The 56,176-nt window shown below is 63.8% G+C and carries 51 protein-coding genes (1 of these 51 cut by a window edge); 19 read left to right on the top strand and 32 right to left on the bottom strand.

Annotated features, from left to right (window positions below):
• The 6 genes in view from ACSH0F_RS00255 to ACSH0F_RS00230 are tightly spaced (at most 56 nt apart) and all read right to left on the bottom strand, a layout consistent with a single transcriptional unit that may run on beyond the window.
• Window positions 1-640, bottom strand: partial view of a CheR family methyltransferase gene (locus ACSH0F_RS00255; RefSeq protein WP_278327585.1) — the 5' portion only. It extends 224 nt beyond the left edge of the window; the window shows 640 of its 864 coding nt (coding positions 1-640); its start codon is at window positions 638-640; its stop codon lies beyond the left edge, outside the window.
• Window positions 631-1,716 carry a chemotaxis-specific protein-glutamate methyltransferase CheB gene (cheB, locus tag ACSH0F_RS00250; protein WP_435198797.1) on the bottom strand — a complete coding sequence of 362 codons (1,086 nt, stop codon included), beginning with the start codon at window positions 1,714-1,716 and terminating at the stop codon, window positions 631-633. The genes ACSH0F_RS00255 and cheB overlap by 10 nt, the downstream gene beginning before the upstream one ends.
• Before the next feature lie 11 nt (window positions 1,717-1,727).
• Window positions 1,728-2,093: a response regulator gene (locus ACSH0F_RS00245; RefSeq protein WP_278327583.1), complete on the bottom strand. Its 366-nt coding sequence runs from the start codon at window positions 2,091-2,093 to the stop codon at window positions 1,728-1,730.
• A gap of 56 nt (window positions 2,094-2,149) precedes the next feature.
• The gene (locus ACSH0F_RS00240; RefSeq protein ID WP_435198795.1) at window positions 2,150-2,584 is read right to left on the bottom strand and encodes a chemotaxis protein CheW; all 435 of its coding nucleotides are present in this window, start codon (window positions 2,582-2,584) and stop codon (window positions 2,150-2,152) included.
• A complete protein-coding gene (locus ACSH0F_RS00235) occupies window positions 2,581-4,998 on the bottom strand; it encodes a chemotaxis protein CheA (protein WP_435198793.1) in 2,418 nt (805 codons plus the stop codon). The genes ACSH0F_RS00240 and ACSH0F_RS00235 overlap by 4 nt, the downstream gene beginning before the upstream one ends.
• A 46-nt stretch (window positions 4,999-5,044) precedes the next feature.
• Window positions 5,045-6,412 carry an MATE family efflux transporter gene (locus ACSH0F_RS00230; RefSeq protein ID WP_435198791.1) on the bottom strand — a complete coding sequence of 456 codons (1,368 nt, stop codon included), beginning with the start codon at window positions 6,410-6,412 and terminating at the stop codon, window positions 5,045-5,047.
• Window positions 6,413-6,540: 128 nt separating this feature from the next.
• Here ACSH0F_RS00230 and ACSH0F_RS00225 point away from each other — a divergent pair, with 128 nt between their 5' ends.
• On the top strand, window positions 6,541-7,083 hold the full coding sequence (locus ACSH0F_RS00225) for a (2Fe-2S)-binding protein (RefSeq protein WP_435198789.1): 543 nt from the start codon (window positions 6,541-6,543) through the stop codon (window positions 7,081-7,083).
• 238 nt (window positions 7,084-7,321) lie between these two features.
• On the opposite strand, the gene ACSH0F_RS00220 is transcribed toward ACSH0F_RS00225, so the two are convergent.
• Window positions 7,322-9,418 (bottom strand): TonB-dependent receptor, encoded by a 2,097-nt coding sequence (locus tag ACSH0F_RS00220; RefSeq protein ID WP_435198787.1) that lies wholly within the window; start codon window positions 9,416-9,418, stop codon window positions 7,322-7,324.
• 181 nt (window positions 9,419-9,599) lie between these two features.
• Here ACSH0F_RS00220 and arsC point away from each other — a divergent pair, with 181 nt between their 5' ends.
• Entirely contained in the window at window positions 9,600-9,944 is a 345-nt protein-coding gene (gene arsC, locus ACSH0F_RS00215; RefSeq protein ID WP_435198785.1) for an arsenate reductase (glutaredoxin), read from the top strand.
• 196 nt (window positions 9,945-10,140) lie between these two features.
• On the opposite strand, the gene ACSH0F_RS00210 is transcribed toward arsC, so the two are convergent.
• On the bottom strand, window positions 10,141-11,499 hold the full coding sequence (locus ACSH0F_RS00210) for an MFS transporter (protein WP_435198783.1): 1,359 nt from the start codon (window positions 11,497-11,499) through the stop codon (window positions 10,141-10,143).
• Between the two features lie 114 nt (window positions 11,500-11,613).
• Between ACSH0F_RS00210 and ACSH0F_RS00205 the strand changes: the two genes are divergently transcribed.
• Window positions 11,614-12,249, top strand: a complete 636-nt coding sequence (locus ACSH0F_RS00205) for a class I SAM-dependent methyltransferase (protein WP_435198781.1) — start codon at window positions 11,614-11,616, stop codon at window positions 12,247-12,249.
• A 7-nt stretch (window positions 12,250-12,256) separates the two neighbouring features.
• On the opposite strand, the gene ACSH0F_RS00200 is transcribed toward ACSH0F_RS00205, so the two are convergent.
• Entirely contained in the window at window positions 12,257-13,099 is an 843-nt protein-coding gene (locus tag ACSH0F_RS00200) for a hypothetical protein (protein WP_435198779.1), read from the bottom strand.
• Between the two features lie 42 nt (window positions 13,100-13,141).
• Between ACSH0F_RS00200 and lipB the strand changes: the two genes are divergently transcribed.
• Both lipB and ACSH0F_RS00190 read left to right on the top strand, forming a co-directional pair.
• Window positions 13,142-13,813: a lipoyl(octanoyl) transferase LipB gene (gene lipB / locus ACSH0F_RS00195; RefSeq protein WP_435198777.1), complete on the top strand. Its 672-nt coding sequence runs from the start codon at window positions 13,142-13,144 to the stop codon at window positions 13,811-13,813.
• Window positions 13,810-14,130 (top strand): hypothetical protein, encoded by a 321-nt coding sequence (locus tag ACSH0F_RS00190; RefSeq protein ID WP_435198775.1) that lies wholly within the window; start codon window positions 13,810-13,812, stop codon window positions 14,128-14,130. Before lipB ends, ACSH0F_RS00190 begins: the two co-directional genes overlap by 4 nt.
• A 3-nt stretch (window positions 14,131-14,133) precedes the next feature.
• Here ACSH0F_RS00190 and ACSH0F_RS00185 read toward each other — a convergent pair whose 3' ends face one another.
• Complete coding sequence (locus ACSH0F_RS00185) at window positions 14,134-15,240, bottom strand: alkene reductase (RefSeq protein WP_435198773.1); 1,107 nt, start codon at window positions 15,238-15,240, stop codon at window positions 14,134-14,136.
• Window positions 15,241-15,294: 54 nt separating this feature from the next.
• Here ACSH0F_RS00185 and ACSH0F_RS00180 point away from each other — a divergent pair, with 54 nt between their 5' ends.
• A complete protein-coding gene (locus tag ACSH0F_RS00180; protein ID WP_435198771.1) occupies window positions 15,295-16,203 on the top strand; it encodes a DMT family transporter in 909 nt (302 codons plus the stop codon).
• 4 nt (window positions 16,204-16,207) lie between these two features.
• Here the strand turns inward: ACSH0F_RS00180 and ACSH0F_RS00175 are convergent, their stop codons facing one another.
• Window positions 16,208-17,524, bottom strand: a complete 1,317-nt coding sequence (locus ACSH0F_RS00175; RefSeq protein ID WP_435198769.1) for a DUF2254 domain-containing protein — start codon at window positions 17,522-17,524, stop codon at window positions 16,208-16,210.
• Complete coding sequence (locus ACSH0F_RS00170) at window positions 17,521-18,807, bottom strand: DUF2254 family protein (protein ID WP_435198767.1); 1,287 nt, start codon at window positions 18,805-18,807, stop codon at window positions 17,521-17,523. The genes ACSH0F_RS00175 and ACSH0F_RS00170 overlap by 4 nt, the downstream gene beginning before the upstream one ends.
• 180 nt (window positions 18,808-18,987) lie before the next feature.
• On the opposite strand from ACSH0F_RS00170, the gene ACSH0F_RS00165 reads away from it, so the two are divergent.
• Entirely contained in the window at window positions 18,988-19,854 is an 867-nt protein-coding gene (locus ACSH0F_RS00165; RefSeq protein ID WP_435198765.1) for a bacteriorhodopsin, read from the top strand.
• Window positions 19,854-20,678, top strand: coding sequence for a Brp/Blh family beta-carotene 15,15'-dioxygenase (locus tag ACSH0F_RS00160; protein WP_435198763.1), 825 nt, complete (start codon window positions 19,854-19,856; stop codon window positions 20,676-20,678). The genes ACSH0F_RS00165 and ACSH0F_RS00160 overlap by 1 nt, the downstream gene beginning before the upstream one ends.
• A gap of 1 nt (window position 20,679) precedes the next feature.
• Here the strand turns inward: ACSH0F_RS00160 and ACSH0F_RS00155 are convergent, their stop codons facing one another.
• From ACSH0F_RS00155 to ACSH0F_RS00135, 5 genes are all read right to left on the bottom strand, one after another.
• A complete protein-coding gene (locus ACSH0F_RS00155) occupies window positions 20,680-22,797 on the bottom strand; it encodes a prolyl oligopeptidase family serine peptidase (protein ID WP_435198761.1) in 2,118 nt (705 codons plus the stop codon).
• Window positions 22,798-22,817: 20 nt separating this feature from the next.
• Window positions 22,818-23,804, bottom strand: coding sequence for a quinolinate synthase NadA (nadA, locus tag ACSH0F_RS00150; RefSeq protein WP_435198759.1), 987 nt, complete (start codon window positions 23,802-23,804; stop codon window positions 22,818-22,820).
• Window positions 23,805-23,870: 66 nt separating this feature from the next.
• Complete coding sequence (locus ACSH0F_RS00145; protein ID WP_435198757.1) at window positions 23,871-24,647, bottom strand: hypothetical protein; 777 nt, start codon at window positions 24,645-24,647, stop codon at window positions 23,871-23,873.
• An 82-nt stretch (window positions 24,648-24,729) separates the two neighbouring features.
• On the bottom strand, window positions 24,730-25,428 hold the full coding sequence (locus ACSH0F_RS00140) for a DUF4230 domain-containing protein (protein ID WP_435198755.1): 699 nt from the start codon (window positions 25,426-25,428) through the stop codon (window positions 24,730-24,732).
• Window positions 25,413-26,285, bottom strand: a complete 873-nt coding sequence (locus tag ACSH0F_RS00135) for an MBL fold metallo-hydrolase (protein ID WP_435198753.1) — start codon at window positions 26,283-26,285, stop codon at window positions 25,413-25,415. Before ACSH0F_RS00135 ends, ACSH0F_RS00140 begins: the two co-directional genes overlap by 16 nt.
• Before the next feature lie 62 nt (window positions 26,286-26,347).
• On the opposite strand from ACSH0F_RS00135, the gene ACSH0F_RS00130 reads away from it, so the two are divergent.
• Window positions 26,348-27,811: a glycerol kinase gene (locus ACSH0F_RS00130; protein WP_435198751.1), complete on the top strand. Its 1,464-nt coding sequence runs from the start codon at window positions 26,348-26,350 to the stop codon at window positions 27,809-27,811.
• Here the strand turns inward: ACSH0F_RS00130 and ACSH0F_RS00125 are convergent, their stop codons facing one another.
• The gene (locus ACSH0F_RS00125) at window positions 27,812-28,273 is read right to left on the bottom strand and encodes a DUF1465 family protein (protein ID WP_435198749.1); all 462 of its coding nucleotides are present in this window, start codon (window positions 28,271-28,273) and stop codon (window positions 27,812-27,814) included.
• Window positions 28,274-28,363: 90 nt separating this feature from the next.
• Window positions 28,364-28,573, bottom strand: a complete 210-nt coding sequence (locus ACSH0F_RS00120) for a YdcH family protein (RefSeq protein WP_435198747.1) — start codon at window positions 28,571-28,573, stop codon at window positions 28,364-28,366.
• A 152-nt stretch (window positions 28,574-28,725) separates the two neighbouring features.
• On the opposite strand from ACSH0F_RS00120, the gene ACSH0F_RS00115 reads away from it, so the two are divergent.
• The 5 genes from ACSH0F_RS00115 (at window position 28,726) to tilS (ending at window position 34,253) form a co-directional block, all read left to right on the top strand.
• Window positions 28,726-28,881: a DUF465 domain-containing protein gene (locus tag ACSH0F_RS00115; protein WP_278327557.1), complete on the top strand. Its 156-nt coding sequence runs from the start codon at window positions 28,726-28,728 to the stop codon at window positions 28,879-28,881.
• Between the two features lie 70 nt (window positions 28,882-28,951).
• Entirely contained in the window at window positions 28,952-31,222 is a 2,271-nt protein-coding gene (gene ptsP, locus ACSH0F_RS00110) for a phosphoenolpyruvate--protein phosphotransferase (protein WP_435198745.1), read from the top strand.
• A 159-nt stretch (window positions 31,223-31,381) separates the two neighbouring features.
• On the top strand, window positions 31,382-32,218 hold the full coding sequence (locus ACSH0F_RS00105; protein ID WP_435198743.1) for a helix-turn-helix domain-containing protein: 837 nt from the start codon (window positions 31,382-31,384) through the stop codon (window positions 32,216-32,218).
• A gap of 72 nt (window positions 32,219-32,290) precedes the next feature.
• On the top strand, window positions 32,291-33,283 hold the full coding sequence (locus ACSH0F_RS00100) for a tetratricopeptide repeat protein (RefSeq protein WP_435198741.1): 993 nt from the start codon (window positions 32,291-32,293) through the stop codon (window positions 33,281-33,283).
• Window positions 33,279-34,253, top strand: coding sequence for a tRNA lysidine(34) synthetase TilS (tilS, locus tag ACSH0F_RS00095; protein WP_435200487.1), 975 nt, complete (start codon window positions 33,279-33,281; stop codon window positions 34,251-34,253). Before ACSH0F_RS00100 ends, tilS begins: the two co-directional genes overlap by 5 nt.
• Before the next feature lie 19 nt (window positions 34,254-34,272).
• Here the strand turns inward: tilS and ACSH0F_RS00090 are convergent, their stop codons facing one another.
• From ACSH0F_RS00090 to rimO, 8 genes are all read right to left on the bottom strand, one after another.
• Window positions 34,273-34,926: a L,D-transpeptidase family protein gene (locus ACSH0F_RS00090; protein ID WP_435198739.1), complete on the bottom strand. Its 654-nt coding sequence runs from the start codon at window positions 34,924-34,926 to the stop codon at window positions 34,273-34,275.
• 75 nt (window positions 34,927-35,001) lie between these two features.
• On the bottom strand, window positions 35,002-35,616 hold the full coding sequence (gene eda / locus ACSH0F_RS00085; RefSeq protein ID WP_435198737.1) for a bifunctional 4-hydroxy-2-oxoglutarate aldolase/2-dehydro-3-deoxy-phosphogluconate aldolase: 615 nt from the start codon (window positions 35,614-35,616) through the stop codon (window positions 35,002-35,004).
• Window positions 35,613-36,584: a glucokinase gene (glk, locus tag ACSH0F_RS00080; RefSeq protein WP_435198735.1), complete on the bottom strand. Its 972-nt coding sequence runs from the start codon at window positions 36,582-36,584 to the stop codon at window positions 35,613-35,615. The genes eda and glk overlap by 4 nt, the downstream gene beginning before the upstream one ends.
• Window position 36,585: 1 nt before the next feature.
• Window positions 36,586-38,397 (bottom strand): phosphogluconate dehydratase, encoded by a 1,812-nt coding sequence (gene edd, locus ACSH0F_RS00075; RefSeq protein WP_435198733.1) that lies wholly within the window; start codon window positions 38,395-38,397, stop codon window positions 36,586-36,588.
• Entirely contained in the window at window positions 38,390-39,829 is a 1,440-nt protein-coding gene (gene zwf, locus ACSH0F_RS00070; protein WP_435198731.1) for a glucose-6-phosphate dehydrogenase, read from the bottom strand. Before zwf ends, edd begins: the two co-directional genes overlap by 8 nt.
• Window positions 39,830-39,913: 84 nt before the next feature.
• Complete coding sequence (locus tag ACSH0F_RS00065; RefSeq protein WP_435198729.1) at window positions 39,914-40,711, bottom strand: transglutaminase-like domain-containing protein; 798 nt, start codon at window positions 40,709-40,711, stop codon at window positions 39,914-39,916.
• A 219-nt stretch (window positions 40,712-40,930) separates the two neighbouring features.
• The gene (locus ACSH0F_RS00060; RefSeq protein ID WP_435198727.1) at window positions 40,931-43,294 is read right to left on the bottom strand and encodes an EAL domain-containing protein; all 2,364 of its coding nucleotides are present in this window, start codon (window positions 43,292-43,294) and stop codon (window positions 40,931-40,933) included.
• Window positions 43,295-43,544: 250 nt separating this feature from the next.
• Entirely contained in the window at window positions 43,545-44,918 is a 1,374-nt protein-coding gene (gene rimO / locus ACSH0F_RS00055) for a 30S ribosomal protein S12 methylthiotransferase RimO (protein ID WP_435198725.1), read from the bottom strand.
• Between the two features lie 65 nt (window positions 44,919-44,983).
• Here rimO and ACSH0F_RS00050 point away from each other — a divergent pair, with 65 nt between their 5' ends.
• The gene (locus tag ACSH0F_RS00050; protein WP_435198723.1) at window positions 44,984-45,349 is read left to right on the top strand and encodes a DUF1761 domain-containing protein; all 366 of its coding nucleotides are present in this window, start codon (window positions 44,984-44,986) and stop codon (window positions 45,347-45,349) included.
• Here ACSH0F_RS00050 and ACSH0F_RS00045 read toward each other — a convergent pair.
• The 4 genes from ACSH0F_RS00045 to serS all read right to left on the bottom strand — a co-directional run bounded on the left by ACSH0F_RS00045 (window position 45,341) and on the right by serS (window position 49,405).
• Window positions 45,341-46,480, bottom strand: a complete 1,140-nt coding sequence (locus ACSH0F_RS00045; protein WP_435198721.1) for a potassium channel family protein — start codon at window positions 46,478-46,480, stop codon at window positions 45,341-45,343. The genes ACSH0F_RS00050 and ACSH0F_RS00045 overlap by 9 nt on opposite strands.
• Complete coding sequence (locus ACSH0F_RS00040) at window positions 46,477-47,256, bottom strand: peptidoglycan DD-metalloendopeptidase family protein (protein WP_435198719.1); 780 nt, start codon at window positions 47,254-47,256, stop codon at window positions 46,477-46,479. The genes ACSH0F_RS00045 and ACSH0F_RS00040 overlap by 4 nt, the downstream gene beginning before the upstream one ends.
• A complete protein-coding gene (gene surE / locus ACSH0F_RS00035) occupies window positions 47,253-48,017 on the bottom strand; it encodes a 5'/3'-nucleotidase SurE (protein WP_435198717.1) in 765 nt (254 codons plus the stop codon). Before surE ends, ACSH0F_RS00040 begins: the two co-directional genes overlap by 4 nt.
• A gap of 110 nt (window positions 48,018-48,127) precedes the next feature.
• Entirely contained in the window at window positions 48,128-49,405 is a 1,278-nt protein-coding gene (gene serS / locus ACSH0F_RS00030) for a serine--tRNA ligase (RefSeq protein WP_435198715.1), read from the bottom strand.
• Window positions 49,406-49,541: 136 nt separating this feature from the next.
• Here serS and ACSH0F_RS00025 point away from each other — a divergent pair, with 136 nt between their 5' ends.
• Complete coding sequence (locus tag ACSH0F_RS00025) at window positions 49,542-50,843, top strand: sulfotransferase family protein (protein ID WP_435198713.1); 1,302 nt, start codon at window positions 49,542-49,544, stop codon at window positions 50,841-50,843.
• Between the two features lie 48 nt (window positions 50,844-50,891).
• Here the strand turns inward: ACSH0F_RS00025 and ACSH0F_RS00020 are convergent, their stop codons facing one another.
• Window positions 50,892-53,213: a TonB-dependent receptor gene (locus ACSH0F_RS00020; RefSeq protein WP_435198711.1), complete on the bottom strand. Its 2,322-nt coding sequence runs from the start codon at window positions 53,211-53,213 to the stop codon at window positions 50,892-50,894.
• 123 nt (window positions 53,214-53,336) lie between these two features.
• On the opposite strand from ACSH0F_RS00020, the gene ACSH0F_RS00015 reads away from it, so the two are divergent.
• The 3 genes from ACSH0F_RS00015 to ACSH0F_RS00005 all read left to right on the top strand — a co-directional run bounded on the left by ACSH0F_RS00015 (window position 53,337) and on the right by ACSH0F_RS00005 (window position 55,693).
• Window positions 53,337-53,960, top strand: a complete 624-nt coding sequence (locus ACSH0F_RS00015) for a TetR/AcrR family transcriptional regulator (protein WP_435198709.1) — start codon at window positions 53,337-53,339, stop codon at window positions 53,958-53,960.
• A gap of 52 nt (window positions 53,961-54,012) precedes the next feature.
• Complete coding sequence (locus ACSH0F_RS00010) at window positions 54,013-54,273, top strand: hypothetical protein (RefSeq protein ID WP_435198707.1); 261 nt, start codon at window positions 54,013-54,015, stop codon at window positions 54,271-54,273.
• A gap of 250 nt (window positions 54,274-54,523) precedes the next feature.
• Window positions 54,524-55,693, top strand: coding sequence for a tyrosine-type recombinase/integrase (locus ACSH0F_RS00005; protein WP_435198705.1), 1,170 nt, complete (start codon window positions 54,524-54,526; stop codon window positions 55,691-55,693).
• Window positions 55,694-56,176 lie beyond the last annotated feature (483 nt).

Raw genomic sequence — 56,176 nt, 5'->3', positions numbered from 1 at the left:
ATAGCACGAGATCGAATTGGCCCGGATGGGGCGGGTGGTCGAGAATGCTGTGCTGCTGGAAGCGGACCATCGAACTGATCTTGTCGTTGGCCTGCCAGCCGCGCGGGGTTTCGGTAAAGAAGTTGAGCATTTGCGCGACGCTGATGCCACGCTGGATCTCGAACTGGGTGTAGCACCCGGTCTTCGCCGACGCGATCGCCTTGCCGGAGATATCGGTTCCAAGTATCTCGATATCCCAATCCTGCCAGCGGCCGGGCTGTTCGCAGAACAGCATCGCGAGGCTGAGCGGTTCCTGTCCCGTCGAACATCCGGCGGACCAGATACGCAAACGCTTCGATCCGGCGCGCCTGCTTGCGAGATCGCCCAGAACCTGATTTGCCAGCATCGCGAAATAGACGTGATCGCGGAAAAAATAGGTCTCGTTGTTGAGCAGAGCTTCGACGACCTTGGTCGCCAGATGGTGCTCGCCGGGACGTTCCAGCATGCAGGCCAGCTGATCGACATTGTCGAGGCCGAGTTCGCGGAACAGGCCGGCAAGCGCCGTGGAGACGCGCCAGCGCCGGTTTTCTGTCAATTGCTGTCCGGTGCGCTGTTCGAGGAGATCGGCGATTATCTTGTGGGACGCGTCGTCTACGCCCATGCCTCGGCCCCCACGCTGGCGAGCACTTTTTCCGCGAGTTCCTCTGGCGGGCTGGCCGCGGCGACAAGGCCCATCTCGGTCACTGCGCGCGGCATGCCCCACACCGCGCAAGTCTCGGCATTCTGGGCGTAGAGCGTGCCGCCTGCCTTCGCGATCGACTGCGCGCCTTCGGTGCCGTCGCGGCCCATGCCGGACAGCAGGACTGCGGCGACTCGCCCGTCGAACGCTTCGGCGAGGGATTCGAACATCGGGTCGACGGAAGGCATGCAACCGCTCTTCACCGGATGATAGGCAAGCCCGGTGACGTAGCGCCCGCCCGACTTGCGCACGACCATGTGGCCGTGGCCCGGTGCGATGACGATTTGGCCGCGCTTCAGCTCGACGCCTTCGTCGGCGAGGACAGCAGGACGACCGGCGGCCAGTTCCATCTGCTTGGCGAAAACAGGGATGAAGCTGTCCGGAAGGTGCTGCGTGATCAGGATCGGCAGGTCGAAGTTCTTCGGGATCTTGCGCAGGAACAGGTTCAGCGCATGGATGCCGCCGGTCGATGCGCCGATCGCGACCACTTCGGGGCGCTTGCCCGATCTGACGGGCGCCGGGGCGGGGCGCGCTGGCTTGGGCGCTTCCGCATCGACGCCGGCGAGTGCGCGGATCTTGCCAAGCAGAGCTTCACGGTAGCTGTCGTTGAAGCCGCCGGGCCGCGGCTTGAGCATGGTGTCGGCTGCACCGAGCGACAGGGCCTGAACGGTGTGCTCGGCGCCGTCTGCGGTCAGCGAGGAGATGACAAGGACCTCGGCCCCGGGCGCGGCTTGCTGGATTTTCGGCAGCGCTTCGATCCCGCCCATCCCGGGCATTTCGAGATCGAGCATGATCACATCGGTTTCATGCGTGCGCAGTTCGTCGAGCCCGCGTTCGGCCGTATTGGCCGTGGCGACGATGCAGATGTCCTTTTCCTTCTGGAGCATGCGCGTGAAGACGGTTCGCACGGTCAGCGAATCGTCCACGATCATCACCCGGACCTTGCGGCCCCCCGATGCGGCGGGATCGGCCCTCTCGCTGCGAAGCACTGCGCTCATTGACGGCCTCCTCAGGCCATGCCGACAAGCTGGAGCTTGATCTGCAGGGTCTCGTGGTCAAACGGCTTCATCACATATTCGTCGGCGCCTGCGCTGATCGCTTCGCGGATATGCGCCACGTCGTTTTCGGTGGTGCAAAAGACGACCTTCGGCTTGTCGCCGCCGTCGCGCTGGCGCAGCTGGGTGATGAATTCGATGCCGGTCATTACCGGCATGTTCCAGTCGAGCAGGACCACGTCCGGCATCGATTCCATGCAGCGATCGAGACCTTCCTTGCCGTTCTCGGCTTCCTCGACCTCGAAATCGAGGGTTTCGAGAATATGGCGCGATACCTTGCGGATGACGCGCGAATCATCGACGATCAGGCAGGTTTTCATGTCATTGGACCTCGTGTGTTTCGGGCCCTTGTACCGCCCGAGGGGTAACTATTCGCTTAAGCGGCCTCTTCCATCGGGCCTGCTATGAGCGAAGACGTGTCGATCAGTAGGGTGGGGCCGCTCTCGGTCTCGACCATGCCGCGGGCGGCGCGTTGCCATCCGGCGCCGAAACCGCCGGGCACGGCCACCGGCTGGCTGAGCGCTTCGCCGACATCGTAGGCGGCATCGACGAGCAGTGCGTAGAGATGGCCTTCGACCTCGACCACCGCCGCGCGCTGGTCGTCTTCTGCAACCGTCTTGTCGAGGCCAAGGGCGAGCGAACAGTCGATCACCGTCAACGCCTGGCTGCGCAGGGCCGTGAGGCCGAGAATGAAGTCCGGCGTTCCCGGGATCGGCGTAATCTCCTCGATCTCGATCACGGACTGGACATCGCTCGCCGGGATGGCCGCGTGGCGGCCTGCGACGAGGCATTGGAGCAGCAAATCGGTCATGCGGTCCTCCCGAGGCGGGCCTGTTTGAGCGCGGCCAGCAGGCCGTCGCGGTCGTAGCGGTAAATGGTACCGCCATCGGCTCCGGCATTGTCCGGATCCTGGGTCAGGCGGATGACGCTGCGGGCGCCGGCGGATTGTTCGGGCTGTGCGATTTCGGCCAGCTGGATCTCGACATCGGCATCTTCGCCGTCATCGGCAGCGATGCGGTATCCAGCTGCCTCGACCAGCGGTTCGAGAATCGTACGCGCCCAGTCGCTATCGCCCGGAATGCGGCACGACAGCACATCATCGGTCCGCCGCTGGACGCGCTGGCGGGCGAATAGAGCATGCCCGTCGAGTACCGGCACCAGCGAGTCGCCGACGAGGGTCACGCCCTCTATCAGGGGATCGTCCTGCGAAGGAATGACCTCGCCATCCATATCGGCGGCGTCGAGCACTTCGTTGACCGCATAGACGACTTCGCTCTCGCCATCGGTCAGGCGCAGCAGGCGGCACCGGTCTTTCGGCAGCTCGCCGAATTCGAGACCGAGCAGCGTGAATACCGACCCGTCGATGACGGCCTGCGCTCGATTGCCTTCGATGTCGATCGCCTCGCGCGACACGGTATCGATCCGGCGAACCATGTCGAGCCGTACGGCGCGTTTGCGATCGTCGAGCCCGGCAAAGAGCATGATCGGCACGGCCTTGCGGCCCTTTTCGACGACCTCTTCTTCGACAACCTCGGTCGTGCGGCCCTCGCCCATGTGCAGGCGATTGGTCGCGATGCTCGGCAAATCAAGCAGCATCATCGGGCGGCCGTCGTCGAGCAGGGTGGTCCCCGCATAGAGCCGGGTTTCCATGACCGCCGGGGCGATTGGTTTGACGACCACGTCCTCGTGGTCGAACACGCGGTCGACGGCGAGGGCGAAAACGTCGTCGCTGGCGAGACGGATGAGGACCAGCGTCTTGCTGTCCCATTCCGCATCGTCGATCTCGTCGATGCCGAGAATGTCGCCCAGCGCGAGGCAGGGGACGCGCTTGTCGCGGAAAGTGACGAGGCGGCGGTCGCCGGCGGTGGCGAATTCGACATTGCTGCTGCTGCCGAAGACGATCTCTTCGACATAGCTGCGCGGGATCGCATATCGCTGGCCGCCGGCGCCGACGGTAAGGGCTGCGATGATGCTGAGAGTGAGCGGCAGCTTGAGATGGAAGCTGGCGCCTTCGCCCGGCTTGCTGACGACATCTATGGAGCCACCAACGCGTTCGATATTGGCGCGCACCACATCCATGCCCACGCCGCGCCCGGAGACCGAGCTGACTTCATTGGCAGTCGACAGGCCAGGCTCGAAGATGAGCATGTGCTTGCGCCGATCGGACATGCGGTCGATTTCACTTCGGGAATAGAGTCCGGCGGCGACGGCCTTGTCTGCGAGACGGTCGGTGTCGATGCCCCGGCCATCGTCGGAGACCACGAGGCTGATCTGGTTGCCGGCCTGACGCGCTGCGAAGCGGAGCAGACCGATCTCGCGCTTGCCGTTTTTCAGTCGCTCGCCGGGGCCTTCGATGCCGTGATCGATGGCGTTGCGAATGATGTGGGTCAGCGGATCGCGGACCATTTCGATCATCTCGCGATCGAGTTCGACCTCCCCGCCCTCGAAATCGACCATGACCTGCTTGCCGAGTTCGTTCGACAGGTCGCGGACAAGGCGGGGGAGCGAACTGAATAGATGCTCCAGCCGCTGCATCCGCATACGGGTGATCGCCGCGCGGACGTCGGCGAGGATGGTCGAGAGGCGATCGAAGGGTCCGTCGATCGTCGGCTGTTCCCCGGCCTCGCGCAGGCGGCGCGACAGGTCGTTGCGCGCCAGCACCATGTCGGACACGCCCTTCATTACCTCGTCGAGCAGGTCGACCGGCAAGCGAATGGAGCGCTGTACGGCCTGAGCGCGGGCGGGTTTGGGTGCGGAGCTCTCGATGTCGGAGCCTTCGTCATTGTCGGCTTCGCCCGCATGCTGGTCGTTCGCCGGTTCGGCTTCCGGCATCACGGCGCTGGCGACGACGATGTCGTCGCTGCCCTGGAGTGCGGCAATCAATTTGTCGTCGCCGCCTTCGGGGAATTCCTCGCCGGCTTCGATGGCGTCGGTCATCTCGCTGATGCGGTCGATGATGGCGAGTACGGCGGAGACGAGCGCGTTGTCGGCTTCGCGGCGTCCGGCGCGGCATTCCGACAGCGCGTCTTCGGCAGCGTGGCTCAGTTTCTCGAGTCGCGGGAAATCGAAGAAACCGCAATTGCCCTTCACGGTATGGACGAAGCGGAAAATCGTATCGAGCCGCGCGCGGTCGGACGGGTCCGCTTCCCAGGCGACGATCTCCCCGCCGCTGGCTTCCAGCATTTCCCGTGTTTCGGCGACGAAGTCCGCCAGAAGATCATCCATTAAACTGCCCCTGATCCGATCGGAGGCCAGCTATGCAGCAAGATGGTTAACGATTGGTTTGGGGAACTGCGCTCGATTCCGACCGGTCGCGCAGCACCTGCCAGACGAGGAAAGTCGCCAGTGCGCCCCCGGCGATATTGGCGGCGAGTTCGGCGGCATAAATCGCTTCGGAGCCCCAGCTTCCGCGCAGCAGCCAGCCGAAGGGGAGCATTACAAGGAAGACACGCGCCGCACTCTGCGCTAGCGCCACGCCTGCGCGATCGACCGCGTTGAGCGCGCCATTGGCGACGATCAGCAGGCCGAAGCCGGCATATCCCCAGACCGCGATGGCGAGGTAGCGGGAAAACTCGTCCACGACTGACGGATCGTCGGTGAAGAAGCGCGCGAACCAGTCGCCGGTGAAGAACAGCAGCACTGCGGTCGCGAGGCCGTAAACGATGCAGAACAGCGCCGACCACCACATTGCGCGGCGAGAGCGGTCGGGGCGGTTGGCGCCCCAGTTCTGGCCCACGATCGCACCGATGGAGCCGGACAGCGCCAGCAGCGGGACCGTGGCGAAGCTCTGCAAGCGCCCGGCAGCTCCGAAGCCCGCCACGGCCGCTTCGCCCTGGCTGGCGAGCAGTGCGGTAAGCACGGACAGGCCGATGGGATTGATTGCATTCGAAAACGCTGCTGGTCCGGCCACGGAAAGGATCGCCTTGCTCGAATCACCGACATTGCAGCGGCGGATGGTGGCCGGGTTGATCGGCAGTTGCGCGCCCTTGATCAGGTAGAGCGCGACGAGGATGGCGATGAAGAACCCGGCAATCGTGGCATAGGCCGCGCCGGCAATCCCGAAGCCGCCGAAACCGAATGCGCCGGTGATAAGGATCGGATCGAGCACCCAGTTCGCTGCCGAATAGGTGATCGAGACATAGCTGGTCTTGCGCGCCTCACCCTGACCGCGCAGCACGCCGTTCAGCCCCATCTGCAACAGCAGGACCGGCAAGCCCAGCGCATAGGGCTGCATATATTCGCGGATCAGCGGCAGCAGATTGTCCGATGCCTGCATCAGCTGGAACAGCGGATCGAGCATGGCGAATAGCAGGAGACCCATGACCACACCGATCGCCAGCGCGAAGATCGCGCCGAAGTTCGCGCGCCGCTCCGCACGATCGCGGTCCCCTTCGCCCAGCGCGCGGGCGATTACCGAATTGATCCCGACCATGACGCCTACGCCGAGGCTGGAGAGCGCGATGGTGATCGGAAAGATGAAGGCGACTGCGGCCAGTTCCTGCGCGCCCAATTGTCCGATGAAATAGGCATCGATCAGGCCGACCGACATTATCGCGGCGACCCCGATGATCATCGGCGCAGTCTGGCTGACGAGGTGGCCGCGGATGCTCCCGGTGGTGAGTTTGGCCGTCTCGCTCATCGCCGGTGCGCCTAGCTGGGGGCGAGCGCATTGCCTAGCGGAGAAATGCGCTGCGCCGCTTGCCCGCGTGCGACCGACCGTGCGATAGCGCGGCCGTCCAGTTCACCCGCAAGGCAAAGCGCGCATCCATGACCAGCATGACCGTCAACGGCAGGCCAGTGCGGTTCCGCATGGATCCCGACACGCCGCTTCTCTGGGCGCTGCGCGATGCGGCCAACCTCACCGGCACAAAATATGGCTGCGGCGAGGGAGATTGCGGGGCCTGCATGGTGCATGTCGATGGCGAGGCGCTGCGGTCCTGCCTGATCACCATCGGCGAAGCGGAAGGGCGCTTCATCACCACGATCGAGGGGCTGAGCCGCGATCGCACCCACCCGGTGCAGCAGGCGCTGGTGGCCGAGCAGGCGATCCAGTGCGGTTTCTGCACGCCCGGCATCGTCATGGCGGCGAGCGCCTTGCTGGAGAAGAGCGGGTCGCCATCCGAGGCGGAGATCAAGGCGGCGATCCCGAACCTGTGCCGCTGCGGCGTCTATCCGCGACTGGTTCGCGCCATCGAGCGGGCAGGACGCGTCGCCCGGCGGCAGGAGCGGATCAGCGCCGCGCCGGTGCCGGGCATCAGCGTCGAGGACGCGGCTCGCGATGTACCCGCCATCAGCGCGCCGCAGGACTGATACCGGGCGACAGATAGGCGACAAAGGCGACACCCTGTCGCCTTGCGAAAGCCACGACAAGCCACTGAATTACTTAAACGATCATACCAGAGTGCGGGCGGTACACCGGCGCATACCCCCCCCCCCCCCCCGGGGGGGGGTGTTGCATCGCCACCCTGCTTCGACCGGCCATGACAAAGAGCGGCAGCAAGCCTAGCCCGCCGCCGCTCCTGTAGGAAAGCCGGTATCGGCGCTGCGATCAGAGCTCGAAGCGCACGCCCAGCTTGGCGGTCAGTGGCTTGCCCGGCTGGATGTTGTTGTCGCCATGCGCGCTCGGATAATACTCCTCGTCGAGCAGGTTCTCGACATTGAGCTGCAGGCTCACCCGTTCGTTCAACGTGTAGAACACCGCCGCATCGACGCGGGTGTAGGACGGCAGGACCACATCGTTGCTGAAGCTGGCGAACTGGCTCGACTGGTGGACCAGGCCGACGCCTGCACCGAGGTTGTCGGTAAAGTCGTAGCGGCCCCAGGCGCCGATCTGGTGTTCCGGCAGCTGCTGCAGCTCGGTCCCGATGCCGCCGGAATTGGTCGCCGAGCGAATCTCGCCGTCGAGATAGGTGTAGCCGACATTCACATGCAGCTGGTCGGTGAGCGATCCGGCAAGGCTGGCCTCGAAGCCCTGCACGCGCGTTTCGCCCGTCTGCAGCACCACATTCTGCACCGGATCGGTGAAAGCCGTGTCCTTGCGGTCGAGCCGGAAGACGGCCGCGGTCACCAGCAGGTCCGCGCGCGGGGCGTATTTGACGCCAGCTTCCCAAGTCTCGAAGCTTTCGGGCTCGAGATTTATGCTGGTGTCGTCCAGCACGGTGAACTGGTCGCCGGAGGCGGGGAGGAAGCTTTCCGAATAGCTGGCATAGATCGACAGGCTGTCCTGCGGCTTCACGATCACGCCCAGGCGCGGGCTGATCTTGTCGTCCTTGCGCGAGCCGAAGAAGTCGTTGCCGATGTCGTAGCTCTCGAGATCGAACTCGTCATAGCGTGCGCCGACGATGACCTGCAGCCAGTCAGCCAAGTCGATCTGGTCCTGAATATAGAACGATAGCGTCGACAGCTCGGAGGTCGAGGCGCGCTGGAAGTCGAGCGTGAAAGGCGGCACGAAGATCGTGTCGGCCAGCGGAACGTCGGTCGGTTCGCCGAAGATCGCCCGGTCGCGATCGGCATCGGTGTCCTGGCGCGAGAATTCCGCGCCCACCAGAAGCGTGTGGCCGATGCTGCCGGTGTTGCCTTCCCAGACGAGATTGGCCTGACCGATCAGGTTCTCGCGCACGGTGCCGCTCTCGTAACCGCCCAGGCTGACGGTATCCGCGATGCCGTCGCCATCGGTGTCCGATGCGCCCGAGGGCACGATATTCGAATAGAACTTGTCGTAATGCGCATATTGCACTGTGGCATTGGCGCTCAGGCCGCCGTCGAAATCGTGATCGATACGCGCGCGGGCGATATGCGCTTCTACGTCACTGTAATTGTAGTCGGGATCGCCGAAGAAGGTCTCGTCATTGCCGGTCAGCGGGCGGCCCAGGAAAGACGGCACGCCGCGATCGACCACGCGCTGGTCGTCGTCATAGGTGTAGCTGAGGACCAGTTCGGTGGACGGGCCGAGGCCTACGGTCGCCGTCGGGCTCACCCCGATGAAGCGGCCTTCGTAGACATCGCGATGGTTGTCGAATTCCTCGTAAGTCGCGTTGAGGCGCAGGGCGAGCGCGTCACCTGCGGGCAAGCCGATGTCGGAGGCGAGGCTGAAAGCGCCGTGCGTGTCGACGCTGGCGGCCCCGGCGAGGCGTAGGTCGCCGATCTCGGCCTTCTTGCTGACACGGTTGATCGCGCCGCCACCGGCTCCGCGGCCGAAGATGAGGGCATTGGCGCCCTTGAGCACCTCGACGCGCCCCACATTGTAGAGCGGGCGGTAATATTGTGCATCGTCGCGTAGACCGTCGATGAAGAAGTCGGCGGTGGTTTCCTGGCCGCGGATGAACACCTCGTCGCGGTGGCCTTCGCCGGTCTCCAGGCTGACACCGGGTACGAAGCGCAGCGCTTCGTTCAGCGAAGTGGCGTTCTGGTCGTCCAGCTGGTCGCGGGTGATCGCGGTGACGGCCTGCGGCACGTCGATCAGCGGGGTGGGGGTCTTGGTGGCGGTCAGCCCATCGTCGGAGCCGTAGCCATCGGCGTCGCCGGTGACGACGATGTCGCTGGGCAGATAGTCGCGGTCGGGCTGCTCGTCGGCGAGCGCGGGCGTAGCGGCGAATGCGGTCGCGCTGCCGATAAGAAGGGCAGCGCGGGTGGAAACGATCCTCATAAAGTAGGCTTTCTATTCTTGCGAATGATTCTCAATCTGAGAGGCCCTGCTATTGAGAACAATTCGCATTCGCAACCGCAAAAGCGCTTTCTGCCGACGGAAAAATCGCAAGCGCCACTTTCACTGATCGCAACAGTCGCTTAATCGGACCGCGCAAACGCTCGAGCAGGAGAGGTTAGAGATGAAGGCGACGATCTGGCACAACCCGAAATGCGGCACTTCGCGCAAGACACTAGCGATTCTGGAAAATCTGTCGAACGTCGATGTGACCGTGGTCGAGTATCTCAAGGACCCGCCGACGAAGGAGAAACTGGCGCAGCTCTATCGCGATGCGGGAATCTCTCCGGCGCAGGGCTTGCGGATGCGAGGGACCGACGCGGCGGAGCGCGGCCTGCCCGATGCCGACAACGACACGATCCTCGACGCGATGGTCGCCGACCCGATTCTGATCGGGCGCCCGCTGGTCGAGACCGACAAGGGCGCGCGCCTGTGCAGGCCGCAGGATACGGTGCTGGAGATTTTATAGGGGGTTTTTGTTTGGTGCGGTCAGGACATCCGTCCTGACCTTGCTGTTCCGTCCCGCTCCCCCTCCAGACCACCCATGGCATTATACTGATTGGGTGGTCGGGAGGGGGAGCGGGACGGAACAGCAAGTCTTCGACGGATGTCGAAGGCGCACCCAGCGAGGAAAACCCGGATGCGCTTTCCGCACTCGACTAAGCCTAGTTTCTATCTTTGGTCAGCGCGCTGTCGTGCTGGAGGCTGACCCAGCCATAGGCGAAGACGATGGCGCATAGCGCCACGATGAGGCCGAAGCCGAGCCAGTCGGAGTGGCCGTAAAGCCAGACGCCTAGCGCAGGAGCATAGATGAAGCTCGCGCCTGCAACCGAGGCGGTCACGCCGGAAGCCTGCCCTTGCTCGGCGCGCGTCACGGCAAGCGATGTGCCGGCAGTCGTCCCCGGCCGGAACAGGCCGAAGCCGAGCGAGGCGATGGCATAGGCCAGCGCGATCGAATGGAGATCGTCCGCCACGCCGAGGAAGGCGACCCCGAAAGCGGCCACTGCAATGCCGGACAGCGTGGCGGCGCGAGGGCCGAGATCGAATCGCGGGATCAGGCCCCATTGCGCGAGCAAGGTCGCGATCGCTCCTGCCATCAACACCAGCCCAACAGGCCCGGCACCTTCTGCCGGCGTGTCCCGAAGGCCGAGGCGATCGAGCACGAGGAAGCCCGAGATACCCAGCACCATCGCCTGCGCATGCCCGCCGAGCAGGCCGGCTATGACCCAAGGCCGCAACCGCGTTTCGAACCAGCGCAGTTTGTGCGGTTCGACGGCGTCTTCGTCCTCGTCTTCGTCGTCGCTGCCGGAGACTTCCGATGTCGGGCTGCCGGAATAGGGTGCGTCATAGGCCTTGCCGCGCGCGGGGTACTGCGGCGTGTCGTTCGGCAGTCGCAGGCGCAAGGCGACTAGCGCGAGGATGCCGATCACAGAAAAGATCAGGAACGGGCCGGTTAGCCCGACGAAGGGCAACACCATCAGCGGGGCCAGCGCGGGGCCGATCACCGTGCCGAGGCCGAAGCTGGAGGCGATCAGCGAGAGCGCCTGCGTGCGCTCGGATCGCGGAGTGCGCGCGGCGACATAGGCTTGCACCGCAGGCGGCGCGGCGCTGCCGAAGCCACCGTAAAGGCTCCGTGCGACGGCAAACAGCAGCAGTGCCCAGAAGGCCGTGAGATAGCCCGAGAGGCCGAGCCACAGCATCGCGCCGCACAGCGAGAAGCTGGCGATGAAGCCGGTCAGCCCCAACGCCATCATCGCCTTGCGCCCACGCCGGTCGGACCGCTCCGCCCAGAACGGCGCGCAGATCACCCAGAGCAACGCCGACCAGCTGTAGGCGAGGCTGATCCACACATCGTCGATCTGCAGCGCCGTGCCGATCGAGGGCATGACGGATTGCATCGCCGTATTGCCCGCTGCCGTCACCAGCATGACGGTGAATAGCAGCGTCATCCGCTCGCGCGAGATGGCCCGCGGCATGGCGGGCTTGGCGGGCGCTACGGATTTGGCGGGATCGACATCGGCCATGAATGTGCTGCGCTAGGCCCAGTCTCGCCAGCTTGCAACGGGACATGCGCTTGCAATGCCATTCCTGCGCTGCCAGAGCCGGGGATGTGTTTTAGAGGTCGCTAAGGAAGTCAATTGTCGTCCGATAACAGTGTAGGCGCAATCCACCGCCCGTCGCTCCGCCGGAAAGCCGCGCGCTTCTTCGGGCAGTTCGGCGTGTTCTTCCGCGGATTCCTCGAAGAACCGAAGATGGTCGGCTCGATCATCCCTTCCTCGCGATTTACCATCGCCAAGATGCTCGCCCCGGTGAAATGGGACGAATGCAAAGTTTTCGTCGAATACGGGCCCGGCGTCGGCACCTTCTGCCAGCCGGTGCTGGACCGATTGCCGCGCGACGGCATCCTGATCGTGATCGATACCAACCCGCTCTATATCGACTATCTCAAGAAGCATTTTCGCGACAGCCGCTTTCACGCGGTCCACGGCTCGGCTGCCGATGTCGAGGATATCGTCAAGGCGCACGGCGCGGACCACGCCGATTACGTGCTGTCCGGCCTGCCGTTCTCGACCCTGCCGGATGGCGTAGGACCGGCGATCGCCGAGGCGACCTATCGCATCATCCGGCCCGGCGGGGCCTTCCTGGTCTACCAGTTCTCCGGCAAGGCGCGCGATTACATGGCCAAGCATTTCGAGCGGATCGAGAGCGGGTTCGAGCCGCTGAACGTGCTGCCCTGCCAGCTGTTCTGGGGCTGGAAAGAACCGAAGGGCTAATCAGCGCTCAGGCGGTCGGCGGCACGCTCGGCCCGGAGCGCTCCAGCCGCCGGAACTGACGATGCACTGCGGCGAGCACACTGGTGGTCAGCACGACAATCGCCGTCACGGCTGCTGCCGTTGCGATGGAATTGCCGATCTCCGCCACGGTAGGCCCGCCGATGGACAGCACCAGTCCGACCACCAGCAGCGCCACGAGCAGCGCGACGAATGCGCCGACGGCAAGCAGCAAGTAGAAAGCCAGCAGGCGCCCACCCTGTCCCTTGGTCATCGCCCACGATCCGGTCAGCGCGCGGATCGGGTTCTTCTCCCCGTCGACCGCCACGAGCGGCAAGACAAGCGACAGCCGGGTGAACAGGTAGAGGGCGAGCCCGAAAGCGAACAGCGTTGCGACGAATGCGAGCGCGCCGAGCCCGGTCAGGCTGGCTAGCGAGACGATCAGCAGCACGATGAAGTTGATCGCGAGCGACTGGAGGATCAGGGCCAGCCATGCGGGGAGGATTGCCTTGCCGCCGATCCCGATAGCCTCGCCGACGGTCGGGCTCGCGCGGCGGCCGATCAACGCGAGCATCGATAGCTGGCCGATGGTGGCCACCACCGCGATGATCGCGAAGATCCACCAGGTCTTGGCGTAAAACGCATTCATCGCCTGCATCGCCATCTCGAAGCTCGCCCCATCGGGCAGGTCCGGACGCTCCGCCACGGCGGGCAGCAACAGCATCGCCACCGCGTAGGGCAGGAACACGAAGATGCCGGAGATCGCGAAGAGCAGCCCCGAGTTTTCGCGGGCGAGGCGCACGGCATCGCGCCATGCGGTGTCGAGGTCGAATTTCATGCGATCCCTTGTCATCGCCTCTTGATAAGCGCGTCGGCAGTCGCCACGCAATCGCCGATGTCCCAATCGCCCCCCGAAACCGTCGAATGGCGTGCCGAAAGCGGCCAAATCGCCTATCGCGATGCACTCGCGGTGATGGACAAGCGCAATCGCGCCATCGGCGAAGGCGAGGCGAGCGAACTGGTCTGGCTGCTCGAACACCCGCCGGTCTACACGGCAGGGACCAGCGCCGACGGCGCGGAACTGCTGGATCCACGTTTCGAAGTGGTCGAGGCCGGGCGTGGCGGGCGCTACACCTATCACGGGCCGGGCCAGCGGATCGGCTATGTCTTGCTCGATCTGAAAGAGCGCGGGCGCGACGTGCGCTGCTTCGTCCATTCGCTGGAAGGCTGGGTGATCGCGACGCTCGGCGACATCGGTGTCGAAAGCTGGCGCGCGGACGGCCGCATCGGCATCTGGACGCGCGACATCGACGGGCGCGAGGCGAAGATCGGCGCAATCGGCGTGCGCGTGCGGCGCTGGGTGACGATGCACGGCTTCTCGGTCAATCTCGCGCCGGACCTCACGCATTTCACCGGCATCGTTCCTTGCGGGATCGACGAATTCGGCGTCACCAGCCTGCAAAGGCTCGGGATCGAGCTTGCGCCGGAGGCCTTCGATGCGGCATTGCATGCGCGGCTGGGCGATTTTCTCGCCGCGCTGGATGGAAAGGACTGTGCGCTCCCATGACCCGAGGTTTTCCGCTTGCCCTTGTGTGCGCGCTCGGATTGGCCGCATGTGGCGACGATGCCGCCGAAGCTCCGGCCGAAGGCGACGAGCGCGGTGCACGCGGCGAGGTGCTGGGCGGCACGATCAGCGACGACATGATCCCGCTCGACCAGTTGCAATCGCAATCCGCGCCGCAAAACCCGGGTCCGGACAGTGGCGATGGTTCGGACGCTGGTGGCTCGCAGGAACCGGCAACCGAAGCGCCAAGCGAAAGCGCGGCGGAAGCAGAAGCCCCCGCCGCGCCTGAGGAGTCCGAAGAAGAACCCGCTGAAGAATAGGCGTTATTCCGCCGCTTCGGCCCCGGCCAGCGTCGGATAATCGACATAGCCTTCCGGTCCCTGGCCGTACCAGCTGCGCGGCACATCGACATTCGGTGCGATCTCGGCCCCGATGCTGAAGCGTTCGGGCAGGTCGGGGTTGGAGATAAAATCGCGGCCCCAGCTGACGGCATCGGCGCGTCCGGCGTCGATATCGGCCACTGCCTCTTCGGGCGAATAGTCGCTGTTGAGCACCAGCGGGCCCGTGTAGAGCTGGCGGATGAGCGGGCTCTGCTTCGGCACTTCGGTCGAACCGAAGGTCCCGTCAGGTCCCGGCTCGCGCAGTTCGACAAAGGCGAGGCCCAATTCTTCGCAGACCTTGGCCGCTTCACCGAAGGTCGTCGCCGGATCGCTGTCGTCGCAGCCTTGCGTTTCGCCATTGGGCGACAGGCGCACGCCCACGCGGTCCGCGCCCCACACATCGACCAGCGCGGTCAGCACTTCCTTCAAGAAACGCGCGCGGTTTTCGGCACTGCCGCCATACTCGTCTTCGCGCAGGTTGGTGCTATCGCGCAGGAACTGGTCCACCAGATAGCCATTCGCGCCGTGCAGTTGAACGCCGTCGAAGCCCGCCTTCTTCGCGTTCTCCGCGGCGTGGCGATAATCCTCGACGATGCGCTTGATGTCGTCGGTCGTCGCCTCGCGCGCCTGCTCGTAATCCTTGCGGCCTTCGAACGTATGCGCATGGCCCGGCGCGGTGGTCGCGCTGGCGGAGACCGGCGGATTGCCGCCCAGGAACAGCGGGTGGACGAGGCGGCCCATGTGCCACATCTGCAACACGATCAGCCCGCCTTCGGCATGGACTGCATCGGTCACCAGTTTCCAGCCTTCGACCTGTCCGTCGCTCCAGATACCAGGCGCGGCCGGCCAGCCGAGGCCTTCCACGCTGATGCCGGTTGCTTCGGAGATGATCAGCCCCGCGCCAGCGCGCTGGCGGTAATAGGTCGCCATCATTTCATTGGGGACCGATCCGGGCTGGGTCGAGCGGCCGCGAGTTAGCGGGGCCATGAAGATGCGGTTCTTTGCCTTCAGACTGCCCATGGTCAGCGGCTGGAAGAGTGTTTCGTGCATGCGGCCAATTCCTTTTTTGCTGGCGCGTGATGGGCATTGAGCTAGGTCGCGGGCATGGAGCGCGCAACCGTCACGGCGGACAAGAATGGCTATCAGCCCAGCGCATGGCACTTTGCGGCGCTGATCGCGGGCAACGCCGCGCTGGCCCTGGGGCCCTGGCTGGTGCGGCTGGCCGATACCGGACCGGTTTCCGCTGCATTCTGGCGGCTCGTGCTGGCGCTTCCGCTGATGGCCCTGCTCGCATGGCGCGCCCGCGGGAAGGCTCCGCTGGACTGGCGCTTGGCCGCGCTGTGCCTGGTGGCGGGCGCATTCTTCGCCATCGATCTCGCCAGCTGGCATATCGGCATAGAGCAGACCCGGCTCGCCAATGCGACGCTGTTCGGCAATTCGGGCAGCGTCATCCTGATGGTCTGGGGGCTAGTGGCTGCCCGCCGCGCGCCTTCGGGGCGCGAAGGGGCTGGCGTGCTTGCTGCGCTGGTTGGTGCCGCGATTTTGCTCGGGCGCAGTCTCGAGATTTCGACGGCGACTTTCGTCGGCGATCTGTTCTGTCTTGCCGCCGGCATTTTCTACGCTTTCTACCTGCTGCCCGCACAGACGGCGCGGGCGACGCTGAACCCGTGGCTGGTGCTCGTGCTGGTCGGCCTTGCCGCATCCCCGCTGCTGCTGGGCATGGCCGTGCTGGCAGGCGAGCCGATCCTGCCGGGACCGGCGGGCTGGACGCCGGTATTGCTGCTGGCCTTTTCCAGCCAGATCGTCGGGCAAGGGCTACTAGTATTCTCGCTTCGCCATTTCCCGCCGCTTATTATCGGCATGGCCCTGCTGACCCAGCCGGCGCTGGCAGGGCTGGTCGGCTGGCTCGCGTTTGGCGAGTTGCTCGTGCCGCTGGACATACTCGGCATGGCACTTGTCGGCGCCGCGCTGGTGCTCGCGAAAACGCCCGCGAAGGTCGGGCAGGTGCGCTAGCCGCTTACCAGAAGGTCTTGTTGAACTCGGTCACGTGAGTTTCGAACCGTTCGAGGTCCGGGCCGGCGAGCGCCAGTCGCGCCTGCGCCGCAAGCCGCTCCGCCTCCTGCTTGAGCAGGGCCTGCCGTCCTTCGTCGCCGATCGGCACAGCGGCGTGGGCAAGCGTATCCAGCATGACCTCCGCCGCCAGCGGCGACGTCGCCACGCCGCTGCGGATCGCGCCGAAGCCGCGCTTTACGTAGTGCGCGAAATCGTCGGGCAGGGGGATGACAGGACACCCATCCTCATCGTCGCCGCAGATATGCTTGAGCAGGTCCCGCCGCCCGATCTCGGCAGTTGCCGCGCCGAGCCAGTGCAGCGCGGTGATGGCGGTGAACGGATCGTTGATGCCGGGCGATAATGCGCGCAGGCCGATCTCGACCAGCTCGTCGATCAGGAACTGCGGATCCTGCTCCGGCGTGCGCGTAGCGCCAAGCGTGAAGCTTTCGCGGACACGGTCCTCGACCTTGTCCGGGTCGCAGCCGTCGACTTCTACCAACACCATCTTGGGATGCACGAAGTCGCCAGTGCGGACCCTCAGCGAAAAAGTGCAGCCTGAGTCTTTCCCGATGGCCGCAAGATCGGAGAAATCGATCATCTGTACATAGCCGGTTTTCCAAGCCTCCAGCGGTTCGCCGCCCTTCGGCTCGACGGGATCGGTAAACTCGTCTTCGACCGGGTAGGTATCCTTGATGGTTTCCAGCAGCCTCTCCCCGATCCCCTTCAGCACCTTGTTGATGCGAATGCTGGACGGGATGTGGTTGAGGAAGAAAACGAGCACCGCGACGCATAATGCCATCAAGACATAAGCGACCAGCAGCGACAGTTGCGGTGTGAAGCCGGGCAGGGCGGTGGCCCCGGCGGTTTCGATCGAGGCTGCTGTTTCGTCCTCGCCCCGCACCGCGCGCAGCACGATCAGCGCATAGACGAAGCTGCCGATGAAGGTCGCGAGGCTCAGCTGGTTGCCGCGATCTTCCATGAAATTGGTCAGCAGGCGCGGGCCGTAATTGCCGCTGGCATAGGCGACGGCGGCGATGGTGATGGAAAAGACGGTCGAGGCCACACCGATCATGCTGCCCGCCATCACGCTCAGCATGGTGGAGGCGCCATCGGGACGCGCCGGGATGATCCAGCTTATATCGTTCAGGAATTCGGCAAAACCCAGCCGGTCGATCGTGACCATCGCGAAGGCGAGGATCGCGGCGAGAATGGAAAACAGCGCCGGATAGAACCAGTAATTGGCGTTCAGTCGCGACCAGAAAAAGCGGATCTCTGCAGTCATTCGTGCCCTTCTGTGCCGGTCTGCTGCGCGAAACCTTTCGCGAAAGCCTCGCGAATGTCGTGGCGGTCTTTGTCGAACTGCGCAACGGCGACGGCATGGTCGCTGAGGTCTAGTGCCAGCTGGCGCAGCATATCGACGAGGCCACCGCTTGCGCCGTCCGCCTCTTTCCGCTCGGCAATCCGCGCATAATTGTCGATCATGCGGACGCTGACCGATGGGTACTGGCAGGCAGCCTGCCGGAAAGCGCTGAGCGGGTCGGCGAACAGGCCGCGGAAATCCTGGCCGATGAGGATTAGCCAATCCTCGCCCTCCAGAGCGGGCACATGGTCATCGGATATATAGGTACTGGTCTGGCTCTCGATGATCGCGGCCAGCTTGTCGGCGCAGGTCAATGCCGTGTAGAAATCGTTGATCGCCGGCGACAGCGCGCGTGCGGCGATCTCGACGATTAGCCGGATGCGGAAGACGACGCCCTGGTTGTCCGACCGATAGGCTCCGATCGGGATAAGCCGATTGATATCGTGGCCGTCGAGCTCGGCTTCCGAGCTGATGAGCTGCTCGCCCTTCATGACATGCTGTCCCGGCGCGACATGAACCATGACGCGTTTCTGCGAGCCGGAGAACGCCTTGCAAAAGCTCTGGATATCAACGTCCTCGACATAGCCTTCGCGCGGTGCGTGGCAGCTATGTGCCAGATTGTCGCCGACAGGTTCGACACCCGTGAGGGACAGGCTGCGGTCCTCACAATCGTTCGCCAGCCTGTCGATCGAAGTGTCGACGAACATCGTGCGCGCAAGGTCGTGCAGCGACACCGCGAGCATCGCGACATTCACGGCCTGGAGGAACAGTACCGTACCCACCAGCAGCAGCGGCGTATCCTCCAGCGAGGCCTCCGCATCGATCGACAGCATCGCGACGAGCGAGACGATGAGGCAGAATGATAGGCCCGCGATGCTCACTCGAACGAGGGGGCGCTCGACCCAGCGGTCGATCAGGCGCACGCCTAGATTGCCCGCTGCTAAACTCAGCACGATCAGCGTGATGGAGAAGTACAGTGTAATGAAAGCGGCGTTGATGCCAGCCGCAACGCCCACGAAATCCTTGGCCGTATCGGAGGTCTCGACCGTCGCCAGGTCGCGCGCCAACAGCCATGCCGTGCCGCCTTCCCGGTCGAGCCAAAGAATGCCGAGGGCCACCGGAATGGCGCCGACCACGGCGCATACCGCCAGCAACCAGTAGTTCGCAAACAGGCGGTGGGCGATCCACCCCGGCAAGCCGGTCATCCGAGTTGGTCGAACCAAATTTCTACACCCTGAGGCGCCATCGAGAATAGACGGCAGATCGGGAACCTAACGTGCGGCCTTCCATTTCGTTGCCACGTCCGTTCGCTTCATCGAATGGCGGCTAATAAGGCGTCGCCGAGGGTGGAACGGACGGTGGACGCAGTCGAGAAAGGACTGCTTATGATTGCTCCTGTCGATGCTAACGCCGTTGGCAATATTGAAAATCTGGTTACTCTCACCGCCGGGCAGTACACTTCTGGATCGCTGATCCTGATGGTCAGCTACGGCGCGCATTTCGCCTTTATTCTCTACTTCCTGATGACGTCGATGCAGCTCGCGCCGCGTTATCGCGTGGTGCCGATCATTTCGGCAGTCGTCATGGCCAGCGCGGGGCTCAGCCTGCTGCGCGAATTCACCACCTGGCAGGAAACCTACGAATTCGTCGGCGGCATGTACCAGCCGGTGGCGGAAGGCGAGACCTTCACCAATGCCTATCGCTATGGCAATTGGACGATCACGGTCCCGCTGCTGCTGACCCAGTTGCCCATCGCCTTCGCGCTGGCTCGGCCCGATTTGCACAAGCGGGCATTCCGCATGGCGATGCCGGCCCTGCTGATGATCTGGACCGGCCTCTACGGCCAGTTCGGCGAGACAGGTGACTGGTCGCGGCTCAACATTTGGGGGGTCATCTCGACCGTCTTCTTCGTCTGGCTGATCATCGAGGTGCGCGGTGTGATCACCGCAGGCATCGCCAACAGCCCGGCTGAGCTCAATGCCTGGCCGAAGAACATCTGGTGGTTCTTCCTTGCGACCTGGGGCCTCTACCCGATCGCCTATGCCCTGCCGCAGCTCGGCTTCACCGGCGACGTAGTTGTGGTACGCCAGCTGCTCTTCAGCATCGCCGACATCTCGTCGAAGCTGATCTACGGCGTGATCCTTTCGCGGTATGTCCTGCGGCGCAGTGCGCTGGAGGGGTATCTGCCCTCGGCCGAGGCGCTCTCGACGACGCCTGCCGGTTCGACGGCAGCCTCGATCCGCGGCGACTGATGGCGTCACGCCCGATCTCCGGATCGAACAGGGGGTCCCGGCTCGGCGCCGGGGCCCCCTATGTCTTTATCGCGCTGTTCGCCGTCGCCGGCCTTGCCCAGCTGGCCGGATCGGGCTTGGCGCTGGCAGTCGGACTAGCTCTCTTTGTCCTCGGCCTCGGTCATGGGGCGGGCGACGAGAACGACGGCGAACTGCGCGCTTATTCCTCGGTGCTGGTCGCCGCTTATGTCGTGACCGGCCTCGCGATCGCCGCGCTTTATCTCGCCTGGCCGGTGCTCTGCCTGTCGATCTTCCTCGCGTTTTCCGCATGGCATTTCGCCCGCAGCGATAGCGGGATGGACCTGCTGCCACGGCTGGCGATCGCCGGACTTGCGGTGGGGGGTAGCGCGCTGCTCAGGCCAGAGGCGACAGCGTATGTCTTCACTGCTGCCCTCGGCGAAACGCCGCCCGCGTTGCTCATGCTGCTTCTCGCCGTTGTCGGAGGTGCGGCTTTGCTCGCTGCTGCGACCTCGATGGCACTGCGCCACGCAGGCGCAAAGTCCGCGGGGCTGGCTGCGCTAGCTTGCTTCCTGTTTCACCCGGTCCTCGCCGTAGGGCTGATCTTCTTCGGCATGCACGCTCTTCCGGTGCAGAAGCGCCAGGTCGCGCGATACGGCGCGTCACAGGTCTTGAAGGCAATCGCGTTGCCCACCGCCGTTGCCACGCTGGCCGCGGGGACAATCGCGCTAGCGGTATGGAGCGGCTGGCTCGCGCTCGACCTTGCGGTCGCGCTCGCCTTCGGCATGGCGACGCCGCACATGCTGACCGAGCGGCTGGAGCGCTAGCCTACTCCGCTTCGTCGCCGATCTCGCGATTGAGGAAGGCGAGCAGCATGGCTGCGCGCTTCGCATCTTCCTCGCGGTCCGCGCCGACCGAATGCCCGCCCTCGATCGCTTCGCGATAGTAGAACGGCTGGCCAAAGGCTTCGAGCTTTGCAGCGGCCTTGCGCGCATGGCCCGGGTGGACCCGGTCGTCCAGCGTCGAGAGGTAATAGAACACCGCCGGATAATCGGGATCGGGCCGCATGTTCTGGTAGGGCGACCACTCGCGCATGAAAGCCCAGTCTTCCTGTACGTCGGGATTGCCGTATTCCGCCATCCAGGATGCGCCCGCCAGCAGCTTGTTGTACCGCCGCATGTCGATCAGCGGACTGCCGGAGATAATCGCGCCATAGAGGTCGGGGCGCTGGTTCGCGACCGCGCCCACCAGCACGCCGCCGTTCGAGCGGCCAGACGCGGCGATCTTGCCGGGCGCGGCGAGCCGCTGCGCCACGAGATCGTCGGCGACGGCGTGGAAATCGTCGAAGCTGTTCTGCCGCTTCTCGCGCAGCGCATCTTCGTGCCAGCGCGGGCCGTACTCGCCGCCGCCACGGATGTTGGCGAGCACATAGGCATTGCCGCTTTCGAGCCAGAACAGCGAGAGCGGCCCGCTGCGATAGGGTTCGGCAGTGAGATACTTGGGCGTCTGCGCCGCGCGAAAGCCGCCATAGGCATGGATCAGCGTGGGTAGAGGACCTTCCGCGCCCTTGGGCCGCGCGAGGTAGTAGGGAACCCGCGTCCCGTCCTTCGAGGTGGCGAAGCGCTGCTCCACGGTGAAACGGCTCGCATCGAACTGCGCCGGCACGGAAGCGATCCGCTTTGCCGCGCCGTCCCGCGGCACCGCCCACAGGGTCGGCGGGGTGAGCATGCTTTCGATTGTCACGAACACGGTATCGCCCTTGCCGGTGGTATTGGCGATCTGGATCGTGCTGTTGTCGGGCAGGTCCATGTCGCGGTTGAACCATCCGGGATAGCCGGGGCGGACCTCGATCAGCTTGCCCGACACATCGTCGAGCACTTTAACCCACAGGGTATTCTCCGAGGTCGCAACCTCTTCGACCGCCTGCGTTTCGCTGGGCGAAAACACGACGAAAGGCTCGGCCGACTTGCCGTCGAGCACGTCTTGCAGCGGCCAGGCGACCAGCCAACCGCCCTCGGCCTCCCGATTGCGGGTCATGAGCGGCGAATTGAGCTTGGCGATGACATGGCCGTCGAGCACCGCTTCGAATTCGGCATCTTCGGGTAGCGGCAGCGGAACGGTGCTGCCGTCCTCGCGCACGAGCGAATAGTTCGCCGTCCAGAAGCTCGGCCCCCGCCGAATGAAGCGCCAGCGCGTATCGCCGTCGAGCACGGAGAAGCCGGAAATGCTGACGTCTGTCTGCTCGCCCTCTGCGATCTGGCGCGCGGAAGCGAAGTCGGTCCCGCGCTCCCACAATTTCACGAGACGCGGATAGCCGGAGTCGGTCAGCGAGCCTTCACCCTCGTCGGTGCCGACGAACAGCGTGTCCTCGTCGAACCACGCGACATTCGACTTGGCTTCGGGTAGGGTGAAGCCGTCGTCGACGAACGTGCCGGTGGTGATATCGAATTCGCGCACCACGTCGGCATCGGTGCCGCCGGGGCTGAGCGAGATCAGGCAGCGCTCATAGTCGGGCGCGAGGCAGTTCGCGCCGTGCCAGACCCAGCTTTCGCCTTCGTCGCGGCCGAGCTGGTCGACATCGATCAGCGTGCGCCACTCGGGCGCGCCTGCCATGTAGCTTTCGAGGCTTGCGATGCGCCACAGCCCGCGCGGATTGTCCGCATCGCGCCACAGATTGGTGACCATGTTGCCCTGGATCGCGTCGGGCATGGCGATCTGGCGATCGTCGTCGAGAATCTGCTTCGCCCAGGCCCGCGCGACCGGATATTCGGGCGTCGCGGTGAGCACGGCCTCCGTATCCGCATTCCACTCGCGCACCTGCTCCAGCGCCTTCTCGCCCTGGATCTCTTCCAGCCAGATGTAAGGATCCTCGGCATCGGTTTCCTGCGCCAGTGCGGGAGACGATGCAAAAACGAGCGCGGTAGCGAGCGCCAGACGTGCCATCATGTAGGTATTCTCCGTAAAACTCAGACCCTGCCCAGATCGCCCTTGCCGATCGTGCCGCTTGCCATTTCGAGCATTTTGTCGAGGCTCTGCTTGGCCTTGAGGCGCAGGCCTTCCTCGATCTCGATGCGCGGTTCGAGGTCGCGCAGGCAGGCGTACATCTTCTCCATGGTGTTCAGCGCCATGTAGGGGCAGATGTTGCAGCTGCAGTTGCCGTCAGCACCGGGCGCGCCGATGAAGGTCTTGTCCGGCAACGCCTTTTCCATCTGGTGGATGATATGCGGCTCGGTCGCGACGATCAGCGTGTCGCCTTCGAAGGTCTTGGCATATTGCAGGATGCCGCTGGTCGAGCCGACGTAGTCCGCATGGTCGATGATCGTCGGCGGGCATTCGGGGTGCGCGACCACGGGCGCATCGGGATGCTGGCCCTTCAGCTTGAGCAGTTCGGTTTCGCTGAAGGCCTCGTGCACGATGCACACGCCCGGCCACAGCAGCATTTCGCGGCCGAACTTCCGGCTCATATAGCTGCCGAGGTGCCGGTCGGGGCCGAAGATGATCTTCTGGTCTTCGGGGATCTGGCTGATGATCGTTTCCGCGCTGGAACTGGTGACGATCACGTCGCTCAATGCCTTCACCTCGGTCGAGCAGTTGATATAGGTCAGCGCGATATGATCGGGGTGCTTCTCGCGGAAGGCCTTGAATTTTTCGGGCGGGCAGCTGTCTTCGAGGCTGCAGCCGGCGTCCATGTCGGGCAGGACGACGATCTTTTCCGGGCTCAGGATCTTGGCGGTATCGGCCATGAACTTCACGCCGCAGAACACGATCACGTCGGCGTCGGTTTCGGCGGCCTTGCGGCTCAGCTCCAGGCTGTCGCCGACGAAATCCGCGATGTCCTGGATATCGGCGGTCTGGTAGTAATGGGCGAGGATGATCGCGTTCTTCTCCTTGCGGAGGCGATCGATGGCGGCGAGCAGGTCTTCGCCGGTCGGAAGGTCGGTCTGGGCGGTCATGTAGGGTCCCGTCTGCTGCGTTTGAGGGCGCTTATAAAGCGAACGGACGGGAAGGCGAGGGCGTTCCTACATTGTGAAGCCGGGTGGAAGGAAAGCCTCCATCGGCCGCTCGGCGCCGGGCGTTCCGGCGATCAACTGCTCGGTCAGGCCGATGCCGAACGGGCTGTAGGCCAGCGCCAGCGATAGCAAGAAGACGCCTGCGTAGATGCCCAGGCCCCACCAATAGGCGGGATGCACCCAGCCCTGCGTGCGCTTGTCGGCGATCATGCCGATGACCGGGAAGATCATCGTGACCATGACGGTAATGGTCCAGGCATTCGGGATCATCAGCGGCAGCGGGAGCAGGCGGCCGAGGCCCGGCCCGGTCAGGATCGCCATGGCGCAAAGCATCAGGCGGCGATGCCAGCCGGTATAGCGCCGCCGCATCAGCCCCCACCACGCGAGGCCGCCGAAGCACCACAGCGTCATGATGTTGCTCCACAGGAACTCGCTGACATGGAAGAAGAACGGCCCGCCGGTGCGCCGCGCGACGACCACCATGGCCACCGTACCGAATACGACCATCAGCGGCACCCAGAGATAGGCGACTTTCCCGAATTTCGCATGAAGCGGCCAATTGCCTGTCGACGCGGTCACATGCTGGGCAAGGTAGATGCCGATCCACGCCATAAAGACCACCGCGTGGACATGATAGGCCAGCGGCACGGCGAAGCTCGACCGGCCCATGGCGATGTTAAGGCTGAAGCCCGCCACGATAATGAACGACATGACGAATGCCATGATCGTGAAGAAGCGCGCATTGCCGCGCGCCCGTCCGCCGGTCTCGATTGCGGCTGTCGCCATGGTGCTCGATCTCCCCCCGGGATGTGCCAAGCGACCTGTTCTGTTTGGTAAGAGTTATGCCGCGCCGCGCGGAAAAATCAATTTAGGGCGTGTCTTCGCCTTCGAAGCGGACATTGACCGTCACATCGCCATAGCCTGCGACCTGCAGCGGGATGGCGAGGTTCTGGCGCACCGCATCCTTGGCCGCCTGCCGGGCGAGACCCAGCACTTCGGGGTTCTTGGCGAAAGCAACAGCCTTGCGCTCGGCTTGCTCGGAGTTGTTGCGGGCAAGATCGGTGCTGGCATCGCGCGTCACCCAAGTGCCTTCGGTGAAGACCTTCTGCTGCGCCTCGTCGAGATTGGGGCGCGAGATGCGCAATTGCGGCAGTGTCACGTCGAGCGTTTCGGTGCGCTCGTTCCAGAGGAAGTCCTCGCGGTCCATGCCCGACAGATCGAGCCGGTATTCGACGCTCGCCGGGACGATGGCCGCCTGACGACTGGTCAGCACGTCGACGCCCATGATGCCGCGCCGATCCTCGCTCTCGGCCACGACTTCGAAGCGCGAAGAGAAGACCGTCAGCGAATTCTGCTTTTCGAAGGCGAGCATCGCACTGCCCACCGGGTCGCCTTCCTCTTCGTAGAAAAAGGCCCGCCATGCGAGCCATGCGCTGGCCGCCAGAAGGACGATCACGATCATCCACGGGAAAGCCTGCGCACGGGCCAGCGGGGTATCGTGCCGCAGGCCGGGAGAGATCGAGCTGCGCTCGTCGGTTCTCAAATCGCTTTTCAGATCGTTCGCCATTGCTCGCCAGAACGTGCGACCTGCCCGCGGCGTTCCAGATCGAGCAGATGCGCGGTCACCGACATTTCCGCTGCCTTGTGCAGCTTAGGGTCGAGTCCCTTGTACATTTTCGGCACGAACTCGCTTGCGCGGAGCGGACCTTCGCCGAGCAGGCGCAGGATCTGGTTCTCGCGCTGGCGACGATGGCCGATCATCCCGCGCACCAGCTGGCGCGGTTTCTCTACCGCTTCGCCATGCGCGGGATAGAACACCGTATCCTCGCGCCCGTAGAGCTTCTCGAGGCTCAGCATGTAATCGCCCATGTCGCCGTCGGGCGGGATCACGACGCTGGTCGACCAGCCCATGATATGATCGCCGGTGAACAGCGCACCGCTTTCCTCCAGCGCGAAGCAGAGGTGGTTGGAAACGTGGCCAGGTGTGGCCACTGCGGTCAGCGTCCAGCCGGGGCCGGTCATCTGCTCGCCGTCTTCCATCACCCGGTCGGGCTCGTAAGTGCGGTCGAAAGCGGCATCGGCGCGCGGGCCGCTGTCGTCCAGCACCAGCGGCGCGCAACCGACTATGGGCGCGCCGGTCCGCCTGGCGAGCGGCGTGGCGGCAGGCGAATGGTCGCGGTGCGTATGCGTGCACATGATCGCGCAGACATGTTCTTCGCCGATCGCGGCGTCGAGCGCGAGCAGGTGCTCCTCCTCGTCCGGGCCCGGGTCGATCACCGCGCAGCCGTCGCCGAGGCCGACGATGTAGGTCTGCGTTCCGGTATAGGTATAGGGCGAGGGGTTGGGCGCGAGCACCCGGCGCACCAGCGGTTCGAGCTGCATCGCTTCGCCGGTCGGCCAGGGTTTGGGGGGAGGGCCTGCCATGGCCTTGCATATGGGGCTTCGGATGCGCCATGTCACCTCCCGCCGCATGCAAGGGAGAGAGCATGGCCGACCGCATCCTCGTACTCGACGCCGGAACCACCTCGACCCGCGCGATGATTTTCGCACCCGACGGGACGATGGAAGCGGTGGAGCAGGCAGAGATCACGCAATACTACCCCCAGCCCGGCTGGGTCGAGCACGATGCGGCGGAAATCTGGGACAAGACGCTCGCCTGCGCGCGGCAGGTCGTGGGCGAGGCGCCGGGGCGGATCGCGGCCATCGGAATCACCAACCAGCGCGAAACGGTGGTGCCGTGGGACAGAAATTCGGGTGCACCGCTGGCGCGGGCGATCGTGTGGCAGGACCGGCGCACCGCCGCATTCTGCGCCGACATGAAAAGTTACGGCCATGAGGAAGGCGTGCAACAGCGCACCGGCTTGCTGCTCGATCCCTATTTCTCCGGTACCAAGATGCGCTGGTTGCTCGACCATGACGAGGCGGTGCGAGCGGCTTCGCAGCGGGGCGATCTGGCCTTCGGTACGGTCGAAAGCTGGCTGGTCTACAAGCTGTCGGGCGGCGCGCATGTGAGCGATGCCAGCAACGCCAGCCGCACGCTGCTGCTCTCACTCGACAGCGCACAGTTCGACGAGGAGTTGTGCGAACTGTTCGGCGTGCCGCGCGCCGCACTGCCGCAGGTGGTGGACACGCACGGGGCCATCGCGACCGCGCAGACGCAATGTCTACGTGCGGAAATCCCGATCTGCGGTCTGGCGGGCGACCAGCAGTCGGCGACTATCGGGCAGGGCTGCCTGGCCTTCGGGGAAACCAAGGCGACCTATGGCACTGGGGCGTTCGTGTTGACCAACAAGGGGCAGGACATCCCGCGCTCCGACAATCGGCTGCTGGGCACCGTACTCTATCAGGAAGGTGGCCAGCGGACCTATGCGATAGAGGGCGCGTGCTTCGTCGCGGGCAGCCTCGTCCAGTACCTGCGCGACCAGCTTGGCCTGATCGGATCGGCGGCGGAAACGGAGGAGCTTGCCCGCTCGATCGAGAGCAGCGGCGAGGTGGTGATCGTCCCGGCCTTGGCAGGCCTGGGCGCACCGCATTGGAAGCCCGATGCGCGCGGAGTGATATCGGGGCTCAGCTTCGCCAGTGGCCGCGCACAGATCGCCCGCGCCGCGCTGGAGGCGATGGCGCACCAGACGCACGATCTCGCCAGCGCCTTCGCTGCCGACGGTGCGCCGTGGTCGACGCTGCGGATCGACGGCGGGATGAGCGCGAACGACTGGATGGCGCAGGACCTCGCGAACATCCTCGACATCGCAGTCGAGCGGCCCGTTTTCGTTGAAACGACCGCGCTGGGCGCTGCCATTCTCGCGGCCGTGGGAGCTGGATTGTATCCGACACTGGCCGCTGCGGCGGACGCCATGCGTGGCCAAGGGCGCTGCTTCACGCCAGATATGTCTGAGGATGTGCGCGAAGCGAGGCTCGCCCGTTATGCACGGGCGCTCGCCGCCGCGTAATCAGCCGCCACCGCCAAAGGCCTGCGCGAGGCGGTCCTGCATGGCCTGGACCGGTGCATCTGCCTGTTCTTCCGCGCGTCGCATCTCCCGGTCCAGCCGGGCTACACGGGCGTGAAGGTCTTCGCTTTCGCGAATGAGGGCGCGGGTTTCCGGCTCCAGCGCTTCGAGATTGGCGGGATCGGCACTGCGCTCTTCCGGCAATTCGTTATGGCGTGCGAGCTGCGCGGCGGAGAGTTCGCCCGCCAGATACGCCCGCTGGTTAAGCAGCCAGGCGAGCACATGCATGACCCGCGTGGTCGTCCGCAGCCCCTCGATCGAAAGAGCAATCTTGAGGCTGTCGCTGGCGTTGTCGCCCTTCTCGCCGATCCGCAGGTCGAACACGGCGCGTGCATCGTCGGCCAGCAGCAGGGCTTCGGAATACAGATCCTCGATGATCTCGTGATTTATGTTGCGAGCAGACATTGCGTCTCGACTACGCTTGCGGCCCAATAGTGACCAGCGCGTTTACCATGATGTCTCTCGGCGGCACGATCAACCGCGGCCTGCAGGCGGTCAGGCGATGATATCGGGCAGCAAGGTATCCTCGATGATGGCGATACGATCTTTAAGCTGCAACTTGCGCTTTTTCAGCCGGGCGATCTGCAACTGGTCGACGAAGCCGCCGCCATCGCCGGCAACGGACAGGGCCGCTATGGCGGCATCGAGATCGCGATGCTCGCTCCGCAACATCTCCAGCCTCTTGCGCAGCTCCTGCTCGTTCACGTCCGTCCTTCCCGCATGTCGTTTCGTCGCATGGCCCGCAGTTGGGCCTTTGTAAATCGGCAATACTATGATCACATAATGGTCACGCGGCCCGTGCCGCACAGCACGAGTCGCTTCTTGGGGTCGCGTTAAACCCGTAAGGAGACAGACTGATGCAATCATCCCATGTCGATGCGCTCAAAGCCAAGCACGCCGGTCTCGAGGCCCGCCTGCATGCGGAACAGATAAGGCCGGCACCCGACGTAGCGATGATCCAGCAGATCAAGAAGCAGAAGCTCAAGATCAAGGAAGAGCTCGCGAGCTGCTGATCCTGCACCAGGCGGAGGCGGGGTGTACGCCCCGCTTTCGCCGAGCTGGGGTTTTGCTATAGGCAAGGGCATGTCCGCTGCCGCATCCGCCCGCCAGATCCTAACTCGCCTGCACGAAATCATGGCCGGGCGCACTCACGCCCAGCACAAGCTCGATCGTGTGGTCGAGGTTATCGCGGAAAGCCTCGATAGCGAGGTCTGCTCGATCTACCTGCTGCGCGAAGGCGCGCTGGAGCTGTTCGCGACGCAGGGTCTGAACCCGAGCGCCGTCCACGTTACCCGTATGGCGGTGGGCGAGGGCCTGACCGGCACGATCGCAAAGAATATTGAAACGCTCAACCTCGCCGAGGCGAAAGCGCATCCCGATTTTCTCTATCGCCCCGAAACGGGCGAGGAGAAGTTCCACTCCTTCGCCGGCGTTCCCATCGTCTATCGCGAGCGTGCAGTGGGCGTGTTGTGCGTCCAGCATGTCGAGCCGCGGCGTTACGAAGATGTCGAGATCGAGGCGCTGCAGACGACCGCGATGATCCTGTCCGAACTGATCGCCCACAAGGAATTGGTCGACGACGAGGAAGCGATCGACTTCGGCGAAGCGCATACCGAGACCGAGGTGATCGAGGGGCTGACGCTGGTGAAGGGCCTCGCTTCGGGCAGGGCCGTTTTCCACCAGCCGCGTATCGAGATCGACCAGGTGGTGGCCGAGGATATCGAGGCCGAGCGCCAGCGCGTCTATCGCGCCTTCGACAAGATGCGCGAACAGATCGACGCGCTGGGCAAGGAGCCCGAATTTGGCAAGGGCGGCGAGCATGTCGAGGTGCTCGAGACCTACAAGATGTTCGCCTATGACGAAGGCTGGAGCCGCCGGATCAACGAGGCGATCGACAGTGGGCTGACGGCCGAGGCGGCGATCGAGCGCGTTCAGCAGCGCACCCGGATGCGCATGCGCGAGATCGACGATCCGCTGCTCGCCGACCGGATGCACGATTTGGAGGACCTTTCGAACAGGTTGCTGCGGATCGTCTCGGGCCAGCTCGGCACGGCGGCGACGCAAGGGTTGCGACGCGATTCCATCCTGATCGCGCGCAACCTCGGCCCGGCGGAACTGCTCGAATATGACCGTCGCCGTCTCAAGGGCGTTGTGCTGGAAGAAGGATCGCTCACCGCGCATGTGGTAATCGTGGCGCGGGCGATGGGCATTCCTGTGCTGGGCCGCGCAGACGGCGTGCGTGCGCGGGTGAGCGAGGGCGATGAAATCCTGCTCGACGCGGACAAGGCGACTGTGACGCTACGGCCCGGCGCGGCCTTGATGGACGCCTTCGAAGCCCGGTTCGTCAAGAAGCGCGAGCAGCAGGCGACCTACGCCGAACTGCGCGCTGTCGAACCCTTCACGCGCGACGGCACGCGCATCACGGTGATGATGAACGCCGGCCTGCGCGACGATATGAGCATGCTGCAGCTGACCGGTGCCGACGGCGTCGGTCTGTTTCGCACCGAGTTCCAGTTCCTCGTGTCCGCCACTTTGCCGCAGCGCGACCGGCAGTTGCGGCTCTACCGCGATGTGCTCGACGCGGCGGGCGACAAGCCGGTCATTTTCCGCACGGTCGATATCGGTGGCGACAAGGCGGTGCCTTATCTGAACACGCAGATCGGCGAGCGGGACGAGAATCCCGCCATGGGCTGGCGCGCCCTGCGTTTGTCGCTGGAGCGCGAAGGCTTATTGAAGGCGCAGGCGCGTGCCTTGCTGGAGGCGGCCGCCGGGCGGCAGCTTTCGGTGATGTTCCCGATGGTTTCCGAACCGTGGGAATTCGATGCGGCGAAAGCGGTGTTCGAAAACCAGCTCGCCTTTCTGCGCGAACGGCGTCACGTCGTGCCGGAAACGATCGAATATGGCTGCATGCTCGAGGTTCCGGCGCTGGCCGAATGCCTCGACGCGCTGGTGCCGCGCCTGTCGTTCATCTCGGTCGGGACCAACGACCTCACCCAGTTCCTCTTCGCCGCGGACCGCGCAAATCCCAAGCTGGCCGAGCGGTACGACTGGCTCAGCCCGGCGATCCTGCGCTTCCTCAAGCGGGTCTCGGATACCGTCGTCGGCCAGCCGGTCAGGATCGGCGTGTGCGGCGAAATGGGTGGGCGCAGGCTGGAAGCGATCGCCTTGCTCGGCATCGGCTATCGCCGCCTCTCGATCACGCCGGCTGCGGTCGGTCCCATCAAGGAGCTGGTGCGCAAGATCGACCTGAAGGAAATTACCGAGCAGATGTCGCAGTGGCTGCTCAATCCGCCGCCCGACATGCGAGCCGCACTCAAGGCTTGGGCCGAGAAACGCGATATCGAGGTCGACTGAGCGTATCTGTTTAATTTCGTCGCGCATGCGGCGCGGCTCGCCGGTTTGCTCGGAGCATGCTACAGGCTGTGCTTGACAGCCGCAGGGCTGCGCCGCTTTCAGCGGCAAGACGGAAAATGAGGGCGGCACCAAGCCGCACGGTCGCCAATCGGGATTTGCATGGAAGATAACGAAACTGTCGATGAACCGGCGCCCGTCGCCTCGACCGAGACGGTAGGAGCCAGGCTACGCGCGGCGCGCGAAGCTGCAGGGTACGAACTCGAGCAGGTAGCGGCGGAGACCCGCATCCCGCACCGGCACCTCGTCTCCATCGAGGCCGACGATTTCGCGGCGCTGCCATCTCGCACCTACGCCATTGGCTTCAGCCGGACCTACGCACGCGCCGTCGGTCTCGACGAGCAGGAGATTATCAGCCAGGTCCGCGAACAGCTTGCCTCGGGCGACGGCGGGGAGCGCATGGCGCCTGCCAAGTTCGAGCCAGGCGATCCGGCGCGCGTCCCCGGGCGCGGCCTCGCGTGGTTCGGGCTGATCGCGGCGCTGTTGCTGGTCGGCGGCATCTTCGCATTCTATCGCAGCTATCTCGCCCCCGGCATCGGTCCGGCACCGCTGCAAGACGAAACCGAGCAGGTCGCCGCGGCCGAGGCTGCGCCGACCGCCACGCCGACGCAGGCGGTTCCCTCGGGCCCGGTCGTCTTCACCAACGGCATGGAAGGCACCTGGGTGCGTTTCTACGATGGCGAGGGTGAGACGCTGTTCGAAGGAATCATGGCCGAAGGTGACACCTATACGGTACCGGAGGATGCCAGCGAGCCGCAGATCCGCACGGGGCGCCCCTATGCCTTCACGATCACCGTGGGCGGGCGCAGCGTGCTGAAAATCTCGGAAGAGGACGAGGTCGTCAGCGACGTTCCTGTGGACGCGGAATCGCTGGCGCAGCGCAGCGCCGCTCCGGCGGCGGAACCGACTGCTACGGCGACTGCAACGCCCGCGACCTGATTTTTGCATTTGCAAGAGAGGGGAAAAGCCCCTTCACCGCCTCGACAGCTTCGGGGGGGTAAGGCAATTTCCATGATGACGAATTTCCGGACAGGAGCCCAGCCGATGAGTTTCGGACGCAGCCTACGTGCCACCGGCCTCGGTGCCGCCATGATCGCTCTATTGGCGACGGCCACGCCGGCCTTGCCGCAAGACGACAACGCAGAGAACCGCATCCGCCGGTTGGAGAGCGAAGTGCGCGCGCTCCAGCGCAAGGTCTTCCCCGGCGGCGACGGACGCTATTTCGAGCCTGAAATCAGCGCTCAACCGAGCGTGGATTCGACGGCTAATACGTCCTCGACCACCGCGGTTACCGACATCCTTGCGCGGCTCGATGCGCTGGAATCGCAGCTGCAGGCGCAGACATCGCAGATCGAGGAGAACGCCAATGCGCTGCGCCTGCTGACGACGCGGCTCGAAGCGATGGAAGGGACGCGCGTGTCGCCTTCCACCTCAGCGCCAGGCGCATCGTCGCCTGCCACCACGCCTGCCGACAACAACGACAGCATAGTCTCGCCCTCGACCGATGCTGTTGCTCGCAACACCGCGAGCATGACCGGAACCAGCAGCGCGTCGCAAGGACCGAGCGCGGAGCGCCTCGCCGCGGTACAGGCAATCGCCAAGCCGCAAACCGACGATCCGGCGGACGACGAATATTCCTACGGCTTCCGCCTGTGGGATGCCGGCTTCTATCCGGAAGCGCAGCAACAGCTGACCATGTTCGTCGAGCAGAACCCGTCGCACTGGCGCGCGACCTATGGCCGCAATCTGCTCGGCCGCGCCTATCTCGACGATGGCAAGGCGCGCGAGGCGGCCCCGTGGTTCCTCAAGAACTACCAGGACGACAAGGGCGGTGCGCGCGCCGGCGACAGCCTGCTCTACCTCGCCGAGGCTATGATCGCCCTCGACGACACCAATCGCGCCTGCATCGCGCTGGCCGAGTTCGCGGAAACCTATCCTGCGCTCGCAAGCGGCCGCCTGAGTGGGCAGTACGCGACCCAGCGCAGCCGGGTGACCTGCAATTGATAAAGCGGTCGATCCCGATCTTCTGAGACGCTTCGCCGAGGCGGCAGAACGCCTCGCAATTCCGAACCGCGTCGGGCTGGCCGTCTCGGGCGGGCCCGACAGCATGGCGATGTTGTTGCTGGCGCATGGGGCAGGCTTTGATTGCCATGTTGCGACGGTGAACCATGGCCTGCGCGCAGAGGCGGCCAGCGAATGTCGACTGGTCGAGGACCTATGCGGTAAACTCGACGTGCCCTGCCTAATCATCGACATCATGCTGGCGAAGGGGAATGTGCAGCAGGAGGCTCGCCGCGCGCGCTATACGGCGCTGGCGCAGTGGGCGACGCGAGAGAGGTTGGAATTAATCCTGACCGCGCATCACGCGGATGATCAGGCGGAAACGCTGCTCATGCGGCTCAATCGTGGCAGCGGGCTCCCGGGTCTCGCCGGGGTGCGGGAGCGGCGTCTGATTGAAGGCACCGACATCGAACTGGCGCGTCCCCTGTTGGGTTTTCGGCGCAACGAACTCTGGGCGGTGATCGACGGTACAGGAATTGCGGTGGTCGACGATCCCAGCAACCGCGACAGGGTGTTCGACAGGGTCCGCCTGCGGCAGGGCCTGGAGCGGAGCGATTGGATCGATGTCGAAGGTCTCGCACGTTCAGCCAGTCTCATCGAAGAGAGCTGGTCAATGGTAGAGGGTCTCGCTGCCGAAGATGTTACCCTGCATACCAAGCGCCATGGGGAGGCCTTCGCCTACGAGCCCTTTGCAGCGTCGGGAGTCGAGCGCGTCCCGGTCTGGATCGAAGTCGTTCGCATGATTGCCGAAGACCTCGGTGTTACGCTGGCTCGGGGTGATGCAGCCAAGATCGTGGCTGCCTTGCAGGATGCGCGAAAGGTCAACGTCGGTGGGCTTAGCGCCGAAGTCATCGAAGACCAAGGGGCGAAAATCTGGTCGTTCAGACGAGAACCGCCCCGCCGGATCGGCTAGCCCAAAGTCTCAACCCAACTCAGACGATGCTGTCGCCGAGGTTGAGCTTCTCGCCGTCGGTGATTACAACCATGTCGCCTTCCTTGGCGATTGCGAACAGGCGCGAGGCGAGCTCGTCCGGCACACCAACACAACCGTGGCTGGCATAGCCGTTCTGAACTTCGGACCCGCCATGAATGGCGATGCCGTCGGTGGTCAGGAACATGCTCCAGGGCATGGGTGCATTGCCGTATTTTTCGGAAACATTGTGCCGCTGCTTCCACAGGATCGGAAACTTGCCGGTCGGCGTCGGATGATTGTCGGTCCCCAGCATCACCGCCGCAGCGCCGATCTCGTAGCCGCCGCGGAATACGGAGATCACGCGAGCCTCCAGATCGACCGTAACCAGCAGCGGGCCTTCTGGTACGCCTTCATCGTCCCAATGCCATTCGCCATATTTGATCGGCCCGTCGATGGGCAGGATGCGGCGGACGGTATAGAGCCGGTCGTGATCGGCCAGCGCCTTGGCCGCGATCGCACCCATCTGCTCTACAGCGGGTGCCGCGGCTTCAACGGACTCCGGCGCTGCGACAGCCTGATCCTGAGCGTCGACCGAGCCGCTGAAAAACAGCCCGACCAGCACGGCCACGACTGCCAGCGAGGTGCCGCCGATCCATTTGAATGTCGCATCCATGGCAGGAATATGCCCGTTCCGGCCCAGGATTTCCAGTGGCCGGCCCGAAGCGTCTCGCTTCAGCACAGCCGCAGGTCAGGAGGTTAGCGCTGCCGCCTCGCGCGCGACGCGCTCCACCTCCGCTTCGTCGACAGACCCGCGCGGGGCGACCCAGCTGCCGCCGACGCACAGCACCGGATCGAAAGCCAGCCACTCGCGCGCATTGTCGAGGCTCACGCCGCCCGTCGGGCAGAAGCGGCACTGACCGAAGGGCGCAGCAAGAGCTTTCAGCGCCGGCAGACCGCCCGCGGCCATGGCGGGGAAGAATTTGAAATGCGTAAGGCCGAGGTCGAGCCCGCGCATGATGTCGCCCGCATTGGCAATGCCCGGGAGGAAGGGAATGTTCTCGCGGAGCGCGGCCTTGCCGAGCGGTTCGGTCAATCCCGGCGAAACGATGAACTCGCTCCCCGCGTCGATCGCATCGGCCAGCTCGCGCTGATTGGTCACCGTGCCTGCGCCAACGATTGCGCCGTCCACGCCCTTCATGGCCCGGATTGCATCGAGCGCGGCGGGCGTGCGCAGGGTCACTTCGAGCACGCGCAAGCCACCTGCGACCAGCGCGCGAGCGAGCGGGACGGCGTGGTCCACATCGTCGACGACGATCACCGGAATGACCGGCGCGGCGTTCATGATGTCGGCGATTGCGGTCATGCATATTCCCTTGCGAAAGCGGCGGCGGCCCCGAACAGGCCCGGCTGAGGATGGGTGATGAGCTTGACCGGGATCGTGCCCATCAGCTCCTGGAAGCGGCCCTTGGCCTTGAACCGCTCGGCAAAGCCCGATTTTAGCAGCGTGTCGCGGATGCGGTAGCCAAGCCCGCCAGCGATCACCACACCGCCGAAACCGCCCTGCGCCAGCGCGATATCGCCGGCGACGCTTCCGAGTGACAGGCAGAAGCGGTCCACTGCCGCGGCGGCGAGGCTGTCGCTGCCGTCCTGCCCGCGCGTCCAGATAGCCACGTCGTCCTCGTCGGTGACCGGCTTCCCCTCCATCGCCGCGAGCGTCTGGTAGATGTCCGAGATCGCAGGGCCGGACACGACCCGCTCCACCGACACGCGCGTATGCCGCTTGCGCAAACGGGCGAGGATCGCGTCTTCGATGCTGTCGAGCGGGGCGAAATCGATATGACCGCCTTCTGTCGCCGAGACGCGATAGGTGCCATCGGGCTCGCGATAGAGATGGGCGACGCCGAGGCCCGTACCTGGGCCGAGCACGCTCAAGCGACCGGTCGGCGCGAGCGGCTTGTCGGGGCCGGTGAGGTGGATGAACTGGTCTTCGTCCACCCGCGCCACGGCATGCGCGACCGCCTCGAAATCGTTGACGATACAACATTGCTCGACGCCGAGTTTCTCCTGCACCAGCGCCGGGCGGATGATCCAGGGATTGTTGGTGAACCGGATCACATCGCCGCCGACCGGCCCGGCAATCGCCATCGACACGCGCGGCGGTAGCGATCCGCCCTTTCGGTCGCGGAAATCCTCCCACGCAGTCTGGAAACTGGCATGATCCTCGGTGTGGACCGTCTCGGGGTCGTCCAGTGTGATCGTGCCGTCATCGGCGACGGTTGCGATGACGAAGCGGGCGTGGGTGCCGCCGATATCGACGCTTACGAGATCCATCTCACAATCCTGCCATGGCCAGCATCGAGGAAGCGCCCTGTTCGGCACCGTCGGCATTGGCGCGGAACATGGCGAAATACTCGCGGCCCATGCCGGTGTCGGGCGCGGGCACATCGGCGGGCTCGCGCGCGTCGAGATCGGCGATGGTCGACAGCTCGCCGGTTGCCGCGCAGACCTTCACGATATCGCCATCCTGCAGCTTCGACAGCGGCCCTCCGCCGAGCGCTTCGGGGGTGCAATGGATGGCCGCCGGGACCTTTCCAGACGCGCCCGACATGCGGCCATCTGTGACGAGCGCGACGCGATAGCCGCGATCCTGCAGCACGCCGAGCGCGGGGGTCAGTTTGTGCAGTTCCGGCATACCGTTGGCGCGCGGGCCCTGGAAGCGGACGACGACAACCACGTCCTTGTCGAGCTCACCCTTGGAGAAGGCCTCGTTGACGGAGCGCTGGTCGTGGAACACGCGGCACGGTGCCTCGACCGTCCAGCGCTCGCGCTCAACTGCGGAAGACTTGAAACAGGCGCGGCCGAGATTGCCTTCGACCAGCCGCATGCCGCCATCGGCCTGGAACGGGTCGGAGGCGGGGCGCAGCATCTCGGTGTCGCCGGATGGACCCGGGTCCCGCCACGTCAGTGCGTCATCCTCGAAACCGGGTTCGCGTGAATAGCTCTCGAAGCCGCCATCCCAAACGGTGAGGATGTCCGCATGCGCCAGTCCTTCGTCGAGTAGCGTGCCGATGACGTAGCCCATGCCGCCGGCTTCGTGGAAATGGTTCACGTCGCCCGAGCCGTTCGGGTAGACCCGCGCCACCAAGGGCACAGCGTGGGACAGCTCGGCAAGGTCGTTCCAGTCGAAGCGGATTCCCGCCGCGCGCGCCATGGCGGGGATGTGGATCGCGTGATTGGTCGATCCGCCGGTGGCCAGCAGGCCGATAGCCGCATTGACGATCGCCTTCTCGTCTACCACGCGCGACAGCGGGCGGAAGTCCTCGCCCTCCTGATGGATGGCGGCGAGGCGATGGGTCGCTGCCCGGCTCAATTCCTGCCGCAGCTTCGCTCCCGGTTGCACGAAGGCCGAGCCGGGAACGTGGAGCCCCATCATCTCCATCATCATCTGGTTGGAATTGGCGGTGCCGTAGAACGTGCAGGTGCCGGGGGAATGATAGCTGCCCATCTCGCTCGCGAGCAGTTCGTCGCGGCCTACCTTGCCCTCGGCATAAAGCTGGCGGGTCTTCTGCTTTTCCTTGTTGGAAATACCGGTGCCCATCGGCCCCGATGGCACGAAGATCGCCGGTAGGTGACCGAAGCGCAACGCGCCCATTAGCAGGCCAGGGACGATCTTGTCGCAAATGCCGAGCAGCGCGACTCCGTCATACATTGCGTGACTCAATGCGACGACAGTGCTCAGCGCGATCGTGTCGCGGCTGAACAGCGACAGTTCCATGCCCGCCTCGCCCTGGGTCACACCGTCGCACATGGCGGGGGTCCCGCCGGCGACCTGCACAGTCGCGCCGACCTCTCGCGCCCAGATCTTCATCCGTTCGGGATAGCGATAATAGGGCTGATGGGCCGACAGCATGTCGTTATAGGCGGTGACGACGCCGAGGTTCGGCCCGCGCGCGGCCTTGATGGCTTCCTGGTCCTCCTCCGCCCCGGCAAAGGCGTGGGCGAGGTTCGAGCAGGACAGCGAATGGCGATCGACCTGCCGGTCGCCCTCGCGCTCCATCAGTTCGAGATAGTAGCCCCGGCTCTTGCGCGAATTGTCGATCACACGCTGCGTCACGCGGTGGATGGTGTCGTTCAGCTTAGTCATCGTGCCAGGTTACCCCGTCGCGTTCGGCGAGCGCGATGGCGGCGCTCGGCCCCCATGTGCCCGCGGCATAGGCCTTCGGCTCTGTGTCGTTTTCCGCCCACACGGCGCGGATGTGGTCGATGAACTCCCACTGCGCTTCCACCTCGTCGCGCCGAACGAACAGCGTCTGGTCGCCATGGACGAGATCGAGCAGCAGGCGTTCATAGGCGATGCGGCGGACCACATCGGAAAACGCATCGGGCATGGCGATATCGAGCGGAACCGGGCGCAGGCGCAGGCCATCCGTGCCGAGGCCCGGCACCTTGGCCATCATCGTGAGCTGGATGTTTTCTTCCGGCTGGATTTCGATTACCAGCCGGTTCGGTTCGGTCTTCGCGCCGCGCCCCTCGAAAATCGAATGCGGGATGCATTTGAACTGCACCACGATTTCCGTGACGCGCTTGGGCATGCGCTTGCCGTGGCGAAGGTAGAACGGCACGCCGCGCCAGCGCCAATTGTCGACATGGGCCTTCAGCGCGACATAGGTTTCGGTGTCGCTCTCCTTGCCCAGTTCCTCGTCATAGCCGGGCACGCTCTGGCTATCGACGGCGCCCGCGCGGTACTGACCGGTGACGACCTCTTCCGCTTTCACCGGACGCAGCGCACGCAGGACCTTGACCTTCTCGTCCCGCACGGCGGTGGCGTCGAAGCTGGTCGGAGGCTCCATCGCTACCAGTGCAAGCAGTTGCAGCATGTGGTTCTGGACCATGTCGCGCAAGGCGCCGCTGTCGTCGTAATAAGCGACGCGCGACTCCAGCCCGACCGTCTCGGCCACCGTGATCTGCACATGATCGACGTAATTCGAATTCCACACCGGCTCGAGCAGGATATTCGCGAAGCGCAGCGCCAGCAGGTTCTGCACCGTCTCCTTGCCGAGGTAGTGGTCGATCCGGAAAATCCGGTCTTCGCTGAAGGCTTTGGCCACCGCATCGTTGATCTCGCAGCTGGAGCCGAGATCGGTGCCGAGCGGCTTTTCCAATGCTATCCGGGCATTGCCCTTGGTCAAACCGACGCGCTGCAAGTTGGAGATGGTGGGCTCGAACAGGCTCGGCGCGGTCGAGAGGAATATTGCCAGGCCGTCGTACTCGCCGACCTCCTTGGCCAGCTGGTCATAGCCATCGGGTGTGGTCGCATCGACCGGAACGTAAGTGAGACGGTTGAGGAAGTCCGCCATCGGGCCGCGGCGATTGGTCGGCAGGTACTTTTCAAGCGCCTCGCGCGCGAACTGGCGGAATTCGCGGGTCGACATTTCCGAGCGGGCCGTCGCAACTATGCGGAGGTCCGGGTCGAGCAAATGGTCGGCGTGAAGCGCGCAAAGCGAAGGCAGGAGCATGCGCTGGGACAAATCGCCCGTGGCGCCGAAGAGTAGCAGGCGATCGGCCGTGAAATTCATTCGATGCACTCTGCAAACATGGTCGTGTCCCCTCTCGGCTTTTCGCTACCAGCGCCGCGCTCGGCACGCCAGTCGGCTGCATTCCTATTCTTTGAGAACCTGGACACTGCTGGATTTGAAGTCGCTGGCACCGAAGGTGGTCATGAAGCTGACGTCCGCCGCATCGCGCCCGACGCCGATTTTCACGGTCTCTGCCGGATCGGCCATGCCGGTCGCATCGACGATCTGCCAGGTGCCGCCGCCTGCGATCTCGGGATCGGCCAGGAAGACTTCGGCGACAGCGTGGAAATCAGGGGGTGAGACGCCGGGCGAGTAGCAGGACACGTAACGCGCCGGGATCGCACAGGCGCGGGCCAGCGCGACAAGTACGTGAGCATAATCGCGGCACACTCCCTGACGTGTGACGAAACTTTCGACAGCGCCGGTGTCTGGCCCGGACGCACCGGGTGTGTAGGTGAAATTGTCGTGAATCCAGTCACGCATTGCGGCAATTTGGGCACCGCCCTCGAGGTGTCCGAATTCCGACTGTGCGAAAGGCTGAAAACGGTCCGCGTGGCAATATCGGCTGTCCAGCAGGTAGTGGATCGCCTCTCCGGGCAGTTGGTGCGCGGGTAGGGATTGAAGACTGGAAAGTTCCGCCAGTTGGCGTTTGATCTCGATCTTGGCGCGGTATTCGATCTCGCAATGCCCGTCTGCGCTCAGCCAGATCCGTTCGCCGATGTCGTCGTCGGCAGGAACACGGGTGAAATCCTGCCCCCGCGGCAGATGTGTCTCGCATGAAAGAATGGTCTGCTCGGGCAGGGCGGCGGCTTCGAATTGCAGCAGGACGTCGGTCGGACCGTCGACGCCGAAGGCGAAGCGCGTATGGATGGATATTGGCATATGACAGGACAACGTTGTCGGCCCTCGATCGTTTCGGCAATCGAACCCATTGCCAGTCACCCATGGGCCCAAGAAAAAAGGGCCCCGTTAGGGACCCTTTATTCGTTTGGTTTCGCCACGGCGATCAGCCGGTGAAGAACCATTTCCAAATATTCCACATGGTCATACCTCCTGTTGGTAGAGGTATTACCTGCCATTAACCATAGATGTTTGTAAAGTCTAAACCATGTTTGTCAAACGGCCTTCTGCGTTTTTCGCGTTGTATTCCAGTAGCTTGGAGAGCGGAATCGGTCTGCTGAAAAGGAAGCCCTGAAGCTCGTCGCAGCCCATTTCGTTAAGAATTTCAGCTTCTTTCATCGTCTCCACACCCTCCGCGACGACGGTGATTCGCGCCTGGTGGCCCATCTCGACGATGCTGGACACGATTGCGCGCGCCTTGGGGTCATCGACGATCTTCGATACGAAAAGGCGGTCGATCTTCAACTCGTTGAACGGCAATCCGAAAAAGGTTTCGAAATTGGCCGCACCAACACCGAAATCGTCGATCGAAAGACCAACGCCCAATTTGACCAATTCGTCCAGGATCGTCGCCGCCGCTTCCATATCCGCAATCCGCGCCGTCTCGGTAATCTCGAGGGTCAGATAGCCCGGGTCGAAACGGGTCGCCTGCAGCGCGTTGCGGACGAGGCCGACGATGCGCATGTCCCTGAGCAGGGTCGCAGATATATTGACGGAGACCTTGAGCGGGGAATTGCGGAAATGCAGCAACTGCCCGGCCGAACACGCGCTTTGCAAGACATAGCGCGTGAGGTGCTCCATGCGACCTGCCTTCTCGCATTGCGCGACGAAATGCGTCGGTTCGATAAAGCCCTTGGCCGGATCGTGCCAGCGTATCAGGGCTTCCACCCCGACGATGGCGCCGGATCCGCTGTCTATCTTGGGCTGATAGACGCAGTAAATCTCCCCTGCATCCATGGCTTCGTCGATCCGGGCACGGAGCGAGATGTCCCACAACAGGTCGGCATTCTCGCCGCTTTCCGCCAATTTGATGGGATCGTGGGCTTCCGTGGTGTCCTCCGCAGCTGCAATGGCTGCCGGGACGCGGCCCCCGGGCTCGTTGTCGATCGCGGCAACGCCGAAGGTAATGCCAACGTCGATGGACACTTCGCCGACATGGACCGGTGCCGCGAAAATTGCGCGCAAGCCAGCAAGGTGCTCGGTCTGAGCGGAGCTATCCTCGATCGGTGAGTGCCACGCGACGTAGTGGCCCTCGGTAAAGACAGCCAGATCGGGATCGGCCGCGCGCAAACGGTCGATTAGCTTCAAGAGGTAGGTAGTGCGATCTTCCGAGGCGAGGCTTTTGAGAATCCGCTCGTAATTATGCACTTTGGCAACCACGACGTGCCCGGTTGTCACTTTCTCACGGATGAGGCGGCTGTCGAGTGCCTTCAGCGTGGGCAGCCCGGTTTCCTGATTGGTCAGGGCGAGGCGACGTTTGAGGCGCGTTCGGGACCGGAATACCGCGTAGACGGCGAAAAGTGCTAATACGTAAGATACCTCGAGGCGTACTCCGACCCGGGCGGATGCTATCAGCATGGCGGGCACGAGCAGTACAAGTGCAGCATAGCCGAGCCAGCGGGCTTTACGCCGGAATCCGAGCATGATCATCGCTGCCAGCAAAGCGGCGAAGATTGCTAGAGTGGCAATCGCACACAGATGACCAAGCCGCCCGCTTTTGAGCGTTTCACCACCATAGATAGAAATATAGCTCGGAGGCGCGTTCGTACTGTTCGGCACGATGAGGTTGGAGCCAGAGCTATTCCTGTCGTGTCCGATGACGACGGTTTTGCCAGCGAAATCGATGCTGGACGGTTCATCGGAATCGTCAAGAAGCTCGGCAAGCGACGTTGTTGCTATCTGCTGGCCTGAGAAGCCGTAGTCGATTTGGAACTTCCCTTGCGTCGCCCCGCTGGTTTCTCCGCCCAACGATGCGGCGAGCGAAGGGACACGTCGACCGTCGACGATAAATCCGTATTGTGCGGTCCATGCGATGCCGAGGTAATTCGTGTCCCGCCGATCGGCGACTACGCGGGATGACGTCGGCCCGAGACCGGAGAAGCTTCGACGCAACTGCTGGCTGCCGTCCATATCCCCGACGAGCTGATCGACCAATGCAATGCGCGGCCCCAGAGCGTTTATTGCTTCGCGTAGCGAGGCGTCATGCGGCGCGGCTGAAGGCTTGTCGAACACAACATCGAGATAGACCTTGCCGACGCCGCGGCGGTCCAATTCCTCCAGGGCCTTGGCAAGCTGAAGTCGCCGATGACCCGAGTCCGGATCATCGAGAATTTGGTCGCTCCCGACAAAGACGATGTCGCCGGAAGCCTTGTGACCCGCAATCTTGGATTGGAACAGCCACAGGAACTGATCGATGGGTTCGAACAGGAAAACGGCGAACAGGGGGATTACGAGAAGGACCGAGAATATCAGGTGCCGCAGGCGTTCTCCCACGCGCCGGGCGCTCCCCAGCCGCATTCGCGCCGGGAGAAGCCGCTTTCCTGAAAAGGCGCGTTCGGTACCCATCCATGCGCTTATGGGCGTCTTAAGTTTAAGAAACCTTTGACGCGACCCGCGTGTTTTTGCGTCCGGCGCGGAATTGCGCGGGGTCGGGTGGTTAAAGCGCGCTTAGTATTTTTCCGCGCCGATCGGCTCCCGAACTGGTTCAAAGACCGCCTCGGCCGCAAAGAAGCTTAGGATTCTGAAGGGTTGCAGGCTCCGAACGACACTTATCCGTTTTGGTAAACAGCTACTTTGCGCCGGTGCGCCGGAAATTTTATACGATCGTCCCGAACAGATCGTGCGCGTCGCCATCTTCGATCAGGGCCGATACGATGGCGCCGGGCACCAGATCGGACGACGCATCTCGCAAATAGACAGCGCCGTCGATTTCGGGCGCATCCGCCTGGCTGCGTCCGGTGGCGCCGATGTCGCCGTCCTCGTCCGGCGCCCCGACCTCGTCGATGATGACCGGGATAGTCTTGCCCACTTTGGCCTCGAGCTTCGCAGCGCTGATTCGCTCGGTCACTTCCATGACGCGGGCGAAGCGTTCTTCCTTGACCTCTTCGGGCACGGGATCGGGCAGGGCATTCGCCTGCGCGCCCTCGACCGGTTCGAACCGGAACGCACCGACGCGGTCGAGTTGCGCCTCTTCCAGCCAGTCGAGCAGATAGCGGAAATCGTCCTCGGTCTCGCCCGGGAAGCCGACCACGAAGCTGGAGCGGATGGCGATCTCGGGACAAATATTGCGCCAGCTTTTCAGGCGCTCGAGCACCTTGGCTTCATTGGCCGGGCGCTTCATGGATTTCAGCACCTTCGGGCTGGCGTGCTGGAAGGGAATGTCGAGATAGGGCGTGAGCAGCCCCTCTGCCATCAGCGGAATGACCGCGTCGACGTGGGGGTAGGGATAGACGTAGTGCAGCCGCACCCAGGGTGGCATGCCGCCACCGATATCGAGCTGGCCGAGTTCGCGCGCGAGGTCGGTCATGTGGGCGCGCACTTCGCGGCCCTTCCAACTGCGGCTCTCGTGGCGCGTGTCTACGCCATAGGCGCTGGTATCCTGGCTGATGACCAGCAATTCCTTGGTTCCCGCCGCGACCAGCCTTTCCGCTTCGCGCAACACCGCATCGATCCGGCGACTGGCCAGCTTCCCACGCAGGTCCGGGATGATGCAGAAGGCGCAGGAGTGGTTGCAGCCTTCGGAAATCTTGAGATAGCTGTAGTGCCGCGGCGTCAGCTTGATGTCGGGCTGGGGGATGAGGTCGATATACGGCCCCTGGCTTGGCGGTGCATGCTCATGGACGGCTTCGACCACGGCCTCGTACTGGTGCGCGCCGGTCACTGCGAGCACGCTGGGATGAGCGGCGCGGATGGCATCCGCTTCCTCGCCCATGCAGCCGGTCACGATCACGCGGCCGTTTTCAGCAATTGCCTCGCCAATCGCCTGCAGGCTTTCTTCCTTGGCGCTGTCTAGGAAACCGCAGGTGTTGACCAGCACGACATCCGCCCCGGCATAGTCGGGGCTCATTGCATAACCGTCGGCGCGCAGGCGGGTGAGGATGCGCTCGCTGTCGACCAGCGCCTTGGGGCAGCCGAGAGAAACCATGCCGACCTTCTTCTGGTCGGGGATCGAGGTGGTGGAGGTGCTCATATACCGATGTCCGTGAATTTCGCGGCCCCCTACACGAATGGCACCGGCGGCGCTAGGAGGCTTGCATGGGACCGGTAGACTGGATCGCAGTGGCACTGGCGTGGGTGGTCGCAGCCGTGCTTGGCGTGGTTTTCTATGGCAAGCGGGCAACGCCGCGCGGCAATTTGGTCCTGCACGCAGTTGCCGCTCTGCTGTTGCTCGCGAGCGCGGCCATGCTCGGCCACATGTTCGCGCGGGTGGGTGAGGCAACACTGGCGGCGAAGCCTTGGCTCTATTTCATGATGGCGGGCGGACTGGCGTTGACCTTCATTGGACCGGCCCTGTTCATCACTGCCGCCCGGCGCGAGGAGCCGATCGGCAAAGCGCTGTTCGACTGGGGCTACTGGCTGGCCGCGTATCTGGCGATGGGCGGAATCTTCTGGCTAGTCTGAGCCGACCGGGTAGGGCACCCGATCTTCATGGTCGTGCCCGTCGCCCTTGGTGGTGCCATTCGGAGTCGGAACGATCTCGACCACGATATCGCCAGGCTGTAGGTTCTGGCATTCGTCCTCCCAGAATCCCAGCGCCTTGCCGTTGCGATAGACGCGCAGACCACGCCCGCCGGTGCGCAATTCCGAAATCGCGCAGCCGCATTCCTCTTCGGTGATCTCGCGCTCGACCAGCTGGACCCGGCCGGAGACCGAAGCAAGGTCGGCGAGGTAATCTGCGATATGCTCGCCCTTGGCGCTGCCAGCAAGCAGCAGCCCGGTGAAACGCACCGGGTTGATGACATTGTTCGCGCCGGCCTGGCGGGCCAGCGATTCATTGTCGTCGGCGCGGACGACGGCGCTGATCGGCACATTCGGTGCCAGTGCGCGCACGGTCAGCGTGATCAGGATCGTGGTATCGTCGCGCCCGGCGGAAACCAGCACATTCTGCGCCTGATTGATCCGCACCGCCTTCAGCGTGGTATCGCGCGTGGCGTCTGCCGCCATGATGTTGCACCCGAGCGCTTCGGCGTCAGCCAAGCGATCCTCGCTCGGGTCGATGACGACGATGCAACTAGGGTCGACTCCGCGCTCGATCAGCTCGGCAACTGCCTCGGAGCCGGAGATGCCATAGCCCAGCACCACGATGTGGTCCGAAAGCTGTTCCTGGATGCGGGCCATGCGCCATTTCTCCCAGCTGCGCTTGATAATGAAATTATATGCCGTGCCGACGAAAATGAAGAACACGGCAAAGCGAATCGGCGTCACGATGACGGCCTCGACCAGTCGCGCCCGGTCGGAGATCGGCGCGATATCGCCGAAGCCGGTGGTGGTGATCGAGATCATGGTAAAATAGATCACGTCGAGGAAGCTGACCTCGCCGTCGAGATTGTCGACCAGCCCTTCGCGGTCCCACCAGTGGATCATCACCACGATAAAGATGAGAAACAGCGCGAGGCCCAAGCGAATGCCGAGATCGCCCCAGACGGGGATCCTGACTGCGCGGCGCAACGGTTGGAACCGGGGGCCGCGAAAAACCCGTTGGGGTTCCTTCTGCGGGACGACCGTGTCGACTTGGCGATCCTTGCGGCTCATCGCGCGCCTCGCCTGCCGATCAGCTTGGCTGGGTCGACCGGTGTATTGTCCTTGAGGATATCGAAGTGCAGTTCGGGGCGCTGGGCCTCGCCGCCTTGTCCGGCGATGCCGATGCGCTCGCCGGCCTGGACTAAGTCGCCCAGCTTCACAGTGACGCGCGCCAGATGGCCGTAGCGGGTGCGCCAGCCATTGCCGTGATCGAGCACCACGAGCGGACCGAAGCGACCGCTGTCTTCCTGGGCGTAAACGACCTTGCCGCTTGCGGAGGCGCGGACCATGTCGCCGGTCTTCACGGCGTAGTCGATGCCTTCGTGGCCCTTGCCGTCGGCGGTGCGCTGGAAGCCGAGCAATGCCGCGCCGTCATGGGGCGCACGGAAAAACGGACGATCGTGCACGGGTGTGGGCGGAATGGGGCGGGTCGAAAAGGCCGGGATGATCAGTTTCTGGCCGACCCGGATGTTAAAAGGCGGTTCCAAACCATTCGCCACGGCGATCAGGTTGAAAGGCACGCCGTAATCGATCGCGATGGCGAAGCCGGTTTCGCCGCGCTTTACCACGTGGCTGCGCTGGCGCGGGATGGAAAGCACCTGGCCCGCGCGAACGTCGTAGGGTTCGACCAGCCCGTTGGCCGCCGCGATCACCGTTGCCGGAACCTGTGCGCGCTCGGCTATGCCGCTCAGCGTCTCTCCCTCTTTCACGGTATGCTCGGTCTCGGTCGCGGGATTGCCCGCTGCCATCAGCACGAACGCCGCAAGCGCGAGGGCGAGGCGCTTCATCCCGCGTACCGCTCCGCCAGCGAACCGAGCGAGGAATGGTGGGTGAGGTCGAGCTGGAGCGGTGTCACCGACACATAACCTTCGTCGATCGCCTCCAGATCCGTTCCATGATCGAGTGTGTGCTCGATCGCTTCCAGTCCGAACCAGTAATACTTGAAGCCGCGAGGGTCACGCCCTTCCACCACGGTGCCGCGCGAATAATCGTGGAAACCCTGCCGCACGACGCGGATGCCCTTCACCTCGCTGGGCGGAAGGGGAGGGAAATTCACATTGACCAGCGTGCGCTTGGGCAGCGGCGTGTCGAGCAGAGGGGCGAGCACTTTCGCGCCCCATTCCACCGCTGCGCCGAAGGGCACGTCGTCGCCCGCATTCTCCTTCGAATAGACCTGGCTCAGCGCGATCGAGCGCACCCCTGCCAGCGCGCCTTCGATCGCGGCCGAAACGGTGCCGGAATAGGTGATGTCGTCGGCCAGGTTGGCGCCCCGGTTCACGCCGGAAAGGATTACGTCGGGCGGCCCGTCCATTACCTCGCGAAGGCCCATGGTGACCGAATCCGTCGGCGTCCCCGTGACCGAGAAGCGGCGCTCGTCATGCTGGCGCAGCCGCACCGGGCGCGTGAGAGTGAGGGCATGGCCCATGCCGGATTGCTCCTCGTCCGGCGCGCAGATCCAGATGTCGTCGCTGAACTGCCGCGCGATGCCTTCCAGTACCTCGAGGCCCTTGGCGCGAATACCGTCGTCATTGGTGAGGAGAATTCTCAAAGCGCCAATCTTTCTAGCCGTTCGTGCTGCCTGTCGAAGCACCGCTCTTCACTTCCGGCTCGACATATGAAGAAAAGGACAGCCCTTCGACAAGCTCAGGGCAAGCGGAATTATTTGGGCTCCAGTCTTGTAATGCCGCCCATGTAGCTGTGCAGCACCTCCGGCACATCCACGCTGCCGTCGGCGTTCTGGTAGTTCTCCATCACTGCCACCAGCGTGCGACCGACGGCGAGGCCGGAGCCGTTGAGCGTGTGGACGAACTGCGTCTTTTTCTCGCCTTCGGGGCGATAGCGTGCATTCATCCGCCGCGCCTGGAAATCGCCGGTGTTGGAGCAGGAGGAAATCTCGCGCCAAGCGCCTTGTCCGGGCAGCCAGACTTCAAGGTCGAACGTTTTGCGCGCGCCGAAGCCCATGTCGCCGGTGCACAGCAGCATGCGGCGATATGGCAGGCCTAGCGCTTCGAGCACGCCCTCGGCGCATTTCGTCATGCGGTCGTGCTCGGCCTCGCTATCTTCCGGGCGGCAAATGCTGACCAGCTCGACCTTTTCGAACTGGTGCTGGCGAATGAACCCGCGCGTATCGCGGCCGGCGGACCCGGCTTCGGAGCGGAAGCACAGCGTATGCGCGGTGAGGCGCATCGGTTCGGCGAGGTCGGGCAGGATATCTCCTGCGACCGAATAGGTGAGGGGCACCTCGGATGTGGGGACGAGCCAGCGATCATCGGTAGTACGAAAGCTATCCTCCGCGAACTTCGGCAGCTTGTCCGTGCCGTACATCGCGTCGTCATTGACCAGCACCGGCGGGTTGCATTCGGTGTAGCCGTTCTCGCGCGTCTGGCGGTCTAGCATGAATTGCGCGAGGGCGCGGTGCAGGCGGGCGATGTCGCCGCGCAGGAAGGTGAAGCGCGCGCCGGACAGCTTTGCACCGGTTTCGAACTCCATGCCCAACCCGGGGCCGAGGTCCGCGTGCTCCTTCGGATCGAAATCGAACTCGCGTTTCTCGCCCCATTGATGGACTTCGACATTATCGTCCTCGTCCGCGCCTTCCGGCACATCGTCGGCGAGGATGTTAGGTAGGGTCGCGAGCAGGTGGTCGAGCTCTTCGCCTGCGGCCCGCTCGGCCTCCTCCCATCCGGGCATTGAGGCCTTGATCTCGGCGACTTCGGCTTTCAGCGCTTCGGCCTTGTCCTTGTCACCCTGGCCCATCGCCTGGCCGATCGCCTTGGAGGCTTCGTTGCGGCGGCTCTGCGCTTGTTGGACCTTGGTCGTAGCTTCGCGCTTCTTGGCGTCGAGCGCCACGATCCGGTCGGCCACCGGCTCTGCCCCTCGCTTGCGCATCGCGGCGTCGAAACTCTCGGGATTGGCGCGGATGAAAGCGATATCGTGCATAGGCGGGCCTATGCCTTGTCGCTGCGCGCTTGGCCAGAGGGCTAGGGCGCAAAGCCATCGCTTGAGCTTTCGCGGGCACGTCTTTAGGCCCCGCACGTTCAGGGACGACCGGAACAGCTTGAAAGGCATAAGAGACTTGCAAGGCCAGCCAATCGAGCCGCCACGGCGCACACGCTTCATCGATATTGCCGACAAGGTCGTCCGCGCAGGGCGGAAAATCGGTGCCGTCGCGCCTGCAAGGCTGGAGAAGGATTTTCTGCTCGAACAGGCCGCCGAGAAGACCGGGCTCGACGATTTCGGCGATCCGTGGTTCGAAAAGCCGTTCGATGTTTTGCTCGATAGCGTCAAGCGAGAGGCACGGCTCAATGCGGCGGGCGATTTCTCCGCCATGCAGCAGTTCCAGTATGTGCTGGAAAGCCGCCTCTATGCGCAGATGTGGTTCAGGCGGCATCCGGAAATCCTCGCCCGACCGATCCGCAATCCGGTGGTGATCGTCGGTCCGATGCGGTCGGGCACCACGCGGCTCCACCGCCTGCTCGCAAGCGACAAGCGCTTTGCCCATTTGCGCAGTTTCGAGACGATCAGCCCGGTGCCGCGCCCCGGTTTCGAGGACGTGCTAGCGGGCGAGAAAGAGGATTTCCGACCCACGCTGGCCGCGCGGATCATGAAAGTCGCGCGCTTCGCCAATCCGCGCACGCTCTCGATCCATCCGACCGGGCCTTACGAGCCGGAAGAAGAGCTCGGCCTGCTGGTCGCGAGCATGTGGGGCATGAAGCACGATGCGCAGTGGCAGGTGCCGAGCTATTCCGCCTGGTGCGCACAGGAGAGCGCAGTGCCGGCCTATCGCCACATGGCGGACCTGCTGCGCCTGATCGGCTGGAGCCAGCAGGAAAGCAGCCTCAGGCCGTGGATCCTCAAGACGCCGCAGCATATGCTCGACCTGCCCGCGCTGCTGGAAGTTTTCCCCGACGCGCGGCTGATTTTCACCCACCGCGACCCCAAGCAGGTGGTTGGCAGCGCCGCCTCGCTCGCGTGGAACCAGACGATCATCTATGCGGACCATGTCGACCCCAATCGCATGGGCCAGACATGGCTCGACAAAACGGCTGAGATGATCGCAAGGATGCGGGCAGCGCGCGATGCCATCCCGCGCGAGCGCATGATCGACGTGCATTACGACGACATGGAGACCGACTGGCGGGGCACGATGGAGCGGGTCTACCGCTTCCTCGAATTCGACATCGAGCCCGCGCTGGAGCCCATGCAGGGCTTTCTTGACCGCTCGGCCCAGCTCAAGCGCCATCCGCACCGCTACAGCCTGGAAGAATTCGGCCTGAGCGAAGGCCAGGTGCGCGAGCGGTTCGCCGATTACGTTTCGACCTACAATGTCGCGACGGACCGAGAGGCGAGCGAAACGCGTCGCCGGGTGTGGAAATAGAAAGGGCCGGCGTTCGAGCCGGCCCTCTCGTTCAATCCTGAACCATCGTTAGAACTTGAACTCGCCGGTCACGAAGACCCGGCGCGGATCGCCGTAGAAGCCGGTGAGGTTGCCCTCCAGCCCCAGCACCGATCCGGTCACAAAGTCGTAGCCGGCGACGATATAGCGCTTGTCGAACAGGTTCTTGCCGTGGACGCCGATCGACCAGCGATCGCTGTCGGCTGTGTAGACGATGCTCGCATCGACCAGCGCATAGGCATCCTGATCGAGCGGGCCCGGCAGTTCGAACTGGCTGGAATCCCCGCGCATCGACACCGTGCCGATGAAGTCGACGATGCCGCTGGCGACCGGCAGGCCGAGGTCGAAGCTGGCATTGGCAGTGAAATCGGGTGTGTTCTGGAACACCCGCTGGTCTGCCACATCATTGCCGAACGGGTCGATGAACGTGTTGTACTCGGCATCGAGATAGCCGACCGCCCAGTTGAAGTTCAACCGGCTGCCGGCGCCGGCGAAGTCCCGCCCGACCAGCGCGCTGCCTTCGAATTCGATCCCGTTGACATCGGCATCGCCCGCGTTGGAGGTCACGCCGACGAAGGTGTCGCTCACGCCGTCGCCATCGGTGTCGACACCGACCGAGCCCGGAATCTGGATATCGGTGTAGTCGCCCTTGAAGATGGCGAGTGCCAAAAACAGCCGGTCGTCGAGCAGATTGGCCTTCCAGCCGAGCTCGTAGCTATCGACCTTTTCCGGTGCGAAGCGGAGGAACTCGAACTGATCGTCGTAATCGACATCGCCGTCCTGGTCGATGTCCGGCGCCAACGTGGTCTGGCCGCGCGGGTCGAAACTGCCGCCCTTGAAGCCCTTTGAATAGGTGAAATACACCGTTTGGTTGTAGGTCGGCTTGTAGGCGATCGAGGCGCGCGGAGTGAACTCCTTGAACGTCTCGCTGCCGGTGAAATCGCTAGTCACGGCGATGGGGATGGCATCGGACGGCGGGAACAGGTCCGAATAGCCGCCGATGAAGGTCGTGCGCAGCACACGGCTGGTCCGCTTGTCCCAGGTGTAGCGTCCACCGAGCGACAGGCTCAGCTGGTCGGTGATATCGTAGGTAAAATCACCGAAGATCGACCACGTCTCCGTGCCGACATCGCCCAGAGTCTGCGCGTTCAGGCCTGGCAGGCCGACCAGCGCGCCAGTGGTGAACAGCGCCACGTCGAACGCGGTGAAGGCGTTGGCATCGAGATAATAGGCGCCGAGCACGCCGTTCAGGCGGTCGCTTTCGTAAAGCAGCTGCAGTTCCTGGCTGAACTGGTCGTTCTCGTAAATCGCCGGAACGTCGAGGTCGGCAGCAGGGAGGCTGTCGAAATCGATCGGCGTGGTCGACTTATCCTCGCGGTAGCCGGTGATCGACTTCAGCGTGATCGTGTCGCTGACTTCATAGGCGATGGTAAGGCCGCCGCCGTAGGCTTCGACCTCCTGTTCGATCACGTCTAGACCGGCCCGCGTGTCGTAGACGCTGTCGAGGATCGGTGCGCCGCTGAACTGGCCGACGAGCAAGCGGGCGCCCTGACGCGGATCGGAATCGTCTTTCACATAGTCGCCGGACAGGCGGATGAAGAGCGGACCGTTGTCGAACTCGATCGTGCCGCGCGCGGCCCAGACGTCCTTGTTGTAATTCTCGACGCCGTCCTGGACGAGGTTGTTGCCGAAGCCCCCGCGCGAAAGGCGTGCGCCGCTGGCGCCGATCTTCAGCGTGTCGCTGATCGGCGTGGAAGCCGATACGATCAGGTCCGCCTGATCGTAATTGCCCAGCGTTCCGCGCACCTTTACCTGCGTTTCGTCAGGTAGCCGGGCGGTCACATATTTGATCGCGCCGCCGATGGTGTTGCGGCCGTAAAGAGTGCCTTGCGGGCCGCGCAGCACTTCGATCTGAGCCACATCGTACACATCCAGCACGGCAGCCTGCGGGCGGTTGATATAAACGTCGTCCACATAGAGGCCGACACCCGCCTCGAAGCCGGCGACCGGATCCTGCTGGCCGACGCCGCGCACGAAGGCGCTGAGCGTGGTGTTGGTGCCGCGGCTGACTTCCAGCGTTACGTTGGGCACTTCCTGCGCAATCTGGGTGAGGTCTTGTGTGCCGCGCTTTTCCAGTTCTTCGCCAGAGATCGCAGTGACGGCCAGTGGAACGTCGGTGATGCGCTCAACCCGGCGACGCGCGGTGACGACGATCACATTGTCGATCGCCCCCTGATCGTCATCGAGCGCAACTTCGTCGTCTATGTCCTGAGCGACGGCAGGCGTCGCTATCAATGTGGCCGTCGCCACTCCGGCAAGCAGGGCGCACATCGAAAGCCTGGTGCCACGCATACTGTTATCCTCCCACAGATGTTTTCTCGTTACGCCTCCAATACTGAAACCTGAACCACCTTTCAAGTTCGTTCTTGCGGTATATGCCGGTCGCGCATAAAACGTCGGCGGAAGGGGCGGTGAATGCAGCAGCTTACAGATACGGCCGATCGCGTCCCGCGGACCGAACGCGGCCGCAGGACCTTGCGCAAACTGCTCGATGCGGCTGCAGCGGAATTTGCCGAAAGCGGCTTTCACGAAGCATCGATCAGCGGGATCACCCGACGCGCGGGCGTGGCCTTGGGGACCTTCTACACCTATTACGATAGCAAGGACGCGATCTTCCGTGCTCTCGTCGGCGACATGAGCGAGGCAGTCGGAGCCGCAGCGCGCGACGCGATCAAGCCGGACATGGGCCCGCTCTCCGTGGAGCAGGCGGCCTTGTTGGCCTTTCTAAATTTCGCTGCCGAGCACAAGGAAGTCTACCGCATCATCGACGAGGCCGAGTTCGTCGATCCCGATAGCTATCGCGCACATTACGAGCGGATCGCAGATCGTATCGAGCAGCGGCTCACGGCTGGTGCCGCAACGGGAGACCTGCGCGCAGATTTAGGCGAGCCGGAAGCTTGGGCCGTAATGGGGATCAATGTGTTTCTCGGCCTGCGCTATGCGATCTGGGCGAAAGATGGCGATCCGGATGCGGCCACCGTGGCCGCGGCTGCGAACCGCCTGCTCCGAAATGGTATCGCAGGTCCGGACAGCGATTAAGCGTCGGAACGCGCGCGCCTTTCGCCCGTTGAAGGAGCAAAGGAGAATTCATATGATCGGCAAGGTAATCGGAGCATTCGTAGGCGACAGGATCGCCAAGCAAACCAAGGGCGTCGGCGGCGCGACGGGTGCGGCACTAGGCGTGGTGGCAACCACCATGCTTCGTCGCATGAGCCTGCCCACGATGCTTGCGCTGGGTGTCGGCGGCTATGTCGCCAAGAAGTTCATGGACAAGAAGGATGCAGAAGATCGGCAGACACCGCCCGCCACTTCTACCGAACCTTCGGCGACCACGACGACAAAGGCTGCATGAGCGCACCGTCGGATAACGAAAAAGCCGCCTCACTGGGCGGCTTTTTTGTATCTGCTTCGAGGAGCGGTGGTGGGCGCGGCAAGGATTGAACTTGCGACCCCACCCGTGTGAAGGATGGGAATAACGGAAATCTGCGGTTTTCGAAAATTAGGAAATCCAATAAAAACAACAGATATCTCCCGCTGATGTTCGCTGCTGTCCACCCAAGTTTTTCATGTTTTTTTCATGGATTTTAGGATAGCGAAACCGGATGCCAGATTTGAGCCGCATCGGGGATCGTGAAAAGTTGAAGCCGAAAACGGGCGACGAGCCGCATTGGCATCGTCTGCGGCAAGGGGTCTACCTTGGTTATAGGCCATCGAAGAAGACCGACGGCGGCACGTGGTTTGCTAGATTTTACGACGCGGACCGCATTCGCAACAAGCGCAAGCGGCTTGGCGATTACGGCAAGCTTACCGGTCATGATGTCTTCAAGCAGGCCAAGACCGATGCTGAAGCGTGGGCGGCAACTGTGGAGTCCGGCGGCGAACTCGCCCGCGATATGGTGACAGTGAAGGATGCCTGCCTCGCCTACTTGGAGGAAAAGCCCAATTCTATTGCCGAAGGGGTGTTCCGGCGACACGTCTACGACGATCCTATTGCCAAGGTGAAGCTCGACAAACTTCGGCGGCACCACTTGCGCAGCTGGCGCAAGCGGCTGGAAAAGGCGCCCGCCTTGTTGTCCCGGACTAGGGACGGCGAGAAGCGCTGGAAGGAACGAGCCAAGTCGACAGTGAACCGCGACATGGTGCCATTGCGTGCGGCGCTCGGGCGTGTCCTCATGTCCGGTGCCCCCAATACCGATTCAGCCTGGCAGGAGGCGCTCAAGCCCTTCAAGGGTGCCGACAAGCGCCGAGAACTTTATCTGGACAAGGCCGAGCGGAAGAGACTGATCGATACCGCCTGCGAGGAAGTGCGACCGTTCCTAAGGGCGCTATGTCTCTTGCCGTTGCGTCCTGGCTCGCTTGCAAGCCTTGTCGCGCGTGACTTTGACAAGCGCACCCGGACGCTTACAATTGGTAAGGACAAGAACGGCAGCCCGCGGCAGATTTCGTTGCCGCAAGTGATCGCCGATTTCCTTGCCGCTCAGGTGAAGGGCAAATTGCCCACCGCGCCGGTCTTTGCTCGGCGTTCGGGTGATGCTTGGAACAAGGATACTTGGAAACACCCAATCAAGGATGCTGTTAGGGGAGCCAACTTGCCAGATGCCGTGTCCGCTTACACATTACGCCATAGCGTAATCACAGACCTTGTACGCGTGCGCTTGCCGATCCTGACAGTTGCCCAATTGTCCGGGACAAGTGTCGCGATGATCGAGAAGCACTATGGCCATCTTGTGCGCGACGATGCCGAAGACGCGCTGGCGACCTTAATGCTCTAGGATGAGGTCAGCCGATGAGATCTTAGGCAGCATCAGTAAACTGGTCTGGGAGAGAGGATTCGACCCCAGAATAGCTCTCGACCAGAACCGCAGATTTCCGCGGGCTTTGCGGAATTGCCTGCCTCTTGTGCAGAGCTTGTGTGCAAGTGTCCAGTGCATCCGCATATCGCTCCACAATCGCCATAGTTGAGCTAGCTCAAGATAGCTGCCTAATTGGTAACCTTGGGGCGCGAGCGCTCGCACTTGATCTGGGGTTACGCGACCACGGAGTCGTTTGCGGCCGAACTGGATAACCAATGATCTGCGTCACTAAGCCTCGAGGGCAGCCCATTGCGTCGATCGTGCTCATGCGTAATGCACTGCTACCCAACGTCGGACCACGTGGGTCTGGAGTTTTCCGCCTTTCTGCACTGCTACCCAACGTCGGACCACGTGGGTCTGGAGTTTTCCGCCTTTCCCAGATCCGGTGGGCTGGTTGCACCG

The organism is Qipengyuania sp. 902 (assembly GCF_051195295.1).
Taxonomy (GTDB): Bacteria; Pseudomonadota; Alphaproteobacteria; order Sphingomonadales; family Sphingomonadaceae; genus Qipengyuania.
The sequence above is the reverse complement of the archived record's forward strand: the minus strand, read 5'-3'. Positions and strand labels throughout refer to the sequence as shown.

Bases quoted from the DNA above. Each gene is read 5' to 3' on its own strand.
- edd (WP_435198733.1), bottom strand. From the start codon at position 38,397: ATGACTAAGCTGAACGACACCATCCACCGCGTGACGCAGCGTGTGATC.
- ACSH0F_RS00115 (WP_278327557.1), top strand. From the start codon at position 28,726: ATGCAATCATCCCATGTCGATGCGCTCAAAGCCAAGCACGCCGGTCTC.
- ACSH0F_RS00040 (WP_435198719.1), bottom strand. From the start codon at position 47,256: ATGAAGCGCCTCGCCCTCGCGCTTGCGGCGTTCGTGCTGATGGCAGCG.
- ACSH0F_RS00225 (WP_435198789.1), top strand. From the start codon at position 6,541: ATGACCAGCATGACCGTCAACGGCAGGCCAGTGCGGTTCCGCATGGAT.
- lipB (WP_435198777.1), top strand. From the start codon at position 13,142: ATGTCCCAATCGCCCCCCGAAACCGTCGAATGGCGTGCCGAAAGCGGC.
- rimO (WP_435198725.1), bottom strand. From the start codon at position 44,918: ATGAGCACCTCCACCACCTCGATCCCCGACCAGAAGAAGGTCGGCATG.
- ACSH0F_RS00175 (WP_435198769.1), bottom strand. From the start codon at position 17,524: ATGACTGCAGAGATCCGCTTTTTCTGGTCGCGACTGAACGCCAATTAC.
- ACSH0F_RS00010 (WP_435198707.1), top strand. From the start codon at position 54,013: ATGATCGGCAAGGTAATCGGAGCATTCGTAGGCGACAGGATCGCCAAG.
- zwf (WP_435198731.1), bottom strand. From the start codon at position 39,829: ATGAATTTCACGGCCGATCGCCTGCTACTCTTCGGCGCCACGGGCGAT.
- glk (WP_435198735.1), bottom strand. From the start codon at position 36,584: ATGGATCTCGTAAGCGTCGATATCGGCGGCACCCACGCCCGCTTCGTC.
- ACSH0F_RS00060 (WP_435198727.1), bottom strand. From the start codon at position 43,294: ATGGGTACCGAACGCGCCTTTTCAGGAAAGCGGCTTCTCCCGGCGCGA.
- ACSH0F_RS00170 (WP_435198767.1), bottom strand. From the start codon at position 18,807: ATGACCGGCTTGCCGGGGTGGATCGCCCACCGCCTGTTTGCGAACTAC.
- ACSH0F_RS00145 (WP_435198757.1), bottom strand. From the start codon at position 24,647: ATGGCGACAGCCGCAATCGAGACCGGCGGACGGGCGCGCGGCAATGCG.
- ACSH0F_RS00235 (WP_435198793.1), bottom strand. From the start codon at position 4,998: ATGGATGATCTTCTGGCGGACTTCGTCGCCGAAACACGGGAAATGCTG.
- ACSH0F_RS00180 (WP_435198771.1), top strand. From the start codon at position 15,295: ATGGAGCGCGCAACCGTCACGGCGGACAAGAATGGCTATCAGCCCAGC.
- ACSH0F_RS00130 (WP_435198751.1), top strand. From the start codon at position 26,348: ATGGCCGACCGCATCCTCGTACTCGACGCCGGAACCACCTCGACCCGC.
- ACSH0F_RS00210 (WP_435198783.1), bottom strand. From the start codon at position 11,499: ATGGCCGATGTCGATCCCGCCAAATCCGTAGCGCCCGCCAAGCCCGCC.
- ACSH0F_RS00020 (WP_435198711.1), bottom strand. From the start codon at position 53,213: ATGCGTGGCACCAGGCTTTCGATGTGCGCCCTGCTTGCCGGAGTGGCG.
- ACSH0F_RS00090 (WP_435198739.1), bottom strand. From the start codon at position 34,926: ATGGATGCGACATTCAAATGGATCGGCGGCACCTCGCTGGCAGTCGTG.
- ACSH0F_RS00140 (WP_435198755.1), bottom strand. From the start codon at position 25,428: ATGGCGAACGATCTGAAAAGCGATTTGAGAACCGACGAGCGCAGCTCG.
- ACSH0F_RS00015 (WP_435198709.1), top strand. From the start codon at position 53,337: ATGCAGCAGCTTACAGATACGGCCGATCGCGTCCCGCGGACCGAACGC.
- ACSH0F_RS00005 (WP_435198705.1), top strand. From the start codon at position 54,524: ATGCCAGATTTGAGCCGCATCGGGGATCGTGAAAAGTTGAAGCCGAAA.
- ACSH0F_RS00230 (WP_435198791.1), bottom strand. From the start codon at position 6,412: ATGAGCGAGACGGCCAAACTCACCACCGGGAGCATCCGCGGCCACCTC.
- ACSH0F_RS00220 (WP_435198787.1), bottom strand. From the start codon at position 9,418: ATGAGGATCGTTTCCACCCGCGCTGCCCTTCTTATCGGCAGCGCGACC.
- ACSH0F_RS00105 (WP_435198743.1), top strand. From the start codon at position 31,382: ATGGAAGATAACGAAACTGTCGATGAACCGGCGCCCGTCGCCTCGACC.
- ACSH0F_RS00045 (WP_435198721.1), bottom strand. From the start codon at position 46,480: ATGAGCCGCAAGGATCGCCAAGTCGACACGGTCGTCCCGCAGAAGGAA.
- ACSH0F_RS00200 (WP_435198779.1), bottom strand. From the start codon at position 13,099: ATGACAAGGGATCGCATGAAATTCGACCTCGACACCGCATGGCGCGAT.
- ptsP (WP_435198745.1), top strand. From the start codon at position 28,952: ATGTCCGCTGCCGCATCCGCCCGCCAGATCCTAACTCGCCTGCACGAA.
- cheB (WP_435198797.1), bottom strand. From the start codon at position 1,716: ATGAGCGCAGTGCTTCGCAGCGAGAGGGCCGATCCCGCCGCATCGGGG.
- arsC (WP_435198785.1), top strand. From the start codon at position 9,600: ATGAAGGCGACGATCTGGCACAACCCGAAATGCGGCACTTCGCGCAAG.
- ACSH0F_RS00065 (WP_435198729.1), bottom strand. From the start codon at position 40,711: ATGCCAATATCCATCCATACGCGCTTCGCCTTCGGCGTCGACGGTCCG.
- ACSH0F_RS00155 (WP_435198761.1), bottom strand. From the start codon at position 22,797: ATGATGGCACGTCTGGCGCTCGCTACCGCGCTCGTTTTTGCATCGTCT.
- ACSH0F_RS00185 (WP_435198773.1), bottom strand. From the start codon at position 15,240: ATGCACGAAACACTCTTCCAGCCGCTGACCATGGGCAGTCTGAAGGCA.
- ACSH0F_RS00165 (WP_435198765.1), top strand. From the start codon at position 18,988: ATGATTGCTCCTGTCGATGCTAACGCCGTTGGCAATATTGAAAATCTG.
- ACSH0F_RS00100 (WP_435198741.1), top strand. From the start codon at position 32,291: ATGATGACGAATTTCCGGACAGGAGCCCAGCCGATGAGTTTCGGACGC.
- ACSH0F_RS00245 (WP_278327583.1), bottom strand. From the start codon at position 2,093: ATGAAAACCTGCCTGATCGTCGATGATTCGCGCGTCATCCGCAAGGTA.
- ACSH0F_RS00190 (WP_435198775.1), top strand. From the start codon at position 13,810: ATGACCCGAGGTTTTCCGCTTGCCCTTGTGTGCGCGCTCGGATTGGCC.
- nadA (WP_435198759.1), bottom strand. From the start codon at position 23,804: ATGACCGCCCAGACCGACCTTCCGACCGGCGAAGACCTGCTCGCCGCC.
- ACSH0F_RS00125 (WP_435198749.1), bottom strand. From the start codon at position 28,273: ATGTCTGCTCGCAACATAAATCACGAGATCATCGAGGATCTGTATTCC.
- ACSH0F_RS00160 (WP_435198763.1), top strand. From the start codon at position 19,854: ATGGCGTCACGCCCGATCTCCGGATCGAACAGGGGGTCCCGGCTCGGC.
- ACSH0F_RS00240 (WP_435198795.1), bottom strand. From the start codon at position 2,584: ATGACCGATTTGCTGCTCCAATGCCTCGTCGCAGGCCGCCACGCGGCC.
- ACSH0F_RS00050 (WP_435198723.1), top strand. From the start codon at position 44,984: ATGGGACCGGTAGACTGGATCGCAGTGGCACTGGCGTGGGTGGTCGCA.
- serS (WP_435198715.1), bottom strand. From the start codon at position 49,405: ATGCACGATATCGCTTTCATCCGCGCCAATCCCGAGAGTTTCGACGCC.
- ACSH0F_RS00135 (WP_435198753.1), bottom strand. From the start codon at position 26,285: ATGGCAGGCCCTCCCCCCAAACCCTGGCCGACCGGCGAAGCGATGCAG.
- eda (WP_435198737.1), bottom strand. From the start codon at position 35,616: ATGACCGCAATCGCCGACATCATGAACGCCGCGCCGGTCATTCCGGTG.